Below are 57671 nucleotides of genomic sequence, written 5' to 3'. Positions count from 1 at the left end.
ACCTCCGTCAGCTCGAACGCCCCCCGCTCACGGGCCGCCTGGTAGTGCGGCTCGAGCGGGATCGAGTCGAGGGTGGCGAACGCGGCGACCACCCTGCGCACCCGCCCGGCCGCCGCGAGCATGCCGACGTCCGGGCCCCCGTACGACACCACCGTCAGGTCCGTGACCGGCGAGCGCAGCAGCGCCCGCACCAGCGCCATCGGCTTGCGCCGCGACCCCCAGCCGCCGATGCCGACCGTCATGCCGCTCTCCAGCCGGGAGACGGCCTCCTCGGCGCTCATCGTCTTGTCACTCATCCCGGCCCCTTCCGTCGGCCGCCGAACCGAACGTGTCGCGCACCCGGTCGGCGACGCCGGCGACGCTCGCCTCGTAGGTGAAGCCCTGCTCGAAGCGATAACTGCGCCGCACGTCGACGGGATCGATGCCGTTGAGAGCCGCCTTCGCCAGCCGCATCAGCTCACCGTCCTTCGCCGCGATCTCCCCGGCCAGCTCCAGCGCCGCCCGCTCCAGTCCGTCCGGCGCGACCACCCGCCACACCGAGCCGTGCGCGTGCAGCTCGGCCGCCGACACCGTGCGCGCCGTGTAGTACAGGGCCCGCAGCAGATGCCCGGGCACCAGCCGGGCCAGATGCGTCGCCGCGCCCAGCGCGCCCCGGTCCAGCTCCGGCAGCCCGAACACGGCGTCCTCGCTCGCCACGATCACGTCCGCGTTGCCCACCAGACCGATCCCGCCGCCCAGGCAGAAGCCCCGCACCGCCGCCACCACCGGGACCTCGCACTCGTACACCGCCGCGAACGCCTCGAAGCAGCCGCGGTTCGCGCCCACCAGCGCCGGCCCGCCCCGCGCCTGGATCTCCTTGACGTCGACGCCCGCGTTGAACCCCCGGCCCGAGGCCGCGAGCACCACGCACCGCGTCGCCGGATCCCGGCCCGCCGCGCGCACCGCGTCCGCGAGCGCGAACCAGCCGGCCACCGGCAGCGCGTTCACCGGCGGGAAGTCGACCACGACCAGCGAAATCCCCTTTTCCGGGGACGAGGTGGAGACACCCATGGAAGCATCAGCTACCTTTCCACCAAACGTTTGTTAGGCGGAAGGTAGCAGCGAATGGAGCTGAACGGAAAGGTCGCCGTCGTCACCGGAGGCACCCGCGGCGTGGGCGCCGGCATCGCGCGCTCCCTCGCCCGCGCCGGCGCCGACGTCGTCGTCTGCGCCCGCCGCCCCCCGCCCGCCCCCCTCACCCACGCCCGCTACCTCCCCCTCGACGTGCGCGACGCCGACGCCGTCGACGCCTTCTTCACCGCACTGCCCCGCCTGGACGTCCTCGTCAACAACGCCGGCGGCGCCCCCCACCGCCTCCTCGCCCACGCAGACGCCCGCCGGCACGCGCGCGTGATCGAACTCAACCTCCTCGCCCCCCTGACCGTGTCCCTCGCCGCCCACGCCCACCTCGCCCGCGCGCGGGGCTGCGTCCTGATGGTCGGCAGCGTCAGCGGGACCCGCCCCTCGCCCGGAACCGCCGCATACGGCGCCGCCAAGGCCGGCCTGGAGAACCTCGCCCGCTCCATGGCCGTCGAATGGGCCCCCCGGGTGCGCGTCAACACCCTCGTCGTCGGCATGGTCCACACCGAACAGAGCCACCTCCACTACGGCGACGACGACGGCCTGAGCGCCGTCGCCCGCACCGTCCCGCTCGGCCGCCTCGCCGAACCCGCCGACGTCGGCGCGGCCGCCGTCTTCCTCGCCTCCGACGCCGCCCGCTACATCAGCGGGGCGAGCCTGCTCCTGCACGGAGGCGGCGAACGACCCGTCTTCCTCGACGCCGCGACGGCCCACAAGGAGACCTGACATGAGCGCACTCTGCGACGGCCGCGTCGTCGTCGTCACCGGCGCCGGACGCGGCCTCGGACGCGCCCACGCCCTCGCCTTCGCCGCACAGGGAGCCCGCGTCGTCGTCAACGACCTCGACGTCGCCCTCGACGGCACCCCGGACGCCTCCCGCTCCACCGGCGACCCCGCTTCCGGCGCCCCCGCCCCCGACCCCGGCGGTGCGGCCGCCGCCGTCGCCGCCGAGATCCGCGCGGCCGGCGGCGACGCGATCGCCCACGGCGGCGACATCGCCACCACCGAGGGCGCCGCCTCCCTCGTCACGACCGCCCTGCACGCCTACGGCCGCCTCGACACCCTCGTCAACAACGCCGGATTCCTGCGCGACCGCATGCTCGTCAACCTCGACGAGGACGACTGGGACGCCGTCCTGCGCGTCCACCTCAAGGGCCACTTCCTCACCCTCAGACACGCCGCCGCACACTGGCGCGCCGAGGCCAAGGCCGGCCGCACACCCGCCGCCCGCGTCGTCAACACCTCCAGCGGCGCCGGACTGCTCGGCTCCCTCGGACAGGCCAACTACAGCGCCGCCAAGGCCGGCATCGTCGCCCTGACCCTCGTCGCCGCCGCCGAACTCGCCCGCTACGGCGTCCACGTCAACGCCATCGCCCCCGCCGCCCGCACCCGCATGACGCGGCACACCTTCGCCGAGACCATGACCGCCCCCGCCGCCGGCTTCGACGCCATGGCCCCCGAGAACGTCTCCCCCCTCGTCGTCTGGCTCGGCTCCACCGCGAGCCAGGGCGTCACCGGACGCGTCTTCGAGACCGAGGGCGGCCGCATCACCGTCATGGACGGCTGGCGCCCCGGCCCGACCGCCGACCACGGCACCCGCCGCACCCCCGCCGAGGCCGGGGAGACCGTCCGCGCACTCCTCGCCGACGCCACACCCCCCGGCCCGGTCTACGGCACCTGAACACCGGGACCGGGAACGGGACGGGGACGGGGACGGGGACGGGGACGGGACAGGGATCCGGGACCGGGACAGGGACCGGGACAGGGACCGGACAAGGCCGGCCGCCCGCCCCGCACACCGGCCCACCCCCGCCCACCCCACAGACCAAGCACTCCTACGTGTCGCACTCCAGCACCGTGCGGCACAACCCGCACCGAGCCCGCACCCGGCCTTGCACCGGCACCCGGATCCGCTGGTGACACGTCGGACACGGGAACATCACCCGCAGCGACCCGCCCGCGTCCGCCGCGAACGCGTACGGCACATCCCCCGCGCACCCGCCCCCGCCCCCGCCCGCGGACCCGCGCCCGAGCCCATGGCCCTGCGCCTGACGCCGCTCACGGGCATACCGCCGCCGGCCCGCCCAGCCCGCCGCCGTCAACGGCGGCACCCGCTCGTCACGCCGGGCCCGCTCCAGCCCCCGCCCGTACGCCGCGTACGCCTGCGCACTGGTGAACCACACCGACGGATCCTCACCGAACGCCAGCGACCGCTTCGCCAGCACGTACCCGAACTCCTCCGGCGTCAGATACCCCAGCTTCTGCGACGACGCCCCGTCCTCCCGGTACGCGTCCAGCAGCAGCCAACCCGCCCCCAGATACGTCGTCGCCGTGTCCGTGAGGATCTCGTTGTCCCGCGTCCCCGGGAACGACAGATCCAGCCGGTGCAGATACACATGCATGATCTCGTGCGCCAGAGCCGCCCCGATGTCCCGCCGATGCCCCCGGAAACGGTCGTTCAGCTCCACGAAGTACTCCGGCCCCGCCGTCAGCTCCACGTTCGCCGCGTGCTCCATCCCACGGAACGCCACGATCATCCGCGCGTCCGGCAAGCGGAAATGCCGCACCAGCTCACGCGCCACCCGCTGCGCGCCCAGATGCAGGTCGTCGGCGTCGCAGAAGGCCACATCGGCCGGCGGCACACTCGTCGCGAACTGCCGGACCGTGTCGTACGACAACCGCCGGTACAACGCCGTGACGGCCGCCCGCACCGTCTCCAGATGCGGAAAACCGTGCTCCACCGGACCGCCGTCGGCCACGCCACCACCCCCAGGACGCGTGCACCCGATCCCACTCTACGGGCACCGCGTCCCCCCGCGAAGGCATGCCCTAGGGTGATCGCCCATGACCACCAGCAACACCCCCACCAGCGACGCCCCCGGCCCCGGAACCCCCACCGGCCCCGGCACCGGCCCCGGTGGCCCCACCGGACCCGCCGCCGTCGACCCCGCCGTCCGCGAGGAACTCGCCCGGCTGCGCGACAGCATCGACAACATCGACGCCGCCGTCGTCCACATGCTCGCCGAACGCTTCAAAGCCACCCAGCAGGTCGGCCACCTCAAGGCCCGCCACCACCTGCCCCCCGCCGACCCCGCCCGCGAGTCCCGCCAGATCGAACGACTGCGCACCCTCGCCGAGAACGCCAAACTCGACCCCGCCTTCGCCGAGAAGTTCCTCAACTTCATCATCGCCGAGGTCATCCGCCACCACGAGCGCATCGCCGAGGACACCGCCACCCCCACCGACAGCTGACCGGCCACGCGCCCCGGCGCGAGAACCGACATAACGCGCGTACCGATCCGCCCCTGTGCCCCGCCTGCGGCATCAGGCAGCATGTCGTGCATGTCCGTACTGACGCGCGACGAAGCGCTGAGCCGTGCCAAGCTCCTCGACGTCCACCGCTACACCATCGAGCTCGACCTGACGACCGGCGACGACACCTTCGAGTCCGTCACCGTCATCCGGTTCGCCGCACGCGCCAACGGTGACACCTTCGTCGAGGTCAGGCCCGACACACTGCACTCCGTCACCCTCGACGGCGAACCCCTCGACCCCGGCACCCTCGACGCCGGCCGGCTCGCCCTCGACGGCCTCACCGCCGGCGAACACGAACTGCGCGTCCACGCCGCCATGCGCTACTCCCGCACCGGCGAAGGCATGCACCGCTTCACCGATCCCACCGACGGCGAGACCTACGTCTACACCCAGCTCTTCATGAACGACGTCCAGAGCGTCTTCGCCGCCTTCGACCAGCCCGACCTCAAAGCCGTCTTCGACGTCTCGGTGACCGCCCCCGAGAACTGGACCGTCCTCGCCAACAGCGTCACCGAACACCTCGGCCAAGGCCGCTGGCAGGCCGCCCCCACCCCCCTCGTCTCCACCTACCTCGTCGCCGTCGCCGCCGGCCCCTGGCACACCGTCCGCACCGAACACCGCGGACTGCCCTTCGGCCTGCACTGCCGCCGCTCCCTGGCCCCCCACCTCGACGCCGACGCCGACGAACTCCTCGACATCACCCGCGCCTGCTACGACCGCTACCACGAGAAGTTCGAAGAGGCCTACCCCTTCGACTCCTACGACCAGGCCTTCGTCCCCGAGTTCAACGCCGGCGCCATGGAGAACCCCGGACTCGTCACCTTCCGCGACGAATTCGTCTACCGCTCCGCCGTCACCGACACCGAACGCCAGACCCGCGCCATGGTCATCGCCCACGAAATGGCCCACATGTGGTTCGGCGACCTCGTCACCCTCCAATGGTGGGACGACATCTGGCTCAACGAGTCCTTCGCCGAGTACATGGGCTACCAGACCCTCACCGAAGCCACCCGCTTCCACGGCACCTGGACCGAGTTCGGCGTCGTCCGCAAAGCCTGGGGCTACGACGCCGACCAGCGCCCCTCCACCCACCCCGTCGCCCCCGAGAACGTCGACGACACCGCCTCCGCCCTCCTCAACTTCGACGGCATCTCCTACGCCAAGGGCGCCTCCGCCCTGCGCCAACTCGTCACCTGGCTCGGCGAGAAGGACTTCCTCGCCGGCATCAACACCCACATCGCCCGCCACCGCTTCGCCAACGCCACCCTCGCCGACTTCATCGACTCCCTCGCCGCCCACACCGACCGCGACGTCCACGCCTGGGCCGACGCCTGGCTGCGCACCACCGGCGTCGACACCCTCACCCCCACCGTCGACGGCGTCAACGGCGACCGCACCCTCACCGTCACCCACCACGGCACCCGCCCCCACCGCGTCGCCGTCGGCCTCTACGACCTCGACCTCGCCGACGAAGGCCACCACCTCACCCTGCGCCGACGCCTCGAAGTCGACATCCCGCAGACCGCCCCCCAGCCCATCGGCAAACTCCCCGCCCTCCTCCTCCTCAACGACGGCGACCTCACCTACACCAAGATCCGCTTCGACCCCGGCTCCTTCACCACCCTGCGCGCCAACCTCTCCGGCCTCCCCGACCCGCTCACCCGCGCCGTCGTCTGGAACGCCCTGCGCGACGCAGTCCGCGACGGCGAACTCGCCCCCGCCGCCTACCTCGAAACGGCCCGCACCCACCTCCCCCAGGAAACCGACCTCGCCGTCGCCCAAGGCGTCCTCTCCTTCGCCGCCGGCCAGATCGCCGACCGCTACGTCACCCCCGAACAGCGCCCCGCCGTCCTCGCCGGCCTCACCACCCTGTGCCGCGACCTCATCCGCCGCACCGAGGACGGCGACCACCCCGGCCTGCGCCTCATCGCCGTACGCCAGTTCATCGCCGTCGCCGCCCACCCCGACACCATCGCCGCCTGGCTCGCCGACGGCACCGTCCCCGGCGGACCCGAACTCGACCCCGACCTGCGCTGGCGCGTCCTCGCCCGCCTCGCCGCCCTCGGCGCCACCGACGCCGACGCCATCGCCGCCGAACTCGCCGCCGACCCCTCCGCCACCGGCCAGGAAGGCGCAGCCCGCTGTCGCGCCGCCCTCCCCGACCCCGACGCCAAGGAACGCGCCTGGGCCGCGATGTTCTCCACCGACGGCCTGTCCAACTACCTCTTCAACGCCACCGCCCAGGGCTTCTGGCAACCCGAACAGGCCGGCCTCGTCAGCGACTACGTCCCCCGCTTCTTCGAGGACGCCGTCACCGTCGCCGCCCGCCGCGGCCCCGCCATCGCCGAAGCCGTCGGACGCTGGGCCTTCCCCGCCCACGCCGTCGACGCCGAAACCCTCCGCCTGGGCGAACAGTGCCTCGCGACCACCGGCCCCACCCCGGCCCTGCGCCGCAAACTCGTCGACCAACTCGACGACCTCACCCGAGCCCTGCGAGTCCGCACCACCGACCACCCCTGACCGATACCGGTCGCCGACCACCCGTGCCCCACCGCCGACCCCGCCGTGTCCGCCGCCGACCGGGCGACCGTCGGCGACCGGTGGGGGCGCGCCGGTGACGGCGGGGGAGCCCTCGTGACCGGCCGCGAACTCGCCGTGACCGACGGACCGGGACGCCGGTGACCGGCCGGGGGCGCCCGTGATCGTCGGGGGAGTGCCCGTGGCCGGCGGAGGACTGCCCGCCGGCCACGGGAACCGCCCGCGACCGGCCCGTGGACCGGCCATGACAGACCGAGAACCTGCCTGGGCGCATGCCGACTCCGGAAGCCGTCGGGCCGGTTCCGGCGCGACGCAGCCCGCGCATACCTGGCGTCGGGTCCATCCACCGGGCGGACGGCACCCGGCACCCGGCACCGAGGACGGGCGATCCGGGACGGGGCCGGCCCGCAAGAAGTCCCTACAGCTGCCGATCCCGGCGTAGCTCCGCCCTGCGTACGCGCCCCTCGCGCGGTCCCGCGCGCCGGTTGCCCAGCCCGGCGGCCGGGGCCGGACCCGCGTCCTCCAGCACGAAGCCCGACCGCTCCAGAAAGCGTTCCCCCGGCACCCACCCCGGCGGAACCGTCGCCGTCACCCGCGTGACCTCCCGCGCCCGCGCCAGCAACGCCTCGGCCACCGTCCGCCCCAGCCCCCGCCGCCGGGCCCCCGGTGCGATCAGGAACATCCCCACCGCCACCGCGCCCGGCTCCGGGTGATCCCGCACGGCGTCCACCACCCCCGCCACCGACCCCGCCCACTCCACCACCAGCAGCACCTTGTCCCGCGCCGCCGCCCCCTCCGGCAGCGCATAGAACAGGCTCTGCACGTCACCCGGCGCCGACGGCAGCCCCGTCGCCGCGACGAACCAGTCCTCGCACTCCTCGAACAGCGCCAGCAGCGAGGCCTCGTCCCCGGGCCCCGGCTCCCGCAGCACCACCGGCTCACCCTCGCACTCCGCCGTCGCCTCCCACGGCGACCCCCACCCCGACTCCGGCACCCACCCGCACTCCGGCTCCGCCACGCGTCCCACCTCGCTCGACCGCAGACGTCCGGCGAGGGCGGACGCCCCCACCGCATCACCCCTACGGGAGTACCCCCTTTCGAGTACCGATCCCCGGGCTTCCCGGCACACCCGCAGCGATCCCGACAAGCTGGAACCCCGCTGCCCGCGCCAGCCCGGAGAACCCAGCCCCATGGCCCCCATGAGCACACCGCCCCTCGCCTCGGGCCCTCAAGGACCGGACGCCCTCAGGCCGTTGCTCGCCACCGTCCTCGACGCCCTCGACTCCGGCGCCCGCGCCCGCGGCGGCCCCCTACCCGCCGGCGGACCCGACGCCGTCACCGCCCGGCTCCTGCACGCCGTCGGCGACCTCCTGCCCGCCCACGGCGACCCCGACGCCCTGCACACCCTCGTCCACGCCCTCGCCGAAGGCTCCGCCGACCCCGCCCACCCCCACTGCACCGCCCACCTCCACGGCCCGCCCCTCGCCGTCGCCACCGCCGCCGACCTCGCCGCCTCCGCCCTCAACCCCTCCCTCGACTCCTGGGACCAGGCCCCCGCCGCCTCCGCCCTCGAAGCCCTCCTCACCCGCACCCTCGCCGCCCACGCCGGACTCACCGACGCCCTCGTCACCACCGGCGGCACCGAAGCCAACCAACTCGCGCTCCTCCTCGCCCGCGAGACCCACGGCCCCACCCTCCGCCTCATCTGCGGAGCCAACGCCCACCACTCCCTGCCCCGCGCAGCCTGGCTCCTCGGCCTCCCCGCACCCCACATCCTCCCCACCCCCACCGGCACCCTCGACCCCACCGCCCTCACCACCGCCCTCACCACCCTCCCCGCCCCCCACACCCCCGTCATCGTCGCCGCCACCGCCGGCACCACCGACGCCGGCCTCATCGACCCCCTCCCCGCCATCGGCGCCCTCTGCCACACCCACGGCGCCCGCCTCCACATCGACGCCGCCTACGGAGGCGGACTCCTCTTCAGCGACCGCCGCCGCCCCCTCCTCACCGGCCTCGACACCGCCCACACCGTCACCCTCGACCTGCACAAACTCGGCTGGCAACCCGCCGCCGCCGGACTCCTCGCCCTACGCGACCCGAACGACCTCACCGCCCTCCACCACCACGCCGACTACCTCAACGCCACCGACGACACCGACGCCGGCCTCCCCGACCTCCTCGGCCGCTCCCTGCGCACCACCCGCCGACCCGACGTCCTCAAAATCGCCGTCACCCTCAAGACCCTCGGCCGCACCGGCCTCGCCACCCTCGTCGACCAGGTCTGCGACCACGCCCACCACCTCGCCGACCTCATCACCGCACACCCCCGCCTCGAACTCCACGCCCCGCCCACCATCAGCACCGTCCTCTTCCGCCCCACCGACGCCACCGACACCGCCGTCGCCGAAACCCGCCGCCGCCTCCTCACCGACGGCCACGCCGTCCTCGGCCGCGCCCGCCAGGACGGCCGCCTCTGGCTCAAAGCCACCCTCCTCAACCCCCACACCCGCCCCGCCGACCTGGCCGCCCTCCTGCACCTGGTGGAAGGAAACACCCCCACATGAACACGCCCCCACCCCACGACCCCGACGCCCCCCGCGACCTCGTCGGCGTCGGCATCGGCCCCGCCAACCTCTCCCTCGCCGCCCTCGCCCACCCCCTCACCACCCTCGACACCGCCTTCTACGAACAACGCCCCCGCTTCGACTGGCACCCCGGCCTCCTCATCGACGGCGCCCGCGTACAGGTCCCCTTCCTCGCCGACCTCGTCACCCTCGCCGACCCCACCAGCCCCTGGACCTTCCTCAACTACCTCCGAACCCACCACCGCCTCTACCCCTTCTACTTCGCCGAGCGCTTCCACACCCACCGCGCCGAATACGACGCCTACTGCCGCTGGGTCGCCGACAACCTCCCCGCACTCCACTTCCGCCACCAGGTCGACGCCGTCCGCTGGAACCCCGAACGCGACCTCTTCGAAGTCGACTTCACCCAACTCGACGCCGACGGCGAAGCCGAAGCCCTCGGCCGCACCCACACCCGCAACGTCGTCCTCGGCATCGGCACCCGACCCCACATCCCCGACCCCCTGCGCCCCCTCGTCGACGCCCCCGGCGTCCCCGTCGTCCACGCCGCCGACTACCTCACCCACCGCGACACCCTCCTCGCCGCCGGCCACATCACCGTCGTCGGCTCAGGACAGTCCGGCGCCGAGATCTTCCTCGACCTCCTCCGCCACCGCCCCACCGGCCGCGAACAACTCCACTGGATCGGCCGCACCCCCGCCTTCGCCCCCATGGAGTACTCCAAACTCGGCCTCGAACACTTCACCCCCGACTACACCCGCTACTTCCACGCCCTCCCCGAGAACGTCCGCGACCGCCTCACCGACGCCCAATGGCAACTCCACAAAGGCATCGACGCCGACACCCTCGCCGCCATCCACGACGAGCTCTACCGACGCACCCTCCACGGCGACTGGCCCGACACCGTCCTCACCCCCGGCGTCCGCGTCCGCACCGCAGGACGCATCGCCACCACCAAAATCGAACTCCACCTCGAACACATCCAGCAGAACACCCGCACCCGCCTCACCACCGACGCCGTCGTCCTCGCCACCGGCCACCGCGAACGCCCCCTCAACCGCATCCTCGCCGGCCTCGACCCCTACATCCGCCGCGACAACAGCGAACGCCCCCGCATCGACGAACACTTCCGCCTCGTCCTCGACCCCTCCGTCACCGCCACCGGCTGCAACGTCTACGTCCAGAACGCCGAACGCCACACCCACGGCGTAGGCGCCCCCGACCTCGGCCTCACCGCCTGGCGCAGCGCCACCATCCTCAACACCCTCACCACCGAACACCCCTACCCCCTCCCCACCCGCACCGCCTTCACCACCTTCGGCCTCCACCAACAACCCCACCACCGCGTCCCACCCGCCCGACAGGCCCCCACCCTCACCCCCCTCGCCGACCACCACTAGCACCGGCCGCCACCCACCCCCACGAACGCGAAAGGCGGTGACCGCGCGCCGGCCCACCCGGCCACCGCGCAACCACCGCCCTCGCCCCCCGCAGAACCCCCCCACGCCTAGAACACCGGCGTACCGTCCCGCGTCAACCTCCAGTCCACCGACGCGAAGTCCTTCGGATCCAGCACACCCTTCGCCGTCACCCACTCCGCGATCCGCGTCCGGATCTCCGTCGACTCCGACCACAACTCCTGCGCCGACGCCACGAACGGGAACGCCCCGCCACCATTGGCCCGGTAGTTGTTCACCGCCAGCACGAACTGCTGCCCATCCGCCAACGGAGCACCCTGGAACGTCAGATTCCTGATCCGCGAACCAGCAGGCTGCGCCACATCGATGTCGTACGACAACCCCGACACATAGTCGTAGTTGTAATCCGGCCGGTCCTTCGCGTTCGTCAGCTTCTCCACGTCCACCACCGCACCGGACGCCGTCTGCACGAAATACTCCGCCGAATACTCCAGATACGCCCGCACCTGCGCACCCGTCAGCAACTTCGCCACCAACGTGTTGTCGTACACGTACAGACTCGACAGATCCCGGATCGTCACCTCACCGGCCGGAATCTCCGACGTCCGCGAGAACGGCGACGCCTGCGCGATCACCGGCAGCGACGCATACGACGTCCCCGCCAGAGCCGCCTTGACGACGTCCTCCTGCACCTTCGTGATCAGATCGATGATCGGAGCGTCCTTGTACCGCGCCTCCACCGTCGTCAACGTCTCCGTCGCCGACCCCACCACCTGATTGACGTACTTCACGACCTTCGCGTGCTCGTCACCCAGCAACTTCGTGATCTTCGGGTCGTCCGCCACCGAGTTCGAGTTCAACACCTTCGACGACACCGACTCGACGACCCACCTCCCCTTCTCGAACACCAACGACACATCGAACACCGACAACCGCTCCGCGAACGCCAACGGCTCCGAAAGCACCACCGCCCGGCCCGTCTTCGCATTCGTCACCCGCAACTCGGGAATCTCCACATGCGCATGCCCGACCAGGATCGCGTCGATGTCCGGCACCTGCTGCGCCACCAGAGCCGCGGAATTCTCCACATACGGCACCTGATCACCGTACGACGACGTACCCGACGACCCCGAATGCGCCGACACGATCACCACGTCCGCACCCATCGACTTCAACCGCGGCACCCACTTCGCCGCCTGCTCCTCCAGCCCCGGGAACGCCAGCTTCCCCTGCACGTACGCCTTGTCCCAGATGGCGATACCCGGATTCGTCAGACCCAGCACCGCCACCTTCACCGGCGGCGCCCCCTTCACACAGAACGTCTTCATCACATACGGCGTGAACGCCGGCTTCAACGTCTTCGCGTCCACCGCGTTCGCCCCGAGCAACGGGAAACGCAACTGCGACTCGAACTTCCGCAGCGTCTCGATCCCGTAGTTGAACTCGTGGTTGCCCAACGCCGCCGCGTCATACCCGATCGCGTTCATCGCCTGCGCCATCGGATGCACCGGACCACCCTTGGCGGTGATCGGATCCACCTTCGCGTAGTAATACGTCAGCGGAGTCCCCTGAATCGTGTCACCCGCGTCCAGCAGCAGCGTGTTCTCCCGCCCCTTCTCCGCACGGATCCGGTTCACCAGCGTCGAGATACGCGCCAGACCCTGCGCATTGCCCGCCGCGTCCTTGTACTCCGCGTCCTTGAAGTAGTCCCAGTTGAAGACATGCCCATGGGTGTCCGTCGTCCCCATCACGGTCAGCTCGTACCGCTTCGGCTTCCCCGGCTTCCCCGGCTTCCCACCGGCCGCGGCCTGCGCCGACGGAGCCGCCACCGCACCCGCGATCGCCACCCCCGCCCCCGTCGCTGCGGACTTCTTCAGGAACTTCCGGCGGTTCAACGGCATCTCTCGTACTCCTCGGGGGAAGGGAAACAACGCGCGTAGATTCTGACCCGCCCACCACCGACCGCAACAGATCCAGGAGGTTGCGATCTGGTGACCAGCACACTCAACTACGCCCGGGAAACAGCGAAAGCCGGGACAAGGCAGGACGTAAGACCACCCCCGTCCCGCAGGCCACCTGACCTCCCCCGGCCGACCGGCCGCCCAGCCCCGGTCGCTGCCCTGCCCCTGCCCGCAGACCGAGCCGACCTGCCCCACACCCCGACCGGCCCGCCACCGCAATTCACCCATTCGAGAAAATGCTCATCGGAGCGGCCGGCCGCACAATTTATGAGTTGTCAACAGACCTTCACCCAAAGGATGTTGAGCCGCCGCTTCCCACCAATTCGCTACCCATCGGTAAGACATAAACTCGAAACATGCGCCGAGCGAAAATCGTCTGCACCCTGGGCCCCGCCACCGACACATACGACCAGCTCAAAGCGCTGGTCGACGCCGGAATGGACGTAGCCCGCTTCAACCTCAGCCACGGCACCCACGCCGAACACGAGGAGCGCTACCACCACGTACGGAAGGCCTCCGACGAAACCGGCCGCAGCGTCGGCGTCCTCGCCGACCTTCAAGGCCCGAAGATCCGCCTCGGCCACTTCACGGAAGGCCCCGTACTCCTCGAACGCGAAGACACCTTCACCATCACCGTCGAAGAAGGCGTCGCGGGCGACAACACCCTCTGCGGCACCACCCACGCCGGCCTCGCCCAGGACGTCACCCCCGGCGAACGCATCCTCGTCGACGACGGCAAGGTCTGCCTCGAGGTCACCCGCGTCGACGGCCCGCGCGTCCACACCCGCGTCCTCGAAGGCGGCATCGTCTCCGACCACAAAGGACTCAACCTCCCCGGCGTCGCCGTCTCCGTCCCCGCCCTCTCCAAAAAGGACGAGGAAGACCTCCGCTGGGCCCTGCGCACCGGCTTCGACGCCATCGCCCTCTCCTTCGTCCGCACCGGCCGCGACATCGTCGACGTCCACCGCATCATGGACGAAGAAGGCCGCCGCCTCCCCGTCATCGCCAAGATCGAGAAACCCCAGGCCGTCCAGAACATCGACGACATCGTCGCCGCCTTCGACGGCATCATGGTCGCCCGCGGCGACCTCGGCGTCGAAATGCCCCTGGAACAGGTCCCCATCGTCCAGAAGCGAGCGATCAAGCTGGCGAAGCGCAACGCCAAGCCCGTCATCGTCGCCACCCAGATGCTCGACTCCATGATCGAGCACTCCCGCCCCACCCGCGCCGAAGCCTCCGACGTCGCCAACGCCGTCATCGACGGCACCGACGCCGTCATGCTCTCCGGCGAGACCAGCGTCGGCAAACACGCCGCCCAGACCGTCCACACCATGGCCAAGATCATCACAGCCGCCGAGGAAGACCTCCTCGCCAAGGGCCTCCCCGACCTGACGGAGAACAACAAACCCCGCACCCAGGGCGGCGCCGTCGCCCGCGCCGCCGCCGAGATCGGCGACTTCCTCGGCGCCAAGTTCCTCGTCGCGTTCACCCAGACCGGCGACACCGTCCGCCGCCTCTCCCGCTACCGCTCCCCGATCCCCCTCCTCGCCTTCACCCCGGAACCCGCGACCCGCTCCCAGCTGAGCCTGACCTGGGGCGTCGAGACCTTCCTCGGCCCCACGGCCGCCTCCACGGACGCGATGGTCGACCAGGTCGACGAACTGCTGCTGCGGTACGGACGCTGCGCGAAGGGCGACGTCATCGTGATCACCGCGGGCTCCCCACCCGGCGTCTCCGGCTCGACGAACCTGGTCAGGGTCCACCACGTGGGCGAGGACGACAGCCCTCGGTAGGGGTCAGTACTTGGGGCCTACGTGGGCGTCGAGGAGAGCGACGGAGGCTTTCCGGGCGATGGACACGTTCCTCGGGTTCTGCATTCTCCATTCGACTCCGAGCCGGTCCAGGACATCGGTGAACAGGCCGATGACGTCGCCCGACACATTCGTGAAGAAGTAGCGCGGGTACGCGTAGCGCTTGCGTTCACCGCCGACGGTCCGCTCGGTCCAGTTGGTGATCCGACAGCCGTCCGAGTGGATGAGGCCGCGAACGAACTGCCAGGGATGTTCGTCCACGATGACCTGCTGCCAGGGCTCGAGGGCGATCCGCCGTTCGTGCTTCTTGCCAGGGCCGTGCTGCGGGAACAGGTGCGGCCAGTGGGCGTAGTAGCCGACCACGGCCACACACCCTGGAGCCTGCACACGGTACGCGGTGTGCGCGGGGCTAATGGTCCGGACGGCGGCCTCGCAGGCGTCGATGAGGCCCGGCCAGGCGTTCGCGCAAGCGATGCGCAGGTAGTGGCCGGTGCCGCGCGGATGCGGACTGATGCACCCGTCACCCAGATAAAGCCCCAGCAGATACGAGTAGGCATTTCGGTCACTGGGTGGTCCGGGCAGGGGCGGCGCCATTCGGGGCAACGGTTCAAGTCGGGTCTGCCAGGACCGGATTGCTGCCCGGGAGATGCCGGTCCGGCGGCTCACCGAGTTGAGGCTGTGCCCTTCCGAGAGCAGGGCGAGTGCCCGCTTGCGTGTGCTGACGTCGTACATGGGTCCACTGTGCGAGTGGGTTTTCGACGACACACAGCAAAAAGCGGATGTTCACGAGAACGGGAACATCCGCTTGCTAAGATCAACCTTAGAATCGAAGGAAAAGTGCCCCGGGTGGGATTCGAACCCACGCTGTCGGTGGTTTGAGCACCGTGTCTCTTCCGCTGGACTACCGAGGCTTCCTCTAAAACGAAGGCAAGCAACCACCCTCCGCGCACCCACCTTACCGCAGCTAGGTAGGCTCTTGTCAGCTGTACCCCCGCCCCTGAACGAGGAGCCCCCGTGACCGCCCCCGAGTCGCCCCAGCCCGTAGACGCGCCCGACGACGACAAGTCGCACGTGCCTCCGCTGACGACCCGTGTCGTCATCGCCGAGGACGAGGCGCTGATCCGTCTCGACCTCAAGGAGATGCTGGAGGAGGAGGGCTACAGCGTCGTCGGCGAGGCCGGTGACGGTGAGCAGGCCGTCGAGCTGGCCCGCGAGCACAAGCCGGACCTGGTGATCCTGGACGTGAAGATGCCGAAGCTGGACGGCATCTCGGCGGCGGAGAAGATCGCCGAGGAGCGGATCGCGCCGGTGCTGATGCTGACGGCGTTCTCGCAGCGCGACCTGGTGGAGCGGGCGCGGGACGCGGGTGCGATGGCGTATCTGGTGAAGCCGTTCAGCAAGAGCGACGTGGTGCCGGCGATCGAGATGGCGGTGTCGCGGTTCACGGAGCTGCGGGAGCTGGAGAACGAGGTCGCGGATCTGACCCTGCGGCTGGAGACGCGCAAGCTGGTGGACCGGGCGAAGTCGATTCTGCAGACGGAGTACGGGCTGACGGAGCCGGCGGCGTTCCGGTGGATCCAGAAGACGTCGATGGATCGCCGGATGTCGATGCAGCAGGTGGCGGAGGCGGTCATTCAGGACGCGGACGAGAAGAAGGCGAACAAGGGCTAGTTCCCTGTCGTGCCTGGTGCGCGCTGTGCGCATGACGCTGGGCGCATGACGAGGCCCGCTCCCGGAGAAGGGGGGCGGGCCTCGTCGTGTGTGAGGGGGGTGGGTCAGTCCTCGCCGAGGTAGGCCTTGCGGACGGACTCGTCGTGGAGGAGGTCCTGCCCGGTGCCGGACAGGACGATCTTGCCGACCTCCATGACGTGGCCGTGGTCTGCCAGGGAGAGCGCCGCCTGGGCGTTCTGCTCGATGAGCAGGATGGTGGTGCCCGCGGACTTGAGCTCCTGGATGGTGGCCATGATCTTCTGCATCATGATCGGCGAGAGGCCCATGGAGGGTTCGTCGAGCATGAGCAGTTTGGGCCGGGACATGAGGGCGCGGCCCATGGCGAGCATCTGCTGTTCGCCGCCGGAGAGGGTGCCTGCGGCCTGCTTGCGGCGTTCTCCCAGGATGGGGAAGAGGTCGTAGGCGCGCTGGATGTCCTTCTCGATGGCTTCCTTGTCGTTGCGGAGGAAGGCGCCGAGGCGGAGGTTGTCCTCGATGGTCATGCGGGGAAAGATGTGGCGGCCTTCGGGCGAGTGGGCCAGTCCCAGCGAGACGATCTTGTGGGCGGGGATCTTGTTGAGCGTCTTGCCGTCGAACTTGATCTGGCCGCCGAGGGGCTGGAGCAGGCCGGAGAGGGTGCGCAGGGTGGTGGTCTTGCCGGCGCCGTTGGTGCCGATGAGGGTGACGACCTCGCCTGCGGCGACCTTGAAGGAGATGCCCTTGACCGCCTCGATCTTGCCGTAGGCGACCCTGAGGTCTTCGACCTCGAGCAGTGCGGTCACTTCTCGTCTCCTTCCGTGGTGCTGTGCGCCTCGGAGGCCTCTGCGACTTCGACTTCGGCGACTTCTTCCGCTCCTGGTGCGCCCTCGAAGGGGGTCCCGAGGTAGGCGGCGATGACGCGTTCGTCTGCCTGGACCACTTCGGCGGGGCCTTCGACGATCTTCTCGCCCTGGACGAGCACGGCGACGCGGTCGCAGAGGTTCATGATGAACCGGATGTCGTGCTCGATGACGAGGACGGCGATGCCCTGGTCGCGGATGGCGAAGATGAGTTCTTCGGCGGCGCGCGTTTCCTGGGGGTTCATGCCGGCGGTGGGCTCGTCGAGGAGGAGGAGGCCGGGGTCGCTGGCGAGGGCGCGGGCGATTTCGAGCTTGCGCTGTTCGCCGTAGGGGAGGTTGCGGGCGAGGTGGTCGGCCTTGGCGGCGAGGCCGGTGAACTCGAGGAGTTCCATGGCCCTGGCGCGGGAGGCTTCTTCGGCCCTTTTGAAGGTGGGCAGGCGCAGGAGCGCCGACCAGAGGCCTTCGTGGGTGCGGGTGTGGCGTCCGACGAGCACGTTTTCCAGGACGGTCATGTTGGCGAAGAGCCGGATGTTCTGGAAGGTGCGGGCGATGCCGGCCTGGGTGACCAGGTGGGGTTTGGGCGGGAGGACGGTGCCTTTGTAGCTGACTGTGCCGGTGGTGGGGATGTAGAGGCCGGTGAGGCAGTTGAAGAAGGTGGTCTTCCCGGCTCCGTTGGGGCCGATGAGTCCGACGATCTCGCCGCTGTTGACGGTGAGGTCGACGGAGCGTACGGCGGTGAGGCCGCCGAACTGCATGGTGACGCCGGAGGCGTCGAGGACCGTGGTGGTCGTGGCGGTTGTCGTGGTGGTGGTCATCTCGGTCACGCCCCTGCCTTGGCGACGCCGGTGGCGGTCTCGGGCAGGCCCTTGTCGTCGGGTACGTCGAGCTGTCCGGTTTCGTGGAATTCGAGCTGCTTCCTGCGGTCGGCGACGAGGCCTTCGGGGCGGAAGCGCATGAGGAGCATGAGTGCGACGCCGAAGAGGAGCAGCTGGTACTCGGCCATGAACTGGAGTTTGGCGGGGATGAGGTAGAGCAGTGCGGCGCCCACGAGCGGCCCGCTGATGGTGCCCATGCCGCCGAGGATGACTGCTGCGAGCAGGAAGGCCGAGTTGGGCGGCACGGAGCCGGCGAACTGGTACTGCTCGGGGGTGACGCTGTAGGAGACGTGTGCCTGGACGGTGCCGGCGAGGCCTGCGAGGGATGCGCCGAGGGCGAAGGCGAGGAGCTTGAGGCGGAAGCCGTTGATGCCCATGGCGGTGGCGGCTGTTTCGTCTTCGCGGATGGCGACCCAGGCGCGGCCGATGCGGGAGTCGGCGCTGCGGCGGAAGACCGTGACGACGACGAGGGTGCAGAGGAGCATCAGCAGGTAGTAGTTGCCGGAGCGGGTGAGCTCCTGGCCGAGGACGTCGTGCGGGATTCCGAGGTTGAACCCGAAGATCTCCAGGTCGGGGATGTTCGGGATGCCGTTGGAGCCGTTGGTGACGTCGGGGCCGCTGTTGCCGTTGAGGTTGTTCATGGTGATGCGGAAGATCTCACCGAAGCCGAGGGTGACGATGGCGAGGTAGTCGCCGCGCAGCCGCAGGGTGGGGGCGCCGATGAGTACGCCGAAGATCAGTGAGGCGGCGGCGCCGGTGAGGACGGCGGCCCAGAAGGGGAATTGGACGCCGATGCTCGACTGGGGGGAGCCGGAGACCAGGGCGGCGGCGTAGGCGCCGACGCCGAGGAAGGCGACGTATCCGAGGTCGAGGAGGCCGGCGAGGCCGACGACGACGTTGAGGCCCAGGGCGACCGTGGCGAAGATGAGGATGTTCGCGCCGATGAGGGCGAACTGGTCGTTGGTCTGGGTGAAGGGGAAGCAGATCGCGGCGACGAAGGCGGCGGTGAGGGTGACGGTGCGGTGTTTGGCCGTCAGTGCCGAGAGCCGCTTGAGGAGGCCGGCGCGGGTGAGTGCGGTGAAGCTGAGTGCGGTGATGATGAGGAAGCCGATGAACAGCTGGGGGTTGTCGGTGTCGATGCCGATGCCGAAGGAGAAGACGTACAGGCCGATGCCGAAGGCTGCGGCGATGACGAGGATCTCTGTCCAGGAGGGGAGTTCCTTGGCGCGGCCGGGTTCGGGGGCGGCGAGGCTGTGGCGGAAGAGGGCCCAGGGGTTCGTCGCATCGTCGGCCTGGTGGGGGACGTCGGCGGGAAGGCCGAAGGCGCCGATGGCGGCGATGAGGGCGCCGATGGCGGAGACCCAGGCGCCGGGTTCGAGGTTGACGACGCCGCCGAGGACGTAGCTGATGGCGCCGAGGGCGTAGCCGGTGGCGCCGAGGACGCCGAGGCTGGCGGCGCGGACGGGGCTGTGGGTGCCGCCGGGGGTGAGCCAGCGCAGGCCGCGGATCCCGTATCCGGAGAGGACGAAGAGGATGGTGAGGGCGGCGCCGATGAGGGTGAGGACCTGGAGGCCGCCGGGGTAGCCGGTGATGGTGAGGTTGCCGGGGAATTCGTCGGTCCAGGTCCAGGCGAGGAAGGTGCCGGCGAGGGCGACGGCGGATCCGGCGAGGGTGAGGACGCGGGCGAGGGCCGTGGGCAGTGGGATGAGGGGGGCCGTGTCGCCGTTGGGCGTGTTGACGGCGTCGGTGTTCTTCTGGGTGGGGATGTTGGTGGTCATCGCTATCACGCCCGATCCGCGACGCGTTCGCCGAGCAGGCCTTGTGGCCTGAACAGCAGGACGAGGATGAGGAGAGCGAACGCCCACACGTCCTTCCAGGCGCCGCCGCCGAAGAGGTCCATGCCGGGGATGTCGCCGATGTAGCCGGTGGCGAGGGATTCGGCGACACCGAGGACGAGGCCGCCGAGCATGGCGCCGTAGATGTTGCCGATGCCGCCGAGGACGGCCGCGGTGAAGGCCTTGAGGCCCATGAGGAAGCCCATGCGGAAGCCGACCTGGCCGTTCTTGAGGCCGTAGGCGACTGCTGCGATGGCGGCGAACGCGGCGCCGATGGCGAAGGCCATGACGATGATGCGGTCGGTGTTGATGCCCATGAGCTTGGCGGTGTCGGGGTCCTGGGCGGTGGCCTGCATGCCGCGGCCGGAGCGGGTCTTCGTGACGAAGAGGCCGAGGGCGACCATGCACAGGGGTGCGGCGACGAGGACGAAGAGGTCGCCGCGCTGGATGTTGGCGCCGAGGACGTCGATGGGGCCGCCGTCGAACTGGGGGAAGGGGCGGTCCTTCTTGGCGTCGGGGTACCACATCCATACGGCCTGCTGGAGGACGATGGAGAGGCCGATGGCGGTGATGAGGGGGGCCAGTCGCGGGGCGGTGCGCAGGGGCCGGTAGGCGAAGCGCTCGGCTGCGGTGGCGACGGCGACGGAGACGAGGACGCCGCCGAGGATCATGAGGGGTATCGCTGCGCCGAGGGCGAAGCCGTCGGGGAGGGTGAGCCAGACGGTGAGGGCCCCGAAGCCCCCGACCATGAAGATTTCGCCGTGGGCGAAGTTGATGAGCTGAACGATGCCGTAGACCATCGTGTAACCGATCGCGATGAGTCCGTACATCGCGCCGAGGATGAGTCCATTGGCCAGCTGTTGCGGCAGTTCGTGCACCGCAGGGCCTCCGTGGAGTGGTTCGGATATGGCGCCGCGCGGGAGCGCTGGTGGGCACTCCCGCGCGGCCTGATCAATGCGTGGTGGGGAGGTGTAGCTGCTCCTGCTTCGTTCAGCTGACGTTGGGTGCGGCGCTGTATTCGGGCTTCCACGTGCCGCCGGTGACCTTGTAGGCGGTCATCATGTGGTTGGTGGTGTCGCCGAACTCGTCGAAGGAGATGGTGCCGGTGACGCCGTCGAACTTGACCTTGGCCATGGCGTCGAGGACGGCCTTGCGTCCGTCGGCCGGGACCTTGCCGTCGTTGCCGTCGACTGCGAGCTTGACGGCTTCGATGATGGACCAGGTGGCGTCGTAGGTGAGGCCGCCGTAGGCCTCGTAGGCGTCCTTGTAGCCGGCCGTCTTGTAGTTCGCGATGAACTCCTTGGCGGAGGGCAGGTCTTCGACGGGCTTGCCGACGGAGGTGGCGAGGTCGCCTTCGGCCTTCTTGTTGAGCTTGGGGAACTCGCCGGAGTAGATGCCGTCGCCGCCCATGAGGGGGATGTTCTGGCCGCTGTCCTTGAGCTGCTGGCTCAGGGGTGCGGCGGCGGGGTATTCGCCGCCGTAGTACAGGGCTTCGGCGCCGGTCTTCTTGATCTTGGCGACGACGGCGTTGAAGTCGCGGTCGTCGGGGTTGACGTGGTCGCTGCCGACGATCTTGCCACCGAGCTTGGTGAAGTTCGCCTTGAAGGAGGCGGCGAGGCCGGCGCCGTAGGTCTTCTGGTCGTCGATCAGGTAGACCTTCTTCTTGCCGGCCTTGGTGTACAGGTACTCGGCGGCGAATGCACCCTGGATCTCGTCCGTGGTGGCGGTGCGGAAGAACGTCTTGAAGGGGCGGACCGAGTTTCCGGTCTTCCAGCCGTCGCCCTGGGTGAGCTCGGTGCCCGTGTTGGCGGGGGAGACCTGGGTGAGGCCTGCGTCGCTGAAGGGCTTCTGCATCTGCTGGGAGACGCTGGAGTTCAGCGGGCCGACGACGCCGAGGACGTCCTTGTCGCTGATGAACTTCTGGGCGTTCTGCTGGCCGACGGAGGGCTGTGCCTGGTCGTCGAGGGCTTCGATCTTGAATTCGACGCCCTTGACGTAGCCCTTCTTGTTGGCGGTCTTGACGGCGAGGTCGGCGGAGTTCTGGATGCCGAGGCCAAGCGCGGACAGGTCGCCGGTGAGCGGGGCGTCGACGCCGATCACGACGGTGGTCTTGTCTCCGCTGCTGCTCTTGCCGTCGTCGTCACGCGACCCACAGGCAGTGAGTGTCAGCGATCCCGCCGCGAGTGCGGCGGTGATGGCGATGATCGAACGTTGACGCACGAATCAGGTCCTTTCCCTGGCACGGCGGTCCCCCCTGGAACTCGCCGAGTCGAGCGCTGGGCCGAATGGACTTCGAAACCGGTGGCGCGGTGACTGGGCGTGACTCTAGGCGCGGGGAGGGAACTCGGAGGAGGGTCTGACCAAGGCTGTGACGCTCTTGTTATGACACGAGGTAATGCAGAGCGGTACTTGGAGGGCGGAAGAGCGGAATTAAGGCCGATTCGTCCTGTCCACATGGTGAGAACGCGCAGGACGGGCCCGGCGGGGTTCAGGCGTCTCGAGCGTTTTGGTAATGACCGGGATTTGTTGCCGAAGGTGACCTGTAGGGCCTCGAAGGGCTTGTGCGCATAGTGCGGGCCGGTGCGGGAACCGCGTTCTCACATTTCGTGGATATTACTTAGCGTTACGTCCGTGAAAGGGAGTCCGGCGGTCCTCGGCGCCTTTCGGTATTCCGCTCCGTGCGGGGTGACGACGATCCTGCGCCGCATTCGGCCGCGTCCGTAAGTGCGCCCTCGTGTCGGGGGTGACGGTGGTGTCGTCGGGTGAACTTCGAAGGCGGTGGCGTGCGGGGGCGGTGGCGGGCGACGGGATGCTCTCGCCGAGGCCGCTGTCGCCCACCGTGCGTGTGGGCAGGGGCAGTTCGGTTGTGGCGGAGTGAATGCGGGCGGCGGGTCCGGCGGTCCCGGCAGCGGTGAGTGGATCGTTCTGGGGTTCCTCGCCGGGGTGAATGGGACCCATGGCGTCAGTGCCAGGGGTTTTCGCCGGGGCCGCCGGAGCGGTACCAGTCGACGCAGCCCTTGTGCGCCTGACGGTCGATCAACTTGTCGGCTGCCGCCACTCCTTGGCGCTTCCTGACGGCGCGCGCCGCGTCCACGACCGAACGCAGGATGTCGTACTGGCCGTTGGACAGCCCCATGGACTGGTAGTCGCCGTAGGTGTCGCTGTCGAGCATGGCGCGCGACCAGTGGGCGACGATCCGGGTGCACAACTCCTCGGGGGAGGTGGAGGTGGCGGCGGAGGTGGGGGACAGGGCGGGGGTGGCCGTGGGTGTGGTGGAGGAGGCGGCCGCGGCGTGTTCGGGGCCGCCGTCGTCGCAGGCAGTCACCGTCGCCGCCGCGAAGGCCGCCGCCAGCAGGGCGGGCGCGAGCAGTCGTGCCGTCGCTCCCGCTCCCGGTGTGCTCGCCGTCGTCATGCCGTGACGCTAGGCCGCCGGGGCGGCGCCGGGCAACGGTCGCGCCGTCCCCGGGCCGGCGGGCTTGGGTTCGCGGCCGCGGGGCGCCGCGCGCCGGCCGCCGGTCGTCCGCTCGCGGCGGTGCGGCGGTGCGGCGGTGCAGCGGTCTGGCAGTGCGGCGGTGCGGCGGGTGCGGCCCCGCGGGGCCGCCGGGCTGCCGGGGGCCGGAAGGGGGCCGCGGGGACCGCCGTCCGCCGTCCGGCGTCCGGTGTCGGGTCTCGGGCGTCCGGGGTCAGGCGTCCGGTGTCGGGGGTCCGGCGCTGGGTGTCAGCTGGTGGCGGTGGGGGCGTCGCGCAGGAGGCAGGTGAGCCGGGCGGTGCACACGCGGCGGCCTTCCTCGTCGCTGATCACGATCTCGTACGTGGCCGTGGAGCGCCCCCGGTGTACCGGGGTGGCGACGCCGGTCACCAGGCCGGAGCGGGCGCCGCGGTGGTGGGTGCAGTTCAGGTCGACGCCGACGGCGATCTTCGTGCTGCCGCCGTGCAGCATCGCGCCGACCGAACCGAGGGTCTCGGCGAGGACCGCGGACGCGCCGCCGTGGAGGAGTCCGTAGGGCTGGGTGTTGCCCTCGACGGGCATGGTGCCCACGACGCGGTCCGCGGACGCCTCGACGATCTCCACGCCCATGCGGGAGCCGAGGTGCCCGGCGGAGAACAGGGCGGCGATGTCGATGCCCAGGGCGGCGTACTCGTCGATGACCTCTTGCGGGAACTTCACGTGCTGCTGCTCGCCCATGGGTCCTGCTCCGTTCGTCGATCACATCCGGCGTCACTGAGCAAACGCTCAGTCGGTGGCCGATTGTTCCAGACGGACCACGATGGACTTGCTGGCCGGGGTGTTGCTGGTGTCGGCGGTGGCGTCCAGCGGGACCAGCACATTGGTCTCCGGGTAGTACGCGGCGGCGCACCCGCGCGTGGTCGGGTACAGCACGACCCGGAAGCCGGGCGCGCGCCGCTCCGCCCCGCCCTCCCACTCGCTCACCAGGTCCACGTACCCGCCCTCGGCGAGCCCGAGGACGCGCGCGTCGTCGGCGTTGACCAGGACGACCCGGCGGCCGTTCCTGATGCCGCGATAACGGTCGTCGAGGCCGTAGATCGTGGTGTTGTACTGGTCGTGCGAACGCAGGGTCTGGAGCAGCAGGCGGCCCTCGGGCAGCCTCGGGTACTCGACCGGCGCGGCCGTGAAGTTGGCCTTTCCGGTGGCCGTGGGGAAGCGGCGCTCGTCGCGCGGGGCGTGCGGGAGGGTGAAGCCGCCGGGGCGGCCGTCGGAGTCCGTCACGCGCGCGTTGAAGTCCTCGAAGCCGGGGATCACCCGCGCGATGCGGTCGCGGATCGTCGCGTAGTCCCTCTCGAACTCCTCCCACGGCGTCGCGCTGCCCTCGCCCAGCACCCGGCGCGCCAGGCGGCACACGATGGCCGGCTCCGACAGCAGGTGCGCGCTCGCGGGCGCGAGCCGGCCGCGGGAGGCGTGCACCATGCCCATGGAGTCCTCGACGGTCACGAACTGCTCGCCGCCGCCCTGCACGTCGCGCTCGGTGCGCCCGAGGGTCGGCAGGATCAGGGCGCGCGCCCCGGTGACGACGTGCGAGCGGTTCAGCTTGGTCGACACGTGCACGGTCAGCCGGGCGCGCCGCATGGCCGCCTCGGTGACGTCGGTGTCGGGAGAGGCGGACACGAAGTTGCCGCCCATGGCGAAGAACAGCTTCGCCTCGCCGTCGCGCAGCGCGCGGATGGCGCGCACCACGTCGAAGCCGTGCGCGCGCGGGGGCGCGAAGCCGAACTCCTTCTCCAGGGCGTCCAGGAAGGCCGGTGCGGGCCGTTCGAAGATGCCCATGGTGCGGTCGCCCTGCACGTTGGAGTGACCGCGCACCGGGCACACGCCCGCTCCGGGGCGGCCGATGTTGCCGCGCAGGAGCAGGAAGTTGACCACCTCGCGGATGGTGGGCACGGAGTGCTTGTGCTGGGTGAGGCCCATGGCCCAGCAGACGATGGTGCGCCGTGAGGCGAGCACCATGCGCAGGGCTTCCTCGATCTGTGCGCGGCTCAGGCCGGTCGCCGTGAGCGTCTCGTCCCAGTCGGCGGCTCGGGCCGTCTCGGCGAACTCCTCGAAGCCGTGGGTGTGTTCGGCGATGAACGCCTCGTCGAGCGCGCCCTCGGTCTCCAGGACGAGCTTGTTGAGGAGGCGGAAGAGCGCCTGGTCGCCGCCGATGCGGATCTGCAGGAACAGGTCGGTGAGGGCGGCGCCCTTGACCATGCCCTGCGGGGTCTGCGGGTTCTTGAAGCGCACCAGGCCCGCCTCGGGCAGCGGATTGACGCTGATGATCTTCGCGCCGCCCGCCTTGGCCTTCTCCAGTGCGGAGAGCATGCGGGGGTGGTTGGTGCCCGGGTTCTGGCCGGCGACGATGATCAGGTCGGCCTGGTAGAGGTCCTCCAGCAGGACGCTGCCCTTGCCGATGCCGATCGTCTCCGACAGCGCCGAGCCGGACGACTCGTGGCACATGTTGGAGCAGTCCGGCAGGTTGTTGGTGCCGAGTTCGCGGGCGAACAGCTGGTAGAGGAAAGCCGCCTCGTTGCTGGTGCGGCCCGAGGTGTAGAAGACGGCCTCGTCGGGGGAGGCGAGGGCGGCCGTCTCCTCGGCGATGATGTCGAAGGCGCGCTCCCAGGTGACCGGCTCGTAGCGCTCGCCGCCCTCGGGCAGGTACATGGGGTGGGTGAGCCGCCCCTGCTGGCCGAGCCAGTAGCCGCTGCGTCCGGCGAGGTCGGCGACGGGGTGCGCGGCGAAGAACTCGGGGGTGACCCGCCGCAGGGTGGCCTCCTCGGCGACCGCCTTCGCGCCGTTCTCGCAGAACTCCGCCGTGTGCCGGTGCTCGGGCTCGGGCCAGGCGCAGCCGGGGCAGTCGAAGCCGTCCTTCTGGTTGACGCGCAGCAGTGTCAGCGCGGTGCGCCTGACGCCCATCTGCTGCCTGGCCATCCGCAGGGAGTGCCCGACGGCCGGCAGGCCCGCCGCAGCCTGCTGGGGTCCGGCGACCCGGGGCGCGTCCTGGACCGGATCGGCTTTGGGCGGCTTCGATGCCATCGCGCGCTCTCCTTCGACCTGTGTGCGGGCCGTGTCCCTAAGGGCGTCCCGAGTGGGCGGGGCGCCGTGGGCGGGTGTCGTACGGGCCCTCCGGCGGGCAGGGCGCGCGTCATGCCGTGCGCGCCGCCGCAGCGATCCTCGCACGCGGTGCCGACAACGATCCCGTGTGGTGCTGCTCACGTGCCGCGCAAGGCCCCGCGGGCGGGCGGGCGCTGCCGGGCCGGGGAGACGGGGCAGAGGCGGGAAGGCACGGGGACGGGCAGACGGGCAGACGGCGGGACGAGGGGGCGGGTCCGTGGCCGCCGGAGCCGAGTGTCATTGGGGCGTGGCAGGATCGGGGGCGTGGCAGAGACAGCAGCGAAGACGACCGAGACCCCCACCGGCGCAAGCCGCCCGCGCCTGATGCTCATGGACGGGCACTCGCTGGCGTACCGCGCGTTCTTCGCGCTGCCCGCGGAGAACTTCACCACCGCGACGGGCCAGCCGACGAACGCGATCTACGGTTTCGCGTCGATGCTCGCCAACACGTTGCGTGACGAGGCGCCCACCCACTTCGCGGTCGCCTTCGACGTCTCCCGCAAGACCTGGCGCTCGGAGGAGTTCACCGAGTACAAGGCCAACCGCTCCAAGACGCCCGACGAGTTCAAGGGGCAGGTCGAGCTGATCGGCGAGCTCCTCGACGCGATGCGCGTCTCCCGGTTCGCGGTGGACGGCTTCGAGGCCGACGACGTCATCGCCACGCTCGCCACCCAGGCCGAGGCCGCCGGCTTCGAGGTCCTGATCGTCACCGGCGACCGCGACTCCTTCCAGCTGGTGTCCGAGCACACCACCGTCCTGTACCCGACGAAGGGCGTCTCGGAGCTGACCCGGTTCACCCCGGAGAAGGTCTTCGAGAAGTACGCGTTGACGCCCGCCCAGTACCCCGACTTCGCGGCGCTGCGCGGCGACCCGTCCGACAACCTGCCCGGCATCCCCGGCGTCGGCGAGAAGACGGCCGCGAAGTGGATCAACCAGTTCGGCTCGTTCGCGCAGCTCGTCGAACGCGTCGAGGAGGTCAAGGGCAAGGCCGGGCAGAACCTGCGCGACCACCTGGAGGCCGTCAAGCTCAACCGCCGCCTCACCGAGATGGTCCGCGACGTCGAGCTGCCCAAGGCGGTCGCCGAGCTGGAGCGCGCCCCCTACGACCGCACGGCCGTCGCGATGATCCTGGACACCCTGGAGATCAGGAACCCGTCCCTGCGCGAGCGGCTGTTCGCCGTCGATCCCGGCGGCGTGGAGGCCGAGGCCACCCCGGTGATCACCGCCGGCGTGGAGCTGGACGGCACGGTGCTGGCCACGGGCGAGCTGGCCGGCTGGCTCGCCGAGCACGGCACGCAGACCCTCGGCGTGGCCACCGTCGACACCTGGGCGCTGGGCGCGGGCTCGGTCGCCGAGGTGGCGCTCGCCGCGGCCGGCGGAGCCGCCGCCTGGTTCGACCCGGCGGAGCTGGACGAGACCGACGAGAACGCGTGGGCGGCCTGGCTCGCCGCCGGCGACCGCCCCAAGGTCCTGCACGACGCCAAGGGCGCCATGCGCGTGTTCGCCGAGCACGGCTGGTCCGTCGCCGGCGTCCTCATGGACACCGCCCTCGCCGCCTACCTGGTCAAGCCCGGCCGCCGCTCCTTCGACCTGGACGCGCTGTCCCTGGAGTACCTGGGCCGCGAACTCGCCCCGGCCGCGACGGCCGACGGCCAGCTCGCCTTCGGCGCGGACGACGGCGCCGAGGCCGAAGCCCTCATGGTCCAGGCCCGCACGATCGTCGACCTCGGGGAAGCGTTCCGCGGCCGCCTGGAGGAAGTCGGCGCCACCGACCTGCTGCGCGACATGGAACTGCCCACCTCCGCCCTCCTGGCCCGCATGGAACGCCACGGCATCGCGGCCGACCGCGCCCACCTGGAGGCCATGGAGCAGATGTTCGCCGGCGCCGTCCAGCAGGCCGTCAAGGAAGCCCACGCCGCCGCCGGACACGAGTTCAACCTCGGCTCGCCCAAGCAGCTCCAGGAAGTCCTCTTCGGCGAGCTGGGCCTGCCGAAGACGAAGAGGACCAAGACCGGCTACACCACCGACGCCGACGCCCTGGCCTGGCTGGCCGCCCAGACGGACAACGAGCTGCCGGTCGTCATGCTCCGCCACCGCGAGCAGGCCAAACTGCGCGTCACGGTCGAGGGCCTGATCAAGACGGTCGCCGCCGACGGCCGCATCCACACCACCTTCAACCAGACCGTCGCCGCGACCGGCCGGCTGTCCTCCACCGACCCCAACCTGCAGAACATCCCCGTCCGCACCGACGAGGGCCGCGCCATCCGCCGCGGCTTCGTCGTCGGCGAGGGCTTCGAGTCGCTGATGACGGCCGACTACAGCCAGATCGAACTGCGGGTGATGGCCCACCTCTCCGAGGACGCCGGTCTCATCGAGGCCTTCACCTCCGGCGAGGACCTCCACACCACGGCCGCCTCCCAGGTGTTCGGCGTCGAACGCGGCGCGGTGGACGCCGAGATGCGCCGCAAGATCAAGGCCATGTCCTACGGCCTGGCGTACGGGCTGTCGGCGTTCGGCCTGTCCCAGCAGCTGAACATCGACGCGGGCGAGGCCCGCGCCCTCATGGACGCCTACTTCGAGCGCTTCGGCGGCGTCCGCGACTACCTGCGCCGCGCCGTCGACGAGGCACGGGCGACCGGCTACACGGCCACTCTGTTCGGCCGCCGCCGCTACCTGCCCGACCTCAACAGCGACAACCGGCAGCGCCGTGAGGCAGCCGAGCGCATGGCCCTCAACGCCCCCATCCAGGGCACCGCCGCCGACATCGTCAAGATCGCCATGCTCAAGGTGGACGCCGCACTGCGCGCCGCGAACCTCGCCTCACGCATGCTGCTCCAGGTGCACGACGAAATCGTCCTGGAGATCGCCCCCGGCGAGCGGGAGGCCGCGGAGGAACTCGTCCGCCGCGAGATGGCCGGCGCCGTCCACCTCAGGGCCCCGCTGGACGTCTCGGTGGGCGTCGGCCCGGACTGGGAGTCGGCCGCCCACTAGAACCGGCGACGGCCGCGGAAGCCGCCAGGCACAGAGGCAGAGCGGCAGAGAGGCGGAGGCAGGAGGGGCCCGTCCGGACGGACCGGTCCCTCCTGCCCGCCCGCGTCGAGCCCGCCGCACCGCTCGGCGCATGTCGTCACCGCCGGTCATCCCCCGAAGGGCCCTCACCCGCGTGGCCGCCGAGAACAGGCCCCCGGCCGTCGCCGACCGCCAGGATGCGGCCATGGGTATACGCATGCTTCACCGCCGCAAGGCCCACGCACGCGTTCACGCCACGGCCGCCGCCGGCACCCGGGCCGAACCCGGCACGGCCCCCTGGAGACGTCCACGCCCCGCTCTCGCGCCCCGCGCCGCGACCCCTCGGATCCCGAGAACCCCTGCCACCGTGGTGCGCTCGGCCTTGCGGGCCCTGCGCGCGGCCGCCGGGAACCCGCGCCGTCCGGAACCGGCCCGCCTCGTGCCCGCACGACTGCTCCCGCTCCTCCTGCGGGTGCTGCCGCAAGGCGGCGCCAGGCGTGTGTGGAGCGAGGCGGTGCGCGCCCTGCCGACACTCGCCCTCGGCGTCCTCGAACGGCTCCTCGGGTTCCTCAGGACTCTCAGGCTTCTCGGGCCCCGCAGGAACCGCACCGTCGCCGTCTTCGTCGCGACCGCGCCGCCCGTCAGACGCCGCCCGGACCGCCCCGCCGCACCCTGACCGCACCCGCCCCGGCCCCGGCACCCGTCCCAGAACCCACCGTCCCATTTGCACCCGCACCCGCACCGGTGCCCGTATCCGTACCCGTACCCGTGCCCGTACCCGTACCCGTACCCGTGCCCACGCCCGTCGTCCTGTCCGCTTCCGCGCCCCCGGTCCTGCCCCGGCGTCCGGCGGTCCCGTCCACAACGGCCGGCCGACGCCACAGCCGCACGCAGACGGCGTACAGCAGCACGCCCAGCGCCAGCCCCGCGCCCGCACCGAAGCACAGGGTCGGCACCAGCTCCCACGGCTTGGCGTCGCGCGCGCCCCAGTACTGCCACCACCGTGTCGCCCGCCGCACCGCGGCGACCAGCGCGCACCCGGCGATCAGGGCGCCCGCCCACCAGCGGTCCCGCGCCGAGAGCAACGCGACCCCCGCCGGTCGCGTTGCGCCGGGCACCCGCCGCAACGCGTACGTGACGAACCCGGCGATCACGACCGCGGCCACGGCCGACCCCCCGTACTGCAGGTACCAGTACAGCGGCGAACCGGCGATCCGCTCGCCGAGGACGGGAAACAGGCGCATGCCCCAGCGGTCGAGGTGCGTGAACGCGTCCCACACCACATGCGTCAGCGCGCCCAGAGCCGCGCTGACGTACCACCTGAGCAGGAGCGGGGGCCGCACCCGCGCGCGGGGCGAACCGCAGCGGGTCAGGGCCGCCACCCGGCCCTGCCGGCCGCGCGGCAGCAGCGCCACCAAGGGCTCGCGCACCAGCGCCCAGACCCCCACCAGCGCCCAGGCGATCACCACGTCGACCGTGAACACCCCGGCGAAGGAGTGCGTGACGTCCCCGAACTCCATCGCTTCCGGCCGGACGCTCGCCGCGTAGTAGGTCATGTCCGGAGCGAACGACCCCGCCACCAGGACGGCCGGCGCCAGCCGTCCGCGGCCGGACCCGTCGGCGCGTACGGCGGGCAGCACCGCCGCGGCATGACTCAGCGTGAACGGCAACGGTGCTCCCCGAGGCGGACGTTGAAGGGCCCGAGGGGCCCGGAGTTCGGACGACGTCCAGTATGCGGGGCGCGGTTCGGGGCCGACGGCACGTGAGCAGCCGGTGAAAACGACGCTCGAACGGGTGCCGGTCCAAAAGAAGTTGTCGTAGGGTCGCCTGGGTCGCCGCGCCCCGAACGGGTCGGACAAGGAAGCGAAATCAGGGCAAACCCCTTGCGAGTGCAACCCTCGTGGCGGGTGGACCGTCCCACCAGTGGCAACGGTGACCGACGACGGCCACAGGCACGACGGCCACAGGCATGACAGCAGCACAACCGCGAGAACACAGCACCACCGGCACCACGGACCACCGGCACCACAGACCACGAGCATTACCGACCACCGGCACCACAGCACAACAACAGCACGAGCAGGACGAGAAGCAGGGCGAGAGAGCGGCCGGGCTCCGGACGGACCGGGTGACCCGGCGACGGCAACGGCACGGCAGTGCAGGCGAAGACGGGCGTTCGACGTCCACGGGAGGGTTTCACTTCATGTCGGCGCATTTCGGCACGAGACTGCGCAAGGGAGCGGTCAACACGACCGTGGCCGCACTGGCCGTCGCGGCTCTGGCCGCCTCCCAGGCACCCGACGTCACGGCCGACGGCCAGGGCAGACAGACCGCCGCCGACACCCCTTCCGCCGACGCCGGCACGGGCACGGGCACCGCCGACAGCGCCACCGGTAACTCGCCGTACTACACGGACCTGCCGCCGCTGAAGAGCCCCGCCCCCGCCCCGACCAGCGGCGCGACCACCGCCCCGGCCGCCGCGGGCACCGCCGAGGCCGGAATCCCCGCGACCGTCCTGGACGCCTACAAGAAGGCGGAGGCGGCGCTCGCGCAGGCCAAGCCGGGCTGCAACATGCCCTGGCAACTCCTCGCCGCCATCGGCAAGGTCGAGTCGGGTCAGGCCGGAGGCGGCAACGTCACCGCCGACGGCACGACCGTCACCCAGATCCTCGGACCGGTCCTCAACGGCGTGGGCTTCGCCGACATCACGGACACCGACAACGGTTCCTACGACGGCGACCGCGTCCACGACCGCGCCGTGGGCCCCATGCAGTTCATCCCCTCCACCTGGGCGTGGGCGGGCCGCGACGGCAACGGCGACGGCAAGAAGGACCCCAACAACGTCTACGACGCCGCCCTCGCCGCCGGCCACTACCTGTGCCGCTACAACTGGGACATGGCCACCACGGCCGGCATGCGCAGCGCGATCCTCAGCTACAACAACTCGACGGACTACCTCAACACCGTCCTGTCGTGGCTGGAGTACTACCGCAAGGGCACGCACGAGATCCCCAACGGCACCGGCAGCGTGCCCGCCAACCGCAGCGACGACTACCCGAGCACGCCCATCCCGCCGTCCGCCACGCCGGGCAGCCCGACGACGCCCGGCAAACCGGCGACCCCCGGCAAACCGGCGACCCCGCCCAAGCCGCCGGCGCCCACGCCCGGCAAGCCCAAGCCGCCGGCGCCCACGCCGACCGACACCGTGGACCACCTGGAGCACGCGGGCACGGCGAGCCTCACCGCCATGGCGGGCCACGCCTACACCGAGCGGATCAGCGCCCGGGCGGAGACCGCGGCCGGCAAGGGCGTCGCCAAGGTCAGGGTCCGCTTCACCATCGTCGGCGACACCGACGCCGTCTTCGCGGGCGGCGAGAACGTCGCCGTTGTCGCCACCGACGGCAAGGGCGTCGCCCTCGCGCCCGCGCTCACGGCGGGTGAGAAGACCGGCGCCTTCACCGTCCGCGCCACCCTCGCCGGGCGCCCGCTCTCCGCGCTCGACTACCGGGCCACCGTCACCGCGCGCGCCGCCGACGCCCTCGCCCGCACCGGCACCACCGCGCTCACCTGCGTCGCCGGCGGCGAGTTCGCCGACCAGGTCGAGGTCAAGGCCACCTACAAGGGCGCCGTCGCGGACAAGGTCGCGGCCACGGCGACCCTGGTCAAGTCGGCCGACGACCCGAGCGCGAACGACAAGGGCCCCTACTTCAAGGACGCCGCCGGTAACCCCGTGCGCACCTGGCAGGTCACGACGGACGCGAAGGGCCTGCTCCAACTGCCCAAGCTGTACGCCGACGACAGCGCCGGAACGTACCTGCTGCGCATCACCACCGAGGGCGGCGCGACCCTGACCGTCGAACTGACCGTCACGGCCGCCGCGACCACGTCGCCGAGCCCCGATCCCGGCGAGACGCCGTCCACGCCCACCGCGTCGCCGTCGACGCCCGCCGAGTCGCCCTCCACGGCCGCCGGCTCATAACCACGCGCGACCCTCCCGCACCCCGGCGACGGCGCCCCCGCGAAACGCGAGGGCGCCGTCGCCGCGTTCGCCGCAGACGTGACGCCGTCATGCACGTCATGTACGTCATGCATGACAACCGCGACGGCATACGACCGGCACAACGGCCACAACGGGCACGACGCGTAGGTGAGGTCGTCATGCATGTGGAGCGGGTCGTGCGCGACGTGTTCTCATCTCGGGCGCCCGTTGCTACGGTGCCGCATCTGACGACCTGTCAGGTGTGTTGTCGGCGCCCCGGCCGGTTCCGGCAGCCGATCCCGTGCCCGTTGCGCAGGGAGGCCCGATGCGCGCCCTCATCGCCGCCGCGACCGGTCTCGCCGTCGCCGTGGCCCTCGTCCTCGCGCTCACCGCCCTGGGCACGCCGACCGGCACGACCTCCCCGAAACCCCTCCTGACGACGGTCCCCGCCCACCCCTGACCGCCCCCGCCCGCCGCCCCGCCCGCGAAGGAGGCCGAGATGCGCCGCACCGCCGCCCTGGTCCTGCTCGCCCTCGCCGTGTTCTTCGCGGCGCTCGCCCCACTGCTGCGCTGGTACGCCTATCCGCGCCTGGCGAAGATCCCGGCCGGCGAGTACCAGACGATGGTCCTGGAGGCGAAGAACGCCACCCTCCTCGACTACGGCACCATGACCGCCCGCACGGTCCCCGAAGTCACCATCGTGCAGACCCTGAAGGGCGATGTGCGGGCCTCCGAGAAGATCGAGAAGACCGCGGGCCGTGACGTCGTCGTCTGGGACGGCCTGTCCTACGTCCAGGGACCCGACGGCAAGATGGTCTCCAAGGTCCCCGAGCGCTACATCTTCGACGCCCACACACAGGAGCCCGTCCACGCCACCGGCGAGATGGTCGACGGCGACCCCGTCCGCCGCACGGGCATCGAGTTCAAATGGCCCTTCCTCACCCAGAAGCGGGACTACCAGTACTTCGACGCCCAGACCCGCACCACCGCCCCCATCCACTACCGGGGCACCCGCGACTTCCGCGGCCTGAAGGTCTACTACTTCGAGCAGACCGTCCCCTGGACCCGGGTCCCCATGCCCAGGACGATGCCCGTCCAGGGCATCACCCCCGAGACGATCGCCAGGACCGGCACCACCCGCTGGTACACCACCGTCCGCAGATTCTGGGTCGAGCCCGTCACCGGAGCGCCCCTCAACGGCGAGGAGATCCACCGGGAGGAACTGCGCGGCGGCACCCTCCTCGGCGGCCGCGCCAAGGTCACCGCGTTCGCCGGACACGTCAAGATGCGCGAGGACTACATCGAGCACACGGTGGCCGTGGTCGGCTCCAACCGCACCCTCGTCCTCCTCCTGACGTCCTACCTGCCCTGGGGCTTCCTGCTGCTCGGCGGCGCGCTGACGTCCCTCTCCCTCCTCCTGGAGGCCCGCTCCCGCCGTCCGCGCCGCCCGGACCCCGCCGAACCGGCCGAACCCGCCGCGCCGCGGTCCGTCACCGCCTGAGCCGCGCGTTGGTGTGGCGCGTCGCCTGGGCGCCCGCCGGGTCCTCCGGCCACGGATGCTTCGGATAGCGGCCCCGCAGCTCCGCCCGCACCGCCCGGTAGCCGTCCCGCCAGAACGACGCGAGATCGGACGTGACGGCCGCGGGACGCCCCGCCGGGGACAGCAGATGCACCACCAGCGGCACCCCCGCCACCCGCGGCGACTCCTGCATCCCGAACATCTCCTGAAGCTTCACCGCCAGCACCGGCCGCTGCGGATCGGCGTAGTCGATCCGGATTGCGGACCCGCTCGGAACGGTGATCCGCTCCGGCGCCAGCTCGTCCAGCCGGCCCGCCTCGCCGGACGCCCACGGCAGCAGCCGTCCCAGCGCCTGCCCGGTGTCGATCCGCCCCAGATCGGCCCGCCGCCGGGCCCGGCCCAGCTCCGGCTCCAGCCATTCGTCCACGCGCGCGTGCAGCGACTCGTCGCTCACGTCCGGCCACGGATCCCCCTTGTGCGCCCGCACGAACGCCAGCCGCTGCCGCAAGGCGTCCGCCGCCGGGGACCACCGCAGCAGCCGCAGACCCTCCTGCCGCAGCCCCTCCACCAGCGCACCGCGCACCAGCGACGCGTCGGCGTCCCGCAGCGGACGCACCGCCAGCTCCACCGCACCCAGCCGCTCGACCCGCCGCGCCACCACGTCGCCGTCCGCCCAGTGCACCTCGTCCCGCTCCCGCAGCAGCGCACCGGCCGCACGACGGGCCACCCCCTCGTCCACCACCCCCGCGAGCCGCACCCGCGCGTGCACCTGGCCGACAGGCCGGTCGGCGACCGCCACCGCCAGCCAGGACGCCCCCCGCAACCCCGTGCCCGGACCGGTCTCCGCCCGGGTCCCGGACACCATGAGATACGAGCCGCCGTCCGCCCTGGCGAGCCGCTCGGGAAACGCGAGAGCGACCACGAGCCCCACGAGACCCTCCTCGCCCCTCTCGCCCGCCCCATCCCTGGCGACGCCCCCGTCCCCGGGCCCGCGCCCGGCCCCGCGCCCGGCACCGCCCCCACGCGCGTCCCCGTCGCCGTCCCCGGCCGCGCCGGGGGAGGGGGACCCGGACGGCCGGGGGACGGCCTGGCCGACGACGGCCCGCAGCCGCCGCACCTCGGCCCGCCACCGCCCGCCATAGGCGTCGCCGCCACGCCGGGCGGCGCGCAGAGCGGCGGCCAGATCGTCCCCGTACTCCCGCGGAGCCTCCTCGCTCAACAACGCCACCACCTCGGCGGCCCGCTCCGCCCCCACCGACGCCGCCCCGTCCAGCAGCGCCCGCCCCAGCCGCGGATGCAGCCCCAGCCGCGCCAACCGCACACCCCGCTCCGTCGCCGCCCCCGCCGCGTCCACCGCGCCGATCGCCGTCAGCAGCTCCCGGGCCGCCGCCATCGCCCCCGCCGGCGGCCGGTCCAGCAACGCCAGCCCCGACGCCCGCGGATCGCCCCAGCACGCCGCCTGAAGGGCGAACGAAGCGAGATCGGCCACCTTGATCTCCGGCGCCGGGAACAACGGCAGCCGCACGTCCTCCGCCTCCGCCCAGCACCGGTACACCACCCCCGGCCCCTCACGCCCGGCCCGCCCCGCCCGCTGCCGCCCCGCGGCCCGCGAGGCCCGCACCGTCGCCAGCGCGCTCAGCCCACGCGCGTGATCCACCCGCGGCTCCCGCGCCAGACCCGAGTCCACCACCACCCGCACCCCGGGCACCGTCAACGACGACTCCGCCACCGACGTCGCGAGCACCACCCGCCGCCGCACCCCCGGCGCCAGCACCGCGTCCTGCACCGCCGCCGGCGCCCGCCCGTGCACCTGCAGCACATCCACCCCGTCCAGTGCCCCGAGCAGCCCCGCCACCCGCGCGATCTCCCCGACACCGGGCAGGAAACACAGCACGTCCCCCGACCGCTCCGCCAGCGCCCGCCGCACCACCGACGCCACATGGGCCAACAGCGCCGGATCCACCCGCGTCCCGTGCGGCGGACGCACGGGACGCGCGGGCGGCGCCCACACCACCTCGACGTCGAACACGGCGCCCCGCGCCTCCACCACCGGAGCCCCGCCCAGCAGCCCCGCCCACCCGGCGGTGTCCGTCGTCGCCGAGGCCGCCACCAACCGCAGCTCCGGCCGCAGCGTCTCGCGCACGTCCCACAGGAACGCCGCCGACGTGTCCGCGTCCAGATGCCGCTCATGGCACTCGTCCAGCACCACCACGTCCACGCCCGTCAGCTCCTGATCACGCTGAAGACGCTGCAGCAGGACACCGGTCGTGACGACCTCCACACGCGTGTGCCGCCCCACGGCCCGCTCCCCGCGCACCGTGTACCCGACGGCCTCCCCGGTCCGCTCACCCAGCAGCCACGCCATCCGCCGGGCCGCCGCCCGCGCCGCGATCCGCCGCGGCTCGGCCACCACCACCCGCCGGGCCGGCCCCTCGCCCAGCAGCCCGGCCAGCGCGAGCGGCACCAGCGTCGTCTTGCCCGTGCCGGGCGGCGCGGCCAGCACGGCCGCCCCGTGCCCGTCCAGGGCGTCGTTCAGAGCGGGCAGGGCCGCCCGCACGGGCAGCGCGGCCAGGGCGTCGTCACGGAGGATCACGCCCCCAGTGTCATACGCGGCCGAACACGCCCCCCACGCGCGTGCGCCACCGCAGGCAGCCGCACCGCCTGCCCCACAGCTCCCGCCCGCCCCGCGCTCAGTCCCGCTCGCACACGAACACGGCCGTCCCCGGAATCAGGTTGCCGCGCAACGGCGACCAGCCGCCCCACTCCGACGAGTTCCACGACGGCCACTGCGGCTCCACCAGGTCCACCAGCCGGAACCCGCCCGCCACGACGTCGCGCACCCGGTCCCCGATCGTGCGGTGATGCTCCACGTACACCGCCCGGCCCTGCTCGTCCTGCTCCACGTACGGCGTGCGGTCGAAGTAGGACGACGACACCGTCAGCCCCTCCGGGCCCGGCTCGTCCGGGAACGCCCACCGGATCGGATGCGTCACCGAGAACACGAAACGGCCGCCCGGCCGCAGCACCCGCCGCACCTCCTTCAGCACCAGCACCGGATCCGCGACGAAGGGCAGCGCCCCGTACGCCGAACACGCCAGGTCGAAGGAGCCGTCCGCGAAGGGCAGCGCGCCCGCGTCGGCGCACACCAGCCCGAACGGGCCGCCGATGCGCAACGCGTGCTGGAGCTGGCGGTGGGAGATGTCCAGGGCGACCGGCAGCGCGCCCTGCGCGGCGAGCCAGCGCGAGCACTGGGCCGCGCCGGCGCCGATCTCCAGCACCGCCCGGCCCTTCAGCTCCTCCGGCGGGCCGAGCAGCTCCGCCTCCACCTCGTCCAGGCCCTCAGGACCCCACACGAAGCGGTCGTCGCCCAGGAAAGTGCCGTGCTCGATCTGGTATTCGTCCGCGTTGCGATCCCACCAGCCCCGGTTGGCCCGGGTGCTCTCGGCGACGTCGGCGTCACGTCGGGTGGCTTCCGGCTCGAAGGCCGTCTCGGACGATGCGGGCTCTTGGATGATCGGCTCCCTCGTCGTACTCTTCCGTGCAACCCGCCCGACGGCGGCACCCAGGTGTCACCGAAGGGGCTTCCCCCGTGCCTGCGCGGCCTCGGGAGAAAGGTTGTGTGCCGGGTATGCGGTGATCCGCCCCGGGTGTGCGCCTTCGCGCATTGACCCTGCCCGGCTGCCCCCGTATGCTACAAGTTGCGCTGCGGGCCTGCGCACCTCAGACGTAGCAGGCTGCGCTCGCATCTGTTGTAGTCCCCTCGGTTCTCGAGGCGTCATCACCAGTTTTCTGGTGGGACGCTTCCTTGGCTGTCCGGCTTCTTCAGAGCGATACGGGCTCCCGGCGTAGCAGTACCTACGACTTTCTGTCCGTAACCGGAGCCCTTTCCCACATGACGAGCAGCACCGAGACCACCGCCACCACCCCGCAGGTTGCGGTCAACGACATCGGTAACGAGGAAGCCTTCCTCGCCGCGATCGACGAAACGATCAAGTACTTCAACGACGGCGACATCGTCGACGGCGTCATCGTGAAGGTCGACCGGGACGAGGTCCTGCTCGACATCGGTTACAAGACCGAAGGCGTGATCCCGAGCCGCGAACTCTCCATCAAGCACGACGTCGACCCCAACGAGGTCGTCGCCGTCGGCGATGAGATCGAGGCCCTCGTCCTCCAGAAGGAGGACAAGGAAGGCCGCCTCATCCTGTCCAAGAAGCGCGCTCAGTACGAGCGTGCCTGGGGCACGATCGAGAAGATCAAGGAAGAAGACGGCATCGTCACCGGTACCGTCATCGAGGTCGTCAAGGGTGGTCTCATCCTCGACATCGGCCTCCGTGGCTTCCTTCCGGCCTCCCTCGTCGAGATGCGCCGCGTCCGCGACCTCCAGCCCTACGTGGGCAAGGAGCTCGAGGCGAAGATCATCGAGCTGGACAAGAACCGCAACAACGTGGTCCTGTCCCGCCGCGCCTGGCTGGAGCAGACCCAGTCCGAGGTCCGCCAGACCTTCCTCACGACCCTCCAGAAGGGTCAGGTCCGCTCCGGCGTGGTCTCCTCGATCGTCAACTTCGGTGCCTTCGTGGACCTGGGTGGCGTCGACGGTCTGGTCCACGTCTCCGAACTGTCCTGGAAGCACATCGACCACCCCTCCGAGGTCGTCGAGGTCGGCCAGGAGGTCACGGTCGAGGTCCTCGACGTCGACATGGACCGCGAGCGCGTCTCCCTGTCGCTGAAGGCGACCCAGGAAGACCCGTGGCAGCAGTTCGCCCGTACGCACCAGATCGGCCAGGTCGTCCCCGGCAAGGTCACGAAGCTGGTTCCGTTCGGTGCGTTCGTCCGCGTCGACGAGGGCATCGAGGGCCTGGTCCACATCTCCGAGCTGGCCGAGCGCCACGTGGAGATCCCGGAGCAGGTCGTCCAGGTCAACGACGAGATCTTCGTCAAGGTCATCGACATCGACCTCGAGCGTCGCCGGATCTCGCTGTCCCTCAAGCAGGCCAACGAGTCCTTCGGCTCCGACCCGGCCTCGGTCGAGTTCGACCCGACGCTCTACGGCATGGCCGCGTCGTACGACGACCAGGGCAACTACATCTACCCCGAGGGCTTCGACCCCGAGACCAACGACTGGCTCGAGGGCTACGAGACCCAGCGCGAGGCGTGGGAGGGCCAGTACGCCGAGGCGCAGCAGCGCTTCGAGCAGCACCAGGCCCAGGTCATCAAGTCCCGCGAGGCTGACGAGGCCGCTGCCGCCGAAGGCGGCGAAGCCGCCGGTGCGGCTCCGGCCGCGAGCGGTGGCGGCTCCTACTCCTCCGAGGGCGCCGACACCTCCGGCGCGCTGGCCTCGGACGAGGCGCTCGCCGCGCTCCGCGAGAAGCTCGCCGGCGGCCAGAGCTGACCTCCCCCACCGGGAGAGTCGGCTGCTGAGCAGGCAAGCAGGAGCGGCAGCAACCAGCAGTAGCCGGCAGTACCAGGAGTAGCTGGCACTGCCAGTAGTAACCAGCAGTACCGGTAGTACCTGAAGGCCCGCACCTCCCGAGGTGCGGGCCTTCGGCGTCCCCGTCCGCGCCGACGACCTGGCGCCGGCCCGGTTGGGCCACCGCCCGCCGGGTACCGTCCCGATGTACGACTGACAGCCGGGCTGGGCTGGGCGACCACCGCCCGAGTCGTGCGACCGACGGTCGACCACACCCGTCACACAGCGCCCGGCCCTCAGACAGCGACGGCAGAACGAGCGACCACCGCGAACGAGCAGTCGCAGCGGAGGGGCAGCGACAGCGGACGAGCAGCCACAACGAACGGGCAGCCACCGCGGACGGGCAGCCCGCGACCCCGCCCGGTGATCCGCGACCGGCGGGGCCGCCGATCTTGATCGTCCGGCGGGAATGCCCACGCCGCCAAGCGCGTTGTCCTCTAAGAACACGAGGAGGAGCGGTCCAAGTGCTTGATCCGCAGGGTTTGTACGCATGGGAGCCGAAAGGCCTGGCAGTCGTCGACATGGCGTTGGCCCAGGAATCGGCCGGCCTTGTCATGCTCTACCACTTCGACGGATACATCGACGCGGGCGAGACCGGCGACCAGATCGTCGACCGGCTGCTCGACTCGCTGCCCCACCAACTCGTCGCCCGCTTCGACCACGACCGGCTCGTCGACTACCGCGCCCGCCGCCCGCTGCTCACCTTCAAGCGCGACCGGTGGACCGAGTACGAAGAGCCCACCATCGAAGTGCGCCTCGTCCAGGACACCACCGGAGCGCCCTTCCTGCTGCTCTCCGGCCCCGAACCGGACGTCGAATGGGAACGCTTCGCCGTCGCCGTGAAGCAGATCGTCGAACGGCTCGGCGTCCGCCTCTCCGTGAACTTCCACGGCATCCCCATGGGCGTCCCCCACACCCGCCCCGTGGGCATCACCCCACACGGCAACCGCACCGACCTCATGCCCGGCCACCGCAGCCCCTTCGACGAGGCCCAAGTCCCCGGCAGCGCCGAGGCCCTCATCGAATACCGCCTCATGGAAGCCGGCCACGACATCCTCGGAGTCGCCGCGCACGTCCCCCACTACATCGCCCGCTCCACCTACCCGGACGCGGCACTCACGGTCCTGGAAGCGATCACCGCGGCCACCGGCCTCGTCCTGCCCGGCGTCGCCCACTCGCTGCGCACCGACGCCCACCGCACGCAGACCGAGATCGACCGCCAGATCCAGGAAGGCGACGAGGAACTCACCAGCCTCGTCCAAGGACTGGAGCACCAGTACGACGCGGCGGCCGGCGCCGACAGCCGCGGCAACATGCTCGCCGAACCCGTCGACATCCCCTCCGCAGACGAGATCGGGCAGGAATTCGAACGATTCCTCGCCGAACGCGAAGGCGAAGCCTGAGCCGCCGCCGACGTCGCCCGCGCCACGCGTCTCCAGCACGACCCCACACACCGACACAGCGGGCGATGCCGTCCTGCGGCGGCGCGTCCCGCGGAGGCGATCCAGGGCCTGCCGGGTGCGATGTCACCGGCAGGCCCTAAGCTTCCCGTCATGCTGAAGGTGGGCCTGACCGGCGGAATCGGCGCCGGCAAGAGCGAAGTGTCCCGGCTGCTCGTCGAACACGGCGCCGTGCTGATCGACGCGGACCGCATCGCCCGCGACGTCGTCGCCCCCGGAACCGAGGGCCTCGCGGCCGTCATCGATGCCTTCGGCGAGGACGTTCTCACCGAGGACGGCAGCCTCGACCGCCCCCGCCTCGGCTCCATCGTCTTCGCCGACCCCGAGAAACTCGCCCTCCTCAACTCGATCGTCCACCCCCTCGTCGGCGCCCGCTCCCGCGAACTCGAGACGTCCGCCCCCGACGACGCCGTAGTCGTCCACGACGTCCCCCTCCTCACCGAGAACGGCCTCGCCCCCCTCTACGACCTCGTCATCGTCGTCGACACGCACCCCGACACCCAGCTCGACCGCCTCGTACGCCTGCGCGGCATGACCGAACAGGACGCCCGCGCCCGCATGGCCGCCCAGGCCACACGCGAACAACGCCGCGAGATCGCCGACATCGTGATCGACAACGACGTACCCCTCCCCGAACTCCACCGGCGCGTCACCGACGTATGGAACGACCTCGTCCGCAGAGCCCGCACCACCCGCGAGACCTCCCAGGAATAGGGCCCGCGGCCGCGCGCGTTGAACCCTTCCAGCAAGGGAAGGATTTTTCCGTGCCCGATACCGCAGGTTCGACCGGACGTACTCCGGAGACGCACGTCATCGACTTCCGCGCCGCAGAGCAACTGCTCGCCGCACGGGACCCGCGGGGCGCGGTGAAACTGCTCGACCAAGTCATCGCCGCGCACCCCGAGAACACCGCCGCCCGCCTGCTGCGCGCACGCGCCTTCTTCGCCGCCGCGCAACTACGGCCCGCCGAACTCGAGTTCACCGTGGTGCTGGAACGCGAACCGGACAACGCGTTCGCCCACTTCGCACTCGCGCGCACCTACGAACGCCAAGGCCGAGACGACCAGGCCAAACGCCACTTCCGGCTGGCCGCGGCACTCGACCCCAACCCGCAGTACCTGAAGGCAGCGCGCTTCGACACCTGACGACACCCGACCACCCTCCGGCGACGCCCCGACGACGCGCCCCCGACGACGTCTCGGCCCAGTGGCCCGTCCGCGCCCCGAGCGCGCCACCGCCCCATCGCAGACCACATCGCCCACCTCAGCGGCGCCGCTGCTCCGGCGGCAGATACGGCGGGATGTCCCGGCCCGGCTGATAGTGAGGGCCCTGCCGGATGTGCCGGATCACCATCGCCAGATCCACGGTGATCACCACCCACAGCGCCCCGCACACGGCCGCCCAGCCCGGACGCCCCACCAGAGCGAACGCGATCATCCCGAAGAGCGTCCAGGCCACGCCCCACAGGGCCAACCCCAGACGCAACCGCAGCGCACTGCGCGCGGTCACCGGCTCACTACCCGTACGCATCGTGGAAATCGCTCCTCCCTGCAAACGTACTCCGCGCTTCGGACGTTCTCCACAAAGACGTACCCCCGGACCGGCTGCCCCGCCGGACCGTCCTGGGACGAGCCCTCCTCGACCACCCGTCCAGAAGGGCGGCCACTGGTACGTCGGACGCGGCTGGCTCGAGCTGCAACCCGGAGCTGCAACCCGTCGTCCTTGCGAAATCCGTCACCGTTGACAGCAGGGGATGCCGGTGCAGGCGCCGGCTGGCGGGCTGCCGCTACCGCCGATACTGACGTCGCCACTGCCGAAGCAGGCCACCCAGGGCTCGAACGAACACCCACTCCCTCGAACGAGTGAACCCCGCTGAACCCGGAACAGCCGCCCCCAGCCCGTCCGTTCGCTCTACATGACGCCACACATGCGAGACGGATACGAGGGAACCGGACCTGGTGCGATCACCCCGGACGGCTGCGCGGTCGAGTTCTACTCCCGCCTGCCAGTGGGCGACGAGCCGGACATCATCTCCTCAGCAGTGCCCCCAGGCGCCCACATCCTCGAACTGGGCAGCGGCGTCGGGCGGGTGACCCGTGCCCTGCTGCAACGAGGGTTCACCGTCACAGCGGTGGACGAGTCCGCCGACATGCTGGAACGAGTCCAGGGCGCACGCACGATATGCAGCCCGATCGAGGACCTCGACTTGGGCGAGACGTTCGACGTGGTGATGCTCGCGTCGTTCCTCGTGCACAACGGCGACAACGACACACGGCGAAGGATGCTCCGGGCCTGCACACGTCACCTCGCGGAAGGCGGCTGCGTGCTGATCCAACGGGAAGGCGAAAACTACCACTCCGACCTGCCTCGCGAACGCGTCGACCCCAGCGGCTTCACCGTGCGCATAGCGTCGGCCGGACCCACCGAAAACGGCGTCCACACCGTCCGCGCGGAGTACGCATTCCCCGACGCGGTCTGGACCCAGACCTTCCGGACGCGCCCACTGACCAGGGAACAGTTCGAAGAAGCGCTCGCGGAAGCGGGCCTGCGCGTGGACCGGTACCTGACCCAGGACCGGATCTGGGTGCGGGCAGTGCGGCAAGGGAGGCAGTGAGGCGGCAAGGGCAGTGAGGACAGTGAGGGCGACGCGAGGCGTAGGGGACGGGTCGGGAGTGCCGGGCATGCCCGGGCGCTGAGGCGTGCCAGCGGCGGTGGGCGCGCCAGCGGTGCTGGGCCGTGTCGGCGGGTGCTGGGCGTTCGGCGGGGGGCGTTGGGCGGTGGTGGGGCGTGTCGGCGAGCTGGGCCTTCGGCGGTGGTGGGGCGTGTCGGCGGGGGGTGGGCGCGCCAGCGGTGCTGGGCCGTGTCGGCGGGTGGTGGGCGTTCGGCGGTGGTGGGGGTGCCGGCGGCGGTCGGCGTCCGGCCGTGGAGAGCGTTCCAGCTGTGGTGGGCGTGCCCGCGGTGAGGGTGCCGGGCGCGTCGAGGCGCCGAGCGGGCCGTGCGGGGCGGGTGAGCCGCGCTGGGGAGCAGGCGGGAGGGGGAGGGCGGGGAGGGAGGGGGGAGGGGGGAGGGGGAGGGCCCCTCCTTGATCTGGATTCCTCCGACATCGCCTTACGGTGGAGACATGGACGCCTCCACTCCCTCCGATCCGGCTCCAACCCCGTCAGCAGCCGGCGCACCCCCCGTAGGCTCCGTAGCCCCCTCTTCCGGGCCTACCCGGTCTTCCGGGTTGGCCTCAGCTTCCGGGTTGGCCTCCGCTGACGGGTCTGCTCCCGCTGCTTCCGGCCTGGGCTTGCTCGACCGGCGGATCGCCGGGTGCCGTGCGTGTCCTCGGTTGGTGGAGTGGCGTGAGGAGGTGGCCCGTACGAAACGGGCGGCCTTTGCGGACTGGACGTACTGGGGGCGGCCCGTGCCCGGGTTCGGTCCGTCCGACGCCCGGCTGTTGATCATCGGGCTCGCCCCGGCGGCGCACGGCGGCAACCGTACGGGCCGTATGTTCACAGGCGACCGGTCCGGCGACGTTCTCTACCAGGCGTTGTACGACGTGGGGCTCGCCTCCCAGCCCACGTCCGTGGCCGCCGACGACGGGCTGGAGCTGTACGGGGTGCGCATCACGTCGCCCGTGCACTGTGCGCCACCGGCCAACAAGCCGACCCCGGGGGAGAGGGACATGTGCCGGCCCTGGCTGGTGCAGGAGCTCCGATTGCTGCGGCCGACGGTGCGGTCGGTGGTGGTGCTCGGAGCTTTCGGCTGGCAGGCCGCCCTGCCTGCGTTCGCCGAGGCGGGCTGGAGCGTGCCCCGGCCGCGGCCGGCCTTCGGGCACGGGGTGCGTGTGCCGCTCGACGACCCGGACGGCGGCGGCGGTCTGGACGTCTTCGGCTGCTTCCACGTCAGTCAGCGCAACACCTTCACCGGCAGGCTCACCCCGGCGATGCTGCGGGATGTGCTGCGCGCGGCCGCTGAGGCTGCTGAGGCCGCCGATGCAGGAGGGAGCGCCGAGGCCGCGGGGCGGTAATCCCTGCGACGGGGGCGCTGCGGGGATCGTACGGTGTCGCGATGGGCCTGTATCCGGAGATCGAACCGTATGAGCACGGCATGTTGGACGTCGGGGACGGCAACCACGTGTACTGGGAGACCTGCGGCAATCCGCGGGGCAAGCCCGCACTGATGCTGCACGGCGGTCCGGGGTCCGGGGCGACCCCGTATATGCGGCGGCTGTTCGACCCCGCCGCCTATCGGATCGTGCTGCTCGACCAGCGGGGCTGTGGCCGTTCGACCCCGCACGCGAGCGTGTACGGCACTGACATGAGCGTCAACACGACGGCGCACCTCGTGGCCGATCTCGAACTGCTGCGGCGGACTCTGGGGATCGAGCGCTGGCTGGTGTGGGGGGTGTCGTGGGGGTCGGTGCTGGCGTTGCGGTATGCGCAGACGTGTACCGGGGCGGTGAGCGAGCTGGTGCTGACCGGCGTCGCGACCGGTTCCGACGCCGAAGTGGAGCTGCTGACGCGCGGGTTGGGAAAGGTGTTCCCGGAAGCCTTCGAGCGCTTTGCGTCGGAGGTGCCGGAGGGCGCGGAGCGGGACGGCAATCTCGCGGCCGCGTACAGCAGACTGCTCGAATCCCCTGACGCCGGTGTGCGTGAACGGGCCGCGCGAGCGTGGACGGACTGGGAGACGGCGACCATCCCGGCCCCGCCGAGGTCCGTCGAGCGGTTCGAGGACCCGGTGTTCAGGGCGGGTTTCGCCCGCACAGTCACCCACTACTGGGGCCATGGTCACTTCCTGGACGGGGAGGAGGCCGTTCTGCGCGACGCCCATCTCCTCGACGGCGTGCCCGGCACCCTTGTGCAGGGCAGTCTCGACTTCGGGAACCTCCTGGGCATCGTCTGGCGGCTTCAGCACGCCTGGGCGGGCAGCGAGTTGATCATCGTCGACCACGCGGGGCACGGCACGCGGGGGCGGGGCATGGCCGAGATGCTGGTGGCGGCCACCGACAGATACGCCGGGAGGTAAGGCCTACGCCCGCTCGCGCGGTACAGCAGTGACTGGCGGGGCCGGTGGGGTCGTTGGCCGAAGTCGCAGTTTGCAGGACGTGGGCTGTTGGGGCCGAGGGCGAAGGCGGGGCCGGTTCCACCGGCTTGGCCGGAGGCCGTGCGGGCCCGCCGGGCCCGCCGGGTCGGACGGGTCGGACGGGTAGCGGGGCGAGTGGGGGAGAGTCGGCGATTGCCTCGCCGTGCTCATGGGTGCTCCTCGGGCCCGTGTGCCTGAGGGGCGCGTCCCGCGCGGAACTCCTCCCCGCGCTCGGCCGCTTCGACCCGTTCGACGCGGTACAGGCGCACTTGGGGCGCGGCTCGCGCGCGGGGGTCGATGCTGAGCCGGTCCGGCGGCCCCAGCAGCCGGTGCACCAGTGCACCCGACCAACCGCGCATCCGCAGTCCGGCCAGCGATACATACCGCCGCCCGTCCTCCTCGTACCTCACCAAGGTTCGCTCCCCCCGCCCGCACTCGATGGTGACGTTCTGTGACGACTTCTTCCATTGAAGCGCGCCCCACTGACAACGCCCCCGAGATGGACCGCCGCTGACCGGTCCCGAGCCGTCCTCGCCCGAGCTCCCGCCTCTCGTTCACTGCACCCCCGCCGGACGTCGAATCGCCGGGTTCAGGTCGCCGGGTTCAGGTCCGGTCCGGGGTTGCGTTCATAAAGAACGCGGGATTCGGCGCACTCGTCACCTGGCTGAAACGCAACCGGCCCGATCTGCGCGGGCCGACCGCCTACCGTGGACACTCAGCCACAGCTGACCGCCCCGGCCACCGTCGCCCGAAGGCGCACCCCGCCCTCGTCTCGACAGGAGCTCCGTGTCTTCGCGCCCGCATGATCCCGCTCGCGCACACTCCGTTCTGCCGCCCTGGTTCGCGCACGCGCTGCGCGCCCAGCGCGGGCCCGTCCCCTGGAACGCCGTCACCCGAGGGGCGCTGGCGGCGGGGCCGCTGCTGCTGGCCGCGGTGCTCGCCGACCGCACCTCGCTCGGTGTGGTCGCCGCGGTCGCCGCCATGCTGGCCGGGATCAACGACCGTCCCGGCGGTCGGCGGGTGTCCGTCAAGCGGCTCGGTGCGCCCGCGCTCGCCGGGGCGGCGGGGCTCCTGGTCGGTGTGTATGTCGGGGACCGGGTCGGTGCCGTCGCGCTGACCGCCGTCCTCACCGGCCTCGGGCTGCTGGCGGGCAAGATGAGCGCGGTCGGGCCGGTCGCCTCCGGGGCGGGGACCCAACTGCTGGTGGGCGCCGCGATCGGGGCGGGGATGCCGGTTCCGGAGTCCGGCTGGTCCCGTGCCCTCGCCTTTCTCGTCGGAGCCGGCTGGCTGCTGGCACTGAGGCTGGTGCTGCCCACGCCCGGCGCGATGACCGGGGACTTCCGGTTCGACGGGGAACGCGACGCGGTGGCCCGCGTGTACGACGCGGTCGCGGAACTCATCGACGCGGCCGGCGCCGAGGACGCGCTCGCCCGCCGTGCCGCGCTCACCGCCGCCCTCGACCATGCCCAGGACGCCTTGGCGGGCCCGCGGCTGCGGCGCCACGCCAGTTCCTCGGCCGAGCGCAGGCTGCACGCGCAGTACGCCGCCGCGCTGCCGCTCGCCGAGGCGGCGACGGCGCTCGCGTGGGCCGGGGAGCCCCTCTCGGAACGGTCCTCCGCCGGGCCCCGGCAGCTCGCCTCCGCGGTGCGCGAGAGCGCGCCCGCCGGGCCGCTGCCCGCGCCCTCTCGGTCGGGGCCCGCCCTGCGCGCCCTGGACGACGCCCTTCTGCGTGCCGCCGACGCGTTCGATCAGGGCGGCGGGGGCGATCTGCACACGCGTCGGCGCGGCGCACGCGCGCTGCTGCGCGCCGCCTTCGGGGCGGGCGGCCGTGAGTACGGGTTGCGGGTAGCGCTCTCCTTCGGGGTCGGCGCCGCCGTCGCGCAGGCCCTCTACCACTCCCAGTGGTACGGCCGGCACACCCACTGGTATTGGCTGCCCGCCACCGCCGTCTTCCTGGTCAAACCCGACCTCGGGCCGCTGGCGTCACGTGTGCTGTGCCGGGCGGCGGGGACCGTGCTGGGAGCACTGCTCTTCGCCGGCTTCGCCGCGGTGCTGCCCCGGCCCGGAGGCCTGGTGGCCCTGGTGGCGCTGTGCGGGGCGCTCATCCCCGTGTCGATCCGGCACTTCGCCGCGCAGACGGCCGTCGCCACCGTGCTCGTGCTCTCCCTGGTGATGGTGGGCGGGGAGCCGCAGGCTTCCGCCGCGCGGATCGCCGAGACCCTGCTGGCCTGCGCGATCGTCCTGATCGTCGGACATCTGCCGATGCCGGGGGAGCGGGGCGGGCAGGTGCGGGCCCGGCTTGCCGCCGCCGCTGACGCCGCGCACGCCTACCTCGTGCACGTCCTCGCCGACTCCCAGGCCTCCGACGGCCCTACGCGCCACGACGGCCCTACGTGCCACGACGGCCCTGTGCGCCACGACGGCTCTGTGCGTGAGGACGGCTCCGTGCGTGATGTCGCTTCCGATGGGCGCGCCACCCGCTGGACCCTGCGTCGCGAGGCCTATCGCACGCTCGCCGAAGCCCGCACGGCCAGCGCCCTGGCCGCTCACGAACTGCCCGCCGTGGCCCGGCACACGGAGGGCACCGACGAGGTCGCCGCCGTCCTCGAACGGCTCGTCGACACGACCACCGCCTGCGCCGTCCACCTCGACGACGCCGGAACGCTCACCGACGAGCACCGGGAGCGGCTCGCCGAACTCCTCGACGAACTCGCGGAGGGCAGACGACGGGTGGGACTGCCCGAACCCGCCCCACGGCCGCAACCGGTCGGATGACGGAGGACGGACGGCGGGCGACGGACGGCGGACGGCGGATGACGGGCGGCGGACGGCGGATGACGGGCGGGCAACTCGGATGCGGTCCGCCGCCCACACGCCTCCTCCGATCCGCACGGAACCCACCGCCCGTACCGCACCCACCCCTCGCCCAGCACCGCACTCACCGCCAGCACCACGACCTTCGCCCGAACCTCTGCTCAGCCTCGGCCTCACTGCGCCTCACCGCACCGCCTCCCCGTCGCACCGCACCGCCTCCCCGCCTGACCGCACTGCCTTCCCGCCTCACCGCATCCGTCACAACCCGGCGGGATGTCTGGAATACGTTCCGGGACGGCGATGAGTTCCGCGGAGCCCGCAAGTCTTCCCCGCGACAGACCGTTGGACAGAAGGGGCAGGCATGGCGTATCCGGAACTGCCGCAGATCGTCTCGCGTGAGGAGTGGCGTGCCGCGCGGCGGGAACTGCGGGCCAAGGAGGACGCGGTGGCACGCGCGCGGGACGCCGTGAACGCCGAGCGGCGGGCGCTGCCCATGGTGGAGGTCGCGGGGGAGTACGTCTTCGAGGGCGGCGACGGCAAGGCCGGGCTCCTCGACCTGTTCCGTGGCCGTAGGCAACTCGTCGTCCACCACTTCATGTTCGCGCCCGGGTGGGAGGCGGGCTGCCCGGGCTGCTCGGCCTTCCTCGACCAGGTCGGCCATCTGGCGCACCTGCACGCGCGTGACACGTCGTTCGCCGTCGTCTCCCGGGCGCCGTTCACCGCGATCCTGCCCTTCAAGGCGCGGATGGGCTGGCCGTTGCCCTGGTACTCCTCGTACGAGGACGACTTCAACGACGACTTCGAGGCGACGCTGCGGCGGGGCGGGACCCTCGTCGAGCGGGCCGGGATCAGCTGCTTCCTGCGCGACGGCGACCGCGTCTTCCACACTTACTCGACCTTCGAGGACCGCGAGGCATACGAGGACTCCGAGGCACACGAGGACTGCGAGGCACACGAGGACTGCGAGGCATACGAGAGCGGTGACGCGTACGGCAGCGGCGGCGCATACGGGAACCGTCAGGGGCGCGGGCCCGGCGGGACGGACGGAACCGGCGAGCCCGAGGAGAACGGCGAGGCGGGCGGCGAACCGGGTGGGGAGCCCGGAGTGCGCGGCGGGGACTTCGAAGAACGGGACGAATACGGGACATTCAGGATGTGCGGGGCGTGGGAGGGGGGTCTCGGCCGGCTGGGCTCGGTGGTCGGTCTGCTGGAGCTGACGGTGTCGGGGGCCGCGCCGGGCACCCCCGTGCGATATCACGACGAGTACGACTTCTGACACGAAGAGTGCCCGGCGTGTTCGCAAGGTGACCGGATTCTCACGCTCCGCGATGAACCCGTGTCAAGTACGTCTCAGTCCCGCAACTGGCCGAGGCGTTCCACCTCCCAAGAGCGTTAACTCCTACAAGCACCATGCTTATCGGAGGTAGGTGGCGAGATGGTGAACGGGCGAACGGTGCTCGAACGCTTTCCCGCGGGCGGGCCGCGCGGCTCGTGGCCGGCGGAGGAGTTCGCGCATGCCCGGCGCATGGAGGGGCTGGCCGCCGAGGTCGTCATGGACCTCGCCTCGGACACGTTCCTGGTGGTCGTGCGGGGCGGCGAAGCCCCGCAGCGAGCGGTCAGCCCGCCTGTGACGGAGCGGGCGACTGCACCGTGAACTGCTCGGCCTGCAGTGCGTACAGCTCGGCGTAGACACCTCCGTCGGCCAGCAGCTCCTGCGGCGTGCCGGACTCCACCAGCCGCCCCTGGTCCAGGACGTGCACCAGGTCCGCGTGCCGGACCGACGCCAGCCGGTGGGTGATCAGGACCACCGTCTGGCCGCTGTCGGCCAGCGCGCGGATCTTCTCGAAGACTTCCAGCTCGGCGCGTGCGTCCAGGGCCGCTGTCGGCTCGTCCACGATGAGGATGCGCCCGCGCCGGTAGGCCGCCCGGGCGATGCCGAGGCGCTGCCACTGGCCGCCGGACAGCTCGTGGCCGCCGCTGAAATGCCGGGCCAGCAGGGTGTCCAGGCCGCGCGGCAGGTCGGCGACCACCTCCTCGGCGCCCGCCTCGGCGATGGAGGCGGCCATCCGCTCCTCGGTGAGCGGGGCGGCGGAGCGGCCCACGGCCACGTTGACGCGGGCCGTGAACGGCCATCGCTTGAAGTCCTGCGCCACCATCGCGATGCGCTCGGCCAGCGCGTGCCGGTCCGCGTCCGCCGCGTCCACGTCGTCCCACAGGATGCGCCCCCGGTCCGGCTTGTACAGTCCGGCCAGCAGCTTCACCAGGGTGGTCTTGCCGGAGCCGTTCTCGCCGACCAGCGCGATGATGCGGCCCAGCGGCAGGGACAGCGTCACGTCGTCGAGGGCGGGGCGTGCCGACTCGCCGGGATAGCCGAAGGAGACGTGCTCGAAGCGGACCTCGCGCGGGTCGTCGGGCAGGGCGGCCCCGCCGACCGGGATCGCCCGTTCCGCCGCCTCCACGTAGAGCCGTTGCAGATCGCCCACGAACAGGGCCTCCTCGTGCAGCTGGTTGACCTCCAGGACGAGGGTGTTCAGGCTCGCCGAGCCGCCCCGGATCGCGATCACGGCCGTGCCCGCCACCGCCAGCGCCATCGTCTTGGTGAGCAGCAGTGCGCCGAGGGTGGCGTACGTCGCGAGCGTCGCCAGTCCCGTCCAGGTGGCCGCGATCAGTCCGGTGCGGGCGGCGAGCCGGGCCAGCCGGGCCTGTTCCGCCTCCGCGGTCTCCGACATCGCGCGGAAGTGCCGCAGCAGGAACGGGCCGACCCCGTGCACCCGGATCTCGGGCGCGGCCGCGGGCTCGGTGAGCAGACCGGCGATGAGGTGCCCCGCGCGCGCGTGCTGCACCCAGGTGTGGAACGACTCGTAGCGCCGCCGGGCGTTCGTCAGGGCGCTCCAGGCGCTCGGCAGCGTCATCGTCACCAGGAGCGGCAGCAGTAGCGGGTGCAGCACGGTCAGCACGCCGGCCGACGCGGCCAGCGAGATCATCGCGTTCACCACGCGCGTGCCATGACTGATCATGTAGCGGCTGGAACGGGCCCCGTACTGCGCGGTGTCCAGCAGCTTGTGGAAGGCGTGGTCCTCGATCGCGGCGAGCTCCACCGCGGCCGCCCGCTCCAGGTACAGCTCGGTCGCCACCCGCTCCACCTTGGGCTCCAGCCGGCCGGTGGCGTACGTCGACGCGGCCCGCAGCAGGGTCCCGGCAAGGAGCACGGCGGCCATCACGCCGAGGGCGGGGACGGCGCCGCGCAGCCGCTCGTCGATCGGGCCGCCGGTGATGAGCCGGCTCAGCACGGTGTTCACCGCGAGCAGGCTGATCGCCTGCATGACGCCCCGGGCGATCTCGGCGGACAGGACGATCCGGGCGGCCGCCGGGTCGGCCTGCCGGGCCAGGCGCAGACTGGCGGTGAGCAGGGAGGGCAGCCGGGTCACCATGGCGCGGAAGTTCAGCTCCAGGAACGCGTCCGTGTGCTGGTTCCAGCCCATGTCGTAGCGCAGCGGTCCGCCGAACAGCAGGTGCTCCGAATCGGAGACGTCACGTTCGTCGCCGTCGCCCCGGCAGCCGGTGTCCCCCGCCTGCTGAGCCGTGTCCGCTTGCTGTGCCGTGCCCGCCTGTGCCTGTTCTGGCCCGTACGGCGGGGCCGCGTCCTCCTGGTCCGCCTGGGCCGCCTGGTCCGCTCGGTCCGCCTGCTTCGTCTGCCGTGCCGTGCGCCCCTGTCCCTGCCTCTTCCCTTGTCTCTGGCCCTGCCCTCGCCCCTGCTCGTGTTCCTGCGCCTGCCCCTGCCGCCGCCGTACCTGTCCCACCGTCGGCCTCCCGATCGCGATAGCCGGACGACGGCCACTATCGCGGGACGGGACCGGGTGAGGGCAGGGCGCAGGAGGGGGAAGGCGGGAAGCGCGGGCGTGCGCCGGGCCGGTGCGGTCGACCGGGCCCGGGGAAGCGGTGCGGGCCAGGTGCTGATGGGGACGGTGCGGGGGTCAGGCGCTGATCGGCCGCGACCAGGTGGGCGTCGCCCCGGTGAGACGGCACAGGGTCAGATAGAGGGGGATCGGCGGGGTGTACGGGAGGGTGCCGTCGGGTCGGTGGATCAGCTCGGGGGCGCGCGAGGCGTCCGGGAGGATCGCGCCCGTGACGTACTGCGCGGGCGCCGGCCACTCCAGGGCGTAGTCGGAGTCGGACGGCACCAGCCACCACCAGTGGGCCCGGTCGGCGTAGACGCACCCAGTCCGCTGCAACCTCGGCATGAGGAGTCGTCCGAGTCGGGTCGGGACCGAGACGGCGTCGCAGCCCAGGGGTGCCGTCATGCCTTCGGGCAGGGTCAGCCGGCGGACGGGTCCGGCGGCTGAGGAGGCGCCCGTGTCACGCCTCAGGCGTAGGAGCGTGTCGAGAGTGAGCAGGGGTGCCCGGCGGGGCACGGTGCTCATATTCGTCCCCGCTCGCGGCCGTACCCGAGAGGCAGGGCGCGGGCGGGGTGGCCGGGCGTCCATCCGCCGCGGTCGTCGGATCCCTGGTGGTCGGCGGTGCGGTGCCACTGCGGCGCGACGCGCGGAAGCGGTCTGTCCGCGGGCGTCGAGGGGGAGGCGGAGGCGGAGGCGTGCGGCCGGGGCACGGCCGGGTGGTGGGCGTCGCCCCCGTGCCGCTGCTCGGGGCGCTCGTTGTCGTCGTCCGAGCCGTCGACGGGGCCGGGCTTCGGGCGGGCGCCCCAGCCGAGGTCGTTGCGCGGCTCGTCCGGGTCGCCGTGCGGCTCGGACGAGCCGCCGGGGAACTCGTCCAGGGTGTCGAGGAGTTCGGCGAGGCCGCCGTGGTGGGCGTCGGCAAGGTGGTGGGCGTCGACCGCGGGAGTGACGCCGAGGTCGTTGCAGGGTTCGGCGGGATCGCGCGGGGCGTCGGCCTTGCGGAGCAGATCGGCCCAGACCAGCAGGCCGAGCCCGTGCTCCTGAGCGCCCCAGGCGTGACAGAGCGCCTCGACGAGCAGCAGCCCCCTGCCGTGCTCCTCCTCGGGGCGCTGCGGTGAGGGGTGGGGCTCGTCCGGCGAGCAGCCCTGGTCCCGCACGGCTATGCGGACCAGGTCGTCGCCGTCGTGCAACTCGCAGACGACGACGTCGCTCGCGGTGTGCACGATCGCGTTGGTGACCAGCTCGGAGACGACCAGGGCGGCGGTGTCGCAGGTGTCCTCGCACACCGACCAGCCGGTCAGCCGGGCCCTCGTCAGGCGTCTGGCCTGGGCGGGGGAACCCGGATGGGCGGCCAGTTCGAATCGGAACCGGCGCTCGGCAGCGGCCTGGTCGGGGCCTGCTCCCGCGCTGGCACCGAGACCCTGGGGGCGGCCTGCGGCGGCGTCTGTTCCTAAGGGCGCGGACGGAATCACGCTTGCCACTATCGCCCCGCCATGAACACTTGGCAAGTGTCACTCTGGAAATTGCAGAGTGCTGTGTGACGCGGTCGAGGGCCATGGCACACTGCTCGCAACAGCACGTTGAACGGCGCCTGTCGGGATCAACGGAGATCCGTGCACATTCGCACGGATCGTCCGATCGGTCCTCGACGGGCGCCGTAGGGCTGTCGGGATCTTTCGTGACCGGCCGGATCGGGGCCCGTGAGGCCCGGGCGCGCGGCCGGCCCGGCTCTTTCGTGGAGGTGGAGCGTGAGCGAACCGCGGTCCGCGCCGACGGTCGGACAGGTCGTCCTCGGTCGGCGTCTGCTGGACCTGCGGGAACGCGCCGGGCTCAAGCGCGAGGAAGCCGCCCGCATCCTGCGTGTCGCCCCCGCCACGGTCCGCCGCATGGAGATGGCCGAGGTCAGCCTCAAGATCCCCTACCTCCAGCTGCTGCTGAAGGCCTACGGGATCACCGACGAGGAGGCCGAAGGCTTCGTCCAGCTCGCGGAGGAGGCCAACAGACCCGGCTGGTGGCAGCGGTTCCACGACGTCCTGCCCGGCTGGTTCTCCATGCACGTCAGCCTGGAGGGCGCGGCCGCCCTCATCCGCCAGTACGAGCCCCACTTCGTCCCCGGCCTGCTCCAGACCGAGGACTACGCGCGCGGTGTGCTCCGGTCCGGCGCCATCGGCCAGACCCGGCCGGAGGACATCGAGCGCCTGGTCGACCTGCGCATGCAGCGCCAGGGGCTGCTCACCCGCGAGGACGCGCCCAGGCTGTGGGTCGTCATGGACGAGACGGTGCTGCGCCGCCCGGTCGGCGCCCCGGAGGTGATGCGCGGGCAGATCGACAAACTGCTCGAGGCCGCGAAGCTGCCCAATGTCACGTTGCAGGTCGCCCCGTTCGCCAACGGGCCGCATCCGGGCACGTACGGGCCCTTCGTGCTGTTCCGATTCGCCATGCCGGAGCTTCCGGACATGGTCTACAGCGAGTACCTGACCGGCGCCGTCTACCTCGACGCGCGCACCGAGGTGGCGACCCACCTGGAGGTCATGGACCGCATGGCGGCGCAGGCCGCTACAGCACATCGCACGAAGGAGATCCTCCGGGATGTCCGCAAGGAGTTGTGAATGGACCGCATCAAGACCCAGTCCAGGCCGCGGGGCCGCGCTCAGCGGATCTACAACGGCATGCCCGCCCGGGACCTGGGCAGCGAGGGCTGGCACAAGCCGTGGAGCGGCGGCAACGGAGGGAACTGCCTGGAGGCCATGAAGCTCGCCGACGGCCGGATCGCCGTCCGCCAGTCCACCGACCCCGACGGCCCGGCCCTCATCTACACGTCCGACGAGATGACGGCCTTCATCCAGGGCGCCAAGGCGGGGGAGGCGGACTTCCTGCTCTCCTGAGCCGACCGTGCGGCCACGACGCCGTCCGGCCCGTTTCTCTGCTTGTTCTGAATCCGTCTCCTCTCCTCTCCTCTCCCGCGTCTCCGCCCGTCCCGCACTCCCGTCCCTCCCTCACCCGTCCCGATTCGTCTCTCCCTTATTGCTTTATCCCTTTTGATTTCTCAGCGCTGTATGTACTGCATTTCTTGTTTGGTGATGTGGCCTGACGTCCCGTCCAGGTGAGTACTGACGCGATCACTCACCGTTTCAGATCCTTTTCGCGTGGCTCATGACCGGGCAGACCCGGCCACCCGACAGTCCTGGGCAGCGCCAGGGCGGAACCGGGGGCGCGCCGGCCCTCGCGCCCAGCGGGGGCCGGGGCTGCCCGTCTCACTCGGAGGCGGGCCTGGGGCGCTCAGCGGACGACAGCACCCGGCACAGGGCGTCCAGCGCCGCGCCGTAGGCGTGCTCCGACGGCGTCGCGTAGCCCACGACGAGACCGTCGTGCGCCGCCATGTCCGTCGCCGGATTCCGGAACGCGGACAGGCCGTCCAGCGCGACGCCCTGTTCGGCGGCCGCCCCGACCACGGCTCCCTCGCTGCCGGGCGGCAGCCGCAGCACCGCGTGCAGACCGGCCGCCACACCGGTGACCTCGACGTGCGGCGCCCGGGCGGCCAGCGCCGCGACCAGCCGGTCCCGGCGCGCGCGGTAGCGCTGCCGCATCCGCCGCACATGACGGTCGTAGGCCCCCGACGCGATGAGGTCGGCCAGACTCAGCTGGTCCAGGACGCTCGCCCAGGCCTCCCGCTCGCCCTTGGCGGCGAGGACGCCGTCGACGCACCGCTCGGGGAGCACCATCCAGCCCAGGCGCACCGCCGGCGACAGGCTCTTGCTCACCGAACCGATGTAGATCACCCGCTCGGGATCGAGCCCCTGCACCGCCCCGACGGGTCTGCGGTCGTAACGGAACTCCCCGTCGTAGT

Annotated in this window: 45 protein-coding genes, 1 tRNA gene and 3 pseudogenes (2 of these 49 only partly in view); 25 read left to right on the top strand and 24 right to left on the bottom strand. The window is 71.6% G+C overall.

What is annotated here, in order from left to right; all coding sequences use genetic code 11:
- Together OG802_RS08915 and OG802_RS08910 are read right to left on the bottom strand one after the other, a co-directional pair.
- Positions 1-296, bottom strand: partial view of a CoA transferase subunit A gene (locus OG802_RS08915; protein ID WP_329408822.1) — the start only. Its footprint begins 541 nt before the window's first position; 296 of the gene's 837 nt are visible here — the first part of the coding sequence; the start codon lies at positions 294-296; its stop codon lies off the left edge, out of view.
- The gene (locus OG802_RS08910; protein ID WP_329408820.1) at positions 289-1050 is read right to left on the bottom strand and encodes an enoyl-CoA hydratase family protein; all 762 of its coding nucleotides are present in this window, start codon (positions 1048-1050) and stop codon (positions 289-291) included. The genes OG802_RS08915 and OG802_RS08910 overlap by 8 nt, the downstream gene beginning before the upstream one ends.
- A gap of 54 nt (positions 1051-1104) precedes the next feature.
- Between OG802_RS08910 and OG802_RS08905 the strand changes: the two genes are divergently transcribed.
- The gene (locus tag OG802_RS08905; protein ID WP_329408818.1) at positions 1105-1845 is read left to right on the top strand and encodes an SDR family oxidoreductase; all 741 of its coding nucleotides are present in this window, start codon (positions 1105-1107) and stop codon (positions 1843-1845) included.
- Between the two features lies 1 nt (position 1846).
- Positions 1847-2800: an SDR family oxidoreductase gene (locus OG802_RS08900; protein ID WP_329408816.1), complete on the top strand. Its 954-nt coding sequence runs from the start codon at positions 1847-1849 to the stop codon at positions 2798-2800.
- A gap of 154 nt (positions 2801-2954) precedes the next feature.
- Here OG802_RS08900 and OG802_RS08895 read toward each other — a convergent pair whose 3' ends face one another.
- Positions 2955-3878: a hypothetical protein gene (locus OG802_RS08895; protein ID WP_329408814.1), complete on the bottom strand. Its 924-nt coding sequence runs from the start codon at positions 3876-3878 to the stop codon at positions 2955-2957.
- Positions 3879-3963: 85 nt separating this feature from the next.
- On the opposite strand from OG802_RS08895, the gene OG802_RS08890 reads away from it, so the two are divergent.
- Positions 3964-4371 (top strand): chorismate mutase, encoded by a 408-nt coding sequence (locus OG802_RS08890; RefSeq protein ID WP_329408812.1) that lies wholly within the window; start codon positions 3964-3966, stop codon positions 4369-4371.
- A 90-nt stretch (positions 4372-4461) separates the two neighbouring features.
- Complete coding sequence (gene pepN, locus OG802_RS08885; RefSeq protein WP_329408810.1) at positions 4462-6954, top strand: aminopeptidase N; 2493 nt, start codon at positions 4462-4464, stop codon at positions 6952-6954.
- Positions 6955-7390: 436 nt separating this feature from the next.
- Here the strand turns inward: pepN and OG802_RS08880 are convergent, their stop codons facing one another.
- Positions 7391-7990, bottom strand: a complete 600-nt coding sequence (locus OG802_RS08880; RefSeq protein WP_329408808.1) for a GNAT family N-acetyltransferase — start codon at positions 7988-7990, stop codon at positions 7391-7393.
- A gap of 181 nt (positions 7991-8171) precedes the next feature.
- Here OG802_RS08880 and OG802_RS08875 point away from each other — a divergent pair, with 181 nt between their 5' ends.
- Together OG802_RS08875 and OG802_RS08870 are read left to right on the top strand one after the other, a co-directional pair.
- On the top strand, positions 8172-9539 hold the full coding sequence (locus tag OG802_RS08875) for a pyridoxal phosphate-dependent decarboxylase family protein (protein WP_329408806.1): 1368 nt from the start codon (positions 8172-8174) through the stop codon (positions 9537-9539).
- Complete coding sequence (locus tag OG802_RS08870) at positions 9536-10960, top strand: lysine N(6)-hydroxylase/L-ornithine N(5)-oxygenase family protein (protein WP_329408804.1); 1425 nt, start codon at positions 9536-9538, stop codon at positions 10958-10960. Before OG802_RS08875 ends, OG802_RS08870 begins: the two co-directional genes overlap by 4 nt.
- 107 nt (positions 10961-11067) lie before the next feature.
- On the opposite strand, the gene OG802_RS08865 is transcribed toward OG802_RS08870, so the two are convergent.
- Complete coding sequence (locus tag OG802_RS08865) at positions 11068-12879, bottom strand: bifunctional metallophosphatase/5'-nucleotidase (protein WP_329408803.1); 1812 nt, start codon at positions 12877-12879, stop codon at positions 11068-11070.
- Between the two features lie 416 nt (positions 12880-13295).
- Between OG802_RS08865 and pyk the strand changes: the two genes are divergently transcribed.
- Positions 13296-14732, top strand: a complete 1437-nt coding sequence (gene pyk, locus OG802_RS08860) for a pyruvate kinase (RefSeq protein ID WP_329408802.1) — start codon at positions 13296-13298, stop codon at positions 14730-14732.
- Between the two features lie 3 nt (positions 14733-14735).
- Here the strand turns inward: pyk and OG802_RS08855 are convergent, their stop codons facing one another.
- Together OG802_RS08855 and OG802_RS08850 are read right to left on the bottom strand one after the other, a co-directional pair.
- On the bottom strand, positions 14736-15482 hold the full coding sequence (locus tag OG802_RS08855) for a transcriptional regulator (RefSeq protein WP_329408800.1): 747 nt from the start codon (positions 15480-15482) through the stop codon (positions 14736-14738).
- A 106-nt stretch (positions 15483-15588) separates the two neighbouring features.
- Positions 15589-15661 (bottom strand) — tRNA-Leu (locus tag OG802_RS08850).
- A 103-nt stretch (positions 15662-15764) separates the two neighbouring features.
- On the opposite strand from OG802_RS08850, the gene OG802_RS08845 reads away from it, so the two are divergent.
- Entirely contained in the window at positions 15765-16421 is a 657-nt protein-coding gene (locus tag OG802_RS08845) for an ANTAR domain-containing response regulator (protein WP_030596546.1), read from the top strand.
- A gap of 104 nt (positions 16422-16525) precedes the next feature.
- Here the strand turns inward: OG802_RS08845 and OG802_RS08840 are convergent, their stop codons facing one another.
- The 8 genes from OG802_RS08840 to OG802_RS08805 all read right to left on the bottom strand — a co-directional run bounded on the left by OG802_RS08840 (position 16526) and on the right by OG802_RS08805 (position 26535).
- Entirely contained in the window at positions 16526-17242 is a 717-nt protein-coding gene (locus OG802_RS08840; RefSeq protein ID WP_329408797.1) for an ABC transporter ATP-binding protein, read from the bottom strand.
- Positions 17239-18114, bottom strand: a complete 876-nt coding sequence (locus OG802_RS08835; protein WP_329417003.1) for an ABC transporter ATP-binding protein — start codon at positions 18112-18114, stop codon at positions 17239-17241. Before OG802_RS08835 ends, OG802_RS08840 begins: the two co-directional genes overlap by 4 nt.
- A gap of 5 nt (positions 18115-18119) precedes the next feature.
- The gene (locus OG802_RS08830) at positions 18120-19952 is read right to left on the bottom strand and encodes a branched-chain amino acid ABC transporter permease (RefSeq protein WP_329408795.1); all 1833 of its coding nucleotides are present in this window, start codon (positions 19950-19952) and stop codon (positions 18120-18122) included.
- 5 nt (positions 19953-19957) lie between these two features.
- Entirely contained in the window at positions 19958-20887 is a 930-nt protein-coding gene (locus OG802_RS08825; protein WP_329408793.1) for a branched-chain amino acid ABC transporter permease, read from the bottom strand.
- A 112-nt stretch (positions 20888-20999) separates the two neighbouring features.
- Positions 21000-22229 carry a branched-chain amino acid ABC transporter substrate-binding protein gene (locus tag OG802_RS08820; RefSeq protein ID WP_443055206.1) on the bottom strand — a complete coding sequence of 410 codons (1230 nt, stop codon included), beginning with the start codon at positions 22227-22229 and terminating at the stop codon, positions 21000-21002.
- 742 nt (positions 22230-22971) lie between these two features.
- Complete coding sequence (locus OG802_RS08815; protein WP_329408791.1) at positions 22972-23421, bottom strand: hypothetical protein; 450 nt, start codon at positions 23419-23421, stop codon at positions 22972-22974.
- Positions 23422-23727: 306 nt separating this feature from the next.
- Complete coding sequence (locus tag OG802_RS08810; RefSeq protein ID WP_329408790.1) at positions 23728-24195, bottom strand: PaaI family thioesterase; 468 nt, start codon at positions 24193-24195, stop codon at positions 23728-23730.
- Between the two features lie 48 nt (positions 24196-24243).
- Entirely contained in the window at positions 24244-26535 is a 2292-nt protein-coding gene (locus tag OG802_RS08805; RefSeq protein WP_329408788.1) for an FdhF/YdeP family oxidoreductase, read from the bottom strand.
- A gap of 342 nt (positions 26536-26877) precedes the next feature.
- On the opposite strand from OG802_RS08805, the gene polA reads away from it, so the two are divergent.
- Together polA and OG802_RS08795 are read left to right on the top strand one after the other, a co-directional pair.
- Positions 26878-29604, top strand: coding sequence for a DNA polymerase I (gene polA / locus OG802_RS08800; RefSeq protein ID WP_329408786.1), 2727 nt, complete (start codon positions 26878-26880; stop codon positions 29602-29604).
- Between the two features lie 385 nt (positions 29605-29989).
- Positions 29990-30298 (top strand): hypothetical protein, encoded by a 309-nt coding sequence (locus tag OG802_RS08795; RefSeq protein ID WP_329408784.1) that lies wholly within the window; start codon positions 29990-29992, stop codon positions 30296-30298.
- Positions 30299-30479: 181 nt separating this feature from the next.
- On the opposite strand, the pseudogene OG802_RS08790 reads toward OG802_RS08795, so the two are convergent.
- Positions 30480-31292 (bottom strand): annotated as a pseudogene (locus OG802_RS08790) (DUF4184 family protein); the annotation flags it as partial.
- A gap of 533 nt (positions 31293-31825) precedes the next feature.
- Here OG802_RS08790 and OG802_RS08785 point away from each other — a divergent pair.
- The 3 genes from OG802_RS08785 to OG802_RS08775 all read left to right on the top strand — a co-directional run bounded on the left by OG802_RS08785 (position 31826) and on the right by OG802_RS08775 (position 35102).
- Positions 31826-33601 (top strand): lytic transglycosylase domain-containing protein, encoded by a 1776-nt coding sequence (locus OG802_RS08785; RefSeq protein WP_329408781.1) that lies wholly within the window; start codon positions 31826-31828, stop codon positions 33599-33601.
- A gap of 325 nt (positions 33602-33926) precedes the next feature.
- Positions 33927-34061 (top strand): SPW_0924 family protein, encoded by a 135-nt coding sequence (locus tag OG802_RS08780; protein WP_329408779.1) that lies wholly within the window; start codon positions 33927-33929, stop codon positions 34059-34061.
- 39 nt (positions 34062-34100) lie between these two features.
- Positions 34101-35102: a DUF3068 domain-containing protein gene (locus tag OG802_RS08775; RefSeq protein WP_329408777.1), complete on the top strand. Its 1002-nt coding sequence runs from the start codon at positions 34101-34103 to the stop codon at positions 35100-35102.
- Here OG802_RS08775 and OG802_RS08770 read toward each other — a convergent pair.
- Positions 35092-37710: an ATP-dependent RNA helicase gene (locus tag OG802_RS08770; protein WP_329416999.1), complete on the bottom strand. Its 2619-nt coding sequence runs from the start codon at positions 37708-37710 to the stop codon at positions 35092-35094. The genes OG802_RS08775 and OG802_RS08770 overlap by 11 nt on opposite strands.
- A 100-nt stretch (positions 37711-37810) precedes the next feature.
- Positions 37811-38635 carry a class I SAM-dependent methyltransferase gene (locus tag OG802_RS08765; protein ID WP_443055438.1) on the bottom strand — a complete coding sequence of 275 codons (825 nt, stop codon included), beginning with the start codon at positions 38633-38635 and terminating at the stop codon, positions 37811-37813.
- Between the two features lie 377 nt (positions 38636-39012).
- On the opposite strand from OG802_RS08765, the gene rpsA reads away from it, so the two are divergent.
- The 4 genes from rpsA to OG802_RS08745 all read left to right on the top strand — a co-directional run bounded on the left by rpsA (position 39013) and on the right by OG802_RS08745 (position 43195).
- Positions 39013-40512 (top strand): 30S ribosomal protein S1, encoded by a 1500-nt coding sequence (gene rpsA / locus OG802_RS08760; RefSeq protein ID WP_256920750.1) that lies wholly within the window; start codon positions 39013-39015, stop codon positions 40510-40512.
- A gap of 542 nt (positions 40513-41054) precedes the next feature.
- Positions 41055-41993 (top strand): PAC2 family protein, encoded by a 939-nt coding sequence (locus OG802_RS08755; RefSeq protein WP_329408775.1) that lies wholly within the window; start codon positions 41055-41057, stop codon positions 41991-41993.
- Positions 41994-42143: 150 nt separating this feature from the next.
- Positions 42144-42764 (top strand): dephospho-CoA kinase, encoded by a 621-nt coding sequence (coaE, locus tag OG802_RS08750; RefSeq protein ID WP_329408773.1) that lies wholly within the window; start codon positions 42144-42146, stop codon positions 42762-42764.
- A 50-nt stretch (positions 42765-42814) separates the two neighbouring features.
- Positions 42815-43195, top strand: a complete 381-nt coding sequence (locus tag OG802_RS08745; RefSeq protein ID WP_329408771.1) for a tetratricopeptide repeat protein — start codon at positions 42815-42817, stop codon at positions 43193-43195.
- A 118-nt stretch (positions 43196-43313) separates the two neighbouring features.
- Here the strand turns inward: OG802_RS08745 and OG802_RS08740 are convergent, their stop codons facing one another.
- Positions 43314-43580 carry a DUF6343 family protein gene (locus tag OG802_RS08740; protein WP_329408769.1) on the bottom strand — a complete coding sequence of 89 codons (267 nt, stop codon included), beginning with the start codon at positions 43578-43580 and terminating at the stop codon, positions 43314-43316.
- Between the two features lie 385 nt (positions 43581-43965).
- On the opposite strand from OG802_RS08740, the gene OG802_RS08735 reads away from it, so the two are divergent.
- The 3 genes from OG802_RS08735 (at position 43966) to pip (ending at position 47060) form a co-directional block, all read left to right on the top strand.
- On the top strand, positions 43966-44664 hold the full coding sequence (locus OG802_RS08735) for a class I SAM-dependent methyltransferase (protein ID WP_329408767.1): 699 nt from the start codon (positions 43966-43968) through the stop codon (positions 44662-44664).
- A gap of 630 nt (positions 44665-45294) precedes the next feature.
- Positions 45295-46062 (top strand): uracil-DNA glycosylase, encoded by a 768-nt coding sequence (locus OG802_RS08730; RefSeq protein WP_443055204.1) that lies wholly within the window; start codon positions 45295-45297, stop codon positions 46060-46062.
- 41 nt (positions 46063-46103) lie between these two features.
- Positions 46104-47060, top strand: coding sequence for a prolyl aminopeptidase (gene pip, locus OG802_RS08725; protein ID WP_329408765.1), 957 nt, complete (start codon positions 46104-46106; stop codon positions 47058-47060).
- Between the two features lie 224 nt (positions 47061-47284).
- On the opposite strand, the gene OG802_RS08720 is transcribed toward pip, so the two are convergent.
- Positions 47285-47530, bottom strand: coding sequence for a hypothetical protein (locus OG802_RS08720; RefSeq protein ID WP_329408763.1), 246 nt, complete (start codon positions 47528-47530; stop codon positions 47285-47287).
- Positions 47531-47903: 373 nt separating this feature from the next.
- On the opposite strand from OG802_RS08720, the gene OG802_RS08715 reads away from it, so the two are divergent.
- The 3 genes and pseudogenes from OG802_RS08715 (at position 47904) to OG802_RS08700 (ending at position 51585) form a co-directional block, all read left to right on the top strand.
- Positions 47904-49892 carry an FUSC family protein gene (locus OG802_RS08715; RefSeq protein WP_329408762.1) on the top strand — a complete coding sequence of 663 codons (1989 nt, stop codon included), beginning with the start codon at positions 47904-47906 and terminating at the stop codon, positions 49890-49892.
- 400 nt (positions 49893-50292) lie between these two features.
- Positions 50293-50835, top strand: a pseudogene (locus OG802_RS08710) (DUF899 domain-containing protein); the annotation flags it as partial.
- Positions 50836-51366: 531 nt separating this feature from the next.
- The gene (locus OG802_RS08700; protein WP_329408758.1) at positions 51367-51585 is read left to right on the top strand and encodes a hypothetical protein; all 219 of its coding nucleotides are present in this window, start codon (positions 51367-51369) and stop codon (positions 51583-51585) included.
- On the opposite strand, the gene OG802_RS08695 is transcribed toward OG802_RS08700, so the two are convergent.
- The 3 genes and pseudogenes from OG802_RS08695 to OG802_RS08685 all read right to left on the bottom strand — a co-directional run.
- The gene (locus OG802_RS08695) at positions 51548-53413 is read right to left on the bottom strand and encodes an ABC transporter ATP-binding protein (RefSeq protein WP_329416996.1); all 1866 of its coding nucleotides are present in this window, start codon (positions 53411-53413) and stop codon (positions 51548-51550) included. The genes OG802_RS08700 and OG802_RS08695 overlap by 38 nt on opposite strands.
- 492 nt (positions 53414-53905) lie before the next feature.
- A complete protein-coding gene (locus tag OG802_RS08690; RefSeq protein ID WP_329408756.1) occupies positions 53906-54352 on the bottom strand; it encodes a hypothetical protein in 447 nt (148 codons plus the stop codon).
- Positions 54353-54786: 434 nt separating this feature from the next.
- Positions 54787-55305, bottom strand: a pseudogene (locus OG802_RS08685) (ATP-binding protein); the annotation flags it as partial.
- 267 nt (positions 55306-55572) lie between these two features.
- On the opposite strand from OG802_RS08685, the gene OG802_RS08680 reads away from it, so the two are divergent.
- Positions 55573-56433, top strand: coding sequence for a helix-turn-helix domain-containing protein (locus tag OG802_RS08680; RefSeq protein ID WP_329408754.1), 861 nt, complete (start codon positions 55573-55575; stop codon positions 56431-56433).
- On the top strand, positions 56434-56709 hold the full coding sequence (locus tag OG802_RS08675; protein WP_256919290.1) for a DUF397 domain-containing protein: 276 nt from the start codon (positions 56434-56436) through the stop codon (positions 56707-56709). It abuts the gene before it with no gap.
- Between the two features lie 369 nt (positions 56710-57078).
- Here OG802_RS08675 and pdxR read toward each other — a convergent pair whose 3' ends face one another.
- Positions 57079-57671 carry the 3' portion of a MocR-like pyridoxine biosynthesis transcription factor PdxR gene (gene pdxR / locus OG802_RS08670; protein WP_329408749.1) on the bottom strand. The gene runs 850 nt beyond the window's last position, so only the last 593 of its 1443 coding nucleotides appear in the window; its start codon lies beyond the right edge, outside the window; its stop codon occupies positions 57079-57081.

Origin of the sequence: Streptomyces sp. NBC_00704 (genome assembly GCF_036226605.1) — a bacterium.
Classification (GTDB): Bacteria; Actinomycetota; Actinomycetes; order Streptomycetales; family Streptomycetaceae; genus Streptomyces.
The sequence above is the reverse complement of the archived record's forward strand: the minus strand, read 5'-3'. Positions and strand labels throughout refer to the sequence as shown.

Excerpts from the sequence above, each read along its gene's own strand:
- coaE (WP_329408773.1), top strand. The coding sequence starts at position 42,144 with ATGCTGAAGGTGGGCCTGACCGGCGGAATCGGCGCCGGCAAGAGCGAA.
- OG802_RS08700 (WP_329408758.1), top strand. The coding sequence starts at position 51,367 with ATGGTGAACGGGCGAACGGTGCTCGAACGCTTTCCCGCGGGCGGGCCG.
- OG802_RS08875 (WP_329408806.1), top strand. The coding sequence starts at position 8,172 with ATGAGCACACCGCCCCTCGCCTCGGGCCCTCAAGGACCGGACGCCCTC.
- OG802_RS08775 (WP_329408777.1), top strand. The coding sequence starts at position 34,101 with ATGCGCCGCACCGCCGCCCTGGTCCTGCTCGCCCTCGCCGTGTTCTTC.
- OG802_RS08805 (WP_329408788.1), bottom strand. The coding sequence starts at position 26,535 with ATGGCATCGAAGCCGCCCAAAGCCGATCCGGTCCAGGACGCGCCCCGG.
- OG802_RS08865 (WP_329408803.1), bottom strand. The coding sequence starts at position 12,879 with ATGCCGTTGAACCGCCGGAAGTTCCTGAAGAAGTCCGCAGCGACGGGG.
- OG802_RS08780 (WP_329408779.1), top strand. The coding sequence starts at position 33,927 with ATGCGCGCCCTCATCGCCGCCGCGACCGGTCTCGCCGTCGCCGTGGCC.
- OG802_RS08870 (WP_329408804.1), top strand. The coding sequence starts at position 9,536 with ATGAACACGCCCCCACCCCACGACCCCGACGCCCCCCGCGACCTCGTC.
- OG802_RS08855 (WP_329408800.1), bottom strand. The coding sequence starts at position 15,482 with ATGTACGACGTCAGCACACGCAAGCGGGCACTCGCCCTGCTCTCGGAA.
- OG802_RS08910 (WP_329408820.1), bottom strand. The coding sequence starts at position 1,050 with ATGGGTGTCTCCACCTCGTCCCCGGAAAAGGGGATTTCGCTGGTCGTG.
- OG802_RS08740 (WP_329408769.1), bottom strand. The coding sequence starts at position 43,580 with ATGCGTACGGGTAGTGAGCCGGTGACCGCGCGCAGTGCGCTGCGGTTG.
- pepN (WP_329408810.1), top strand. The coding sequence starts at position 4,462 with ATGTCCGTACTGACGCGCGACGAAGCGCTGAGCCGTGCCAAGCTCCTC.
- OG802_RS08815 (WP_329408791.1), bottom strand. The coding sequence starts at position 23,421 with ATGACGACGGCGAGCACACCGGGAGCGGGAGCGACGGCACGACTGCTC.
- OG802_RS08785 (WP_329408781.1), top strand. The coding sequence starts at position 31,826 with ATGTCGGCGCATTTCGGCACGAGACTGCGCAAGGGAGCGGTCAACACG.
- OG802_RS08690 (WP_329408756.1), bottom strand. The coding sequence starts at position 54,352 with ATGAGCACCGTGCCCCGCCGGGCACCCCTGCTCACTCTCGACACGCTC.
- pip (WP_329408765.1), top strand. The coding sequence starts at position 46,104 with ATGGGCCTGTATCCGGAGATCGAACCGTATGAGCACGGCATGTTGGAC.
- rpsA (WP_256920750.1), top strand. The coding sequence starts at position 39,013 with ATGACGAGCAGCACCGAGACCACCGCCACCACCCCGCAGGTTGCGGTC.
- OG802_RS08900 (WP_329408816.1), top strand. The coding sequence starts at position 1,847 with ATGAGCGCACTCTGCGACGGCCGCGTCGTCGTCGTCACCGGCGCCGGA.
- OG802_RS08735 (WP_329408767.1), top strand. The coding sequence starts at position 43,966 with ATGACGCCACACATGCGAGACGGATACGAGGGAACCGGACCTGGTGCG.
- OG802_RS08905 (WP_329408818.1), top strand. The coding sequence starts at position 1,105 with ATGGAGCTGAACGGAAAGGTCGCCGTCGTCACCGGAGGCACCCGCGGC.
- OG802_RS08835 (WP_329417003.1), bottom strand. The coding sequence starts at position 18,114 with ATGACCACCACCACGACAACCGCCACGACCACCACGGTCCTCGACGCC.
- pyk (WP_329408802.1), top strand. The coding sequence starts at position 13,296 with ATGCGCCGAGCGAAAATCGTCTGCACCCTGGGCCCCGCCACCGACACA.
- OG802_RS08695 (WP_329416996.1), bottom strand. The coding sequence starts at position 53,413 with ATGGGCTGGAACCAGCACACGGACGCGTTCCTGGAGCTGAACTTCCGC.
- OG802_RS08810 (WP_329408790.1), bottom strand. The coding sequence starts at position 24,195 with ATGGGCGAGCAGCAGCACGTGAAGTTCCCGCAAGAGGTCATCGACGAG.
- OG802_RS08830 (WP_329408795.1), bottom strand. The coding sequence starts at position 19,952 with ATGACCACCAACATCCCCACCCAGAAGAACACCGACGCCGTCAACACG.
- OG802_RS08890 (WP_329408812.1), top strand. The coding sequence starts at position 3,964 with ATGACCACCAGCAACACCCCCACCAGCGACGCCCCCGGCCCCGGAACC.
- OG802_RS08675 (WP_256919290.1), top strand. The coding sequence starts at position 56,434 with ATGGACCGCATCAAGACCCAGTCCAGGCCGCGGGGCCGCGCTCAGCGG.